The organism is Photobacterium sp. ABD4_091 (assembly GCF_056160145.1).
The window spans coordinates 173,014-230,684 of the sequence record NZ_JBSWWQ010000002.1 but is presented as its reverse complement, the minus strand read 5'-3'; the positions used below and the strand labels follow the sequence as shown (position 1 = coordinate 230,684).

Here is a 57,671-nt window from a genome sequence, read left to right as displayed (position 1 = left end):
AATTTCAGTAAAGGGTTAGCTTTTGCCAATGCAACCCCCGACATTGAGTCGCCTTTGATCTTTCAGCGCACAGCCCCCAATGATCTTGTTGAAGCTACACCGGCTTGGTCTGTCACCCTATCCCATGGCGAGCATATGATTAAACAGGTTGAGTGGCTAAATGAGGGGGATTTAGACACCGACCTTTCAATCCAGCCTCTTGCCGGCCACAGCTATAACCAGCTACGGCAACTCCCGATGCAAAAGCACCATTCAATAAGCCTTTTCGATCAAAGTGGAATGCTTCCGAGCAGTGAACGGCTGGAAAGTACCTACCTGTGGCCTTTTGGCATTCCGTCTGCGGGTGCTATGCGCCAACTCGGCCATCATGCTATAGCCTTTATCGGTATTCGCCATTTCGATGATCCTCAGGTATTGGAACAAATCCTTCGTCCGGCCCCTCAGCCCTAGGGGAGCGATCACACGAGCAAGACACGATCAATATGAGAATGAAAATAAATTTGAATTGGTGTTAGGATACACGTTTGCGATATCAGTTTGTTTTCGCTAGTAAAGGAGCTACCTGTGCAAACCTCATTCATCGACGGTGATTTGCTTTACCGTCAGCATACTTTTGAAGTCCCTCTCGATTACAGCCAGCCAGATGCACAAGCCATCTCGGTATTTGCCCGCGAAGTGGTCGATGTTGCAAGGCAAAATGATGACCTACCTTGGCTAGTTTATTTCCAGGGGGGACCCGGGTTCCCATCACCTCGCCCCGATAGCCGCTCAGGCTGGCTGAAGCGAGCACTGCAGCAATACCGAGTGCTATTGTTGGATCAACGCGGGACTGGCAACAGCACAGTGATCAGCCATCAAACATTGGCTCACATGTCAGCCTCTGAACAAGCCGACTACTTAAGCCATTTCCGCGCCGACAATATTGTCCGTGATGCAGAAACCATCCGGGAAAAACTCGGTGTAAAGCAGTGGGCAACACTAGGCCAAAGCTTTGGCGGCTTCTGCTCGCTGACCTACCTGTCTTTCTACCCGCAAAGCCTGAGCCGTGCATACATCACCGGTGGGGTGCCTCCGCTCTCCCGTCATGCCGATGATGTGTACCAGGCGACTTACCAACGGGTACAGGACAAGAACGATGCGTTCTTTGCCCAGTTCCCATCAGCACAGGCGCAATGCCAGAAAATCGCCGATTACCTGCTTGATCACGATGTCCGCCTGCCTAATGGGCAGCGCTTCACCGTAGAGCAGTTCCAGATGATTGGGATTAACCTTGGCCGCAGCAATGCCAATGTGCCAATGTACTACCTGCTTGAAGATGCCTTTGTGGAAGCCAATGGCAAAGAAACCCTGAGCTACGCTTTCCTTAACGCCATGCTGGCCGAGCAAAGCCACCAGACTAACCCTATCTACGCAATTTTGCATGAGCCTTTATATTGCCAGCATTCAGCATCGAATTGGTCAGCTCACCGGGTACGCAACAGCTTCCCGCAGTTCAACTACCAGAAAGGGAATGTTTTCCAGTTTACAGGGGAAATGGTCTACCCTTGGATGTTTGAGCAGTTTAAGTGCCTCAAGCCATTGCAAGAAGCCGCTAACCTACTGGCAGAGCGCACTGATTGGGCGGATTTATATGACTTACAAGCGCTGGCTAACAACACCGTTCCAGTTGCATGTGCGGTTTACGCCGAAGATATGTATGTAGAAATGCAGTACTCGCTGGAAACTTTGAAAGGCGTTCCAAACAGCAAAGCCTGGATCACCAACGAGTATGAGCACAACGGACTTCGTGCCGACGGTGAGCGTATTTTGGATAAGCTGATCCAAATGGCTGATGGCGTGGCGAACTTGCCATAAGCCAGGATAAATTTATCCCCTGCTAGCCGATCGCTATTTGGGGATAAATTCCACAGTTAACCCATTGAAAAACCTTTTCCACCAAAGTTTTGCAAGAGTTCTGTCAGATTTACTGAATCTCTGCTGAATTACAACCAATAAGCCACTTCCGAGCTACCTTTAAACAGTACACTTAAATCAATTGAATTTTCCTTCGCTGATTGATACAGGAAACCTATGACTTCCTTACGACTGTTGACCACCTTGTGCTTGGCAGCCTTTGCCTCCTCACCCGCCATGGCACAAAACACCCAGTATGAAAGCATTATCAAAAGCCGCAGCCAAATTGATGATAAAGTCGTCCTAGGCCGCACTGAACTCGTTTATTTTCCTGCTATTGATTCGCTCGATAACATTGGCATCCCCGCCAAGATTGATACTGGTGCGGATTCAACCTCTATCCATGCTGACAATATCGTTATTTCTACCGATGAACCGAAATTTGAAGGATTGAGTGGCGACAAGCTGCTTGATGCCATCGCCGTGGAATACGACGCCCTTGGCAGTACCCAGCTGCGAGACCGGAAAGACAAAACCAATATCATGGTGAGCTTTGATATCATGCACCCATATACCGGTGAGCTGATCCGCCTTGAGAACCCCCTTTTTCGTCTAGCCATGATCAAAAGCCGGGGAGATGGACACCTTGCTCGCCCAGTGGTTGAACTGGATCTGACCATTGCAGGGCAAACAGTTCGAACCGAAGTTAACCTAACTAATCGCGACAGGTTTTCGTACCCTATTCTGATCGGTAAAACGTTCCTGAAGAATACAGCCTGGGTTGATGCCGGGTTCGATTATCTTCAATCGCAACCCGATGCGCATATTATTGGCCGCAAAGAAAAAGCCACTATCGACAATGTACCGCTTGAAGTCAGTACCTCCTTTGATAGCCGTTACAGTATTCTCCATGCCCTTGATATCAAGGTCGATGAAGAAAGCCGCAGTGTTACCTTTACACTGGTCGGCCAAGACAAGACGCGCAAAACGATGACCAAGCCTCTGAGCCGTATGCTGCGATTTAGCAATGCTCAACGGCCAATGGTTTACCTGCCAGTGAAGCTAGGAGACGCAGAACAGTATATCCAGGTATACCTCAAAGACCGTTCAAAGAATCACAGCCAGCTTCGCCTCGGAACAGAAGCCCTTAACCAATACTTTGTAGTCAACCTCGGGGCGAGCTACTTGGGTAAGTCAGATTTGGCCCCTATATCGACCATGGCCAATGACGATTCTATTTTGATGATAAGCGGTGAAGAAACCGTCAAAATAGATGGTGTAAACATCAATGCCGGACCTTCGGGGATCATTAAAACGCCTCTGCTAAAGGTATCGCAGATTGATGAGCAGAGAACAGAATACGGGCGGATGATCCAATACACCATTAAAGATGCCGATGGCAAGACTCATCGTCTGGACAAGCCGCTCAAAAGAAAGATCCGCGTGGACGATCAAGTTCGTCCGATTGTCGGAACAGAGATTTCACTGCCTTCATCCATGCTGCTTCGTGACATAGCCCTTGAAACACGAGAGCAAGATGACAGCACATACAGCCAATTAGAAATCAGCCCTGACCTTGTCCCTGGAGCCCTGCTCATCAATACCCGGACAACGCAATTGCTCGAGAAAGATACCCCAAAACAAGCAGGGTATATCGAACAACTGGATATGGATAAAATGCGGTTCCCGGTCAAACTGGATACCGGTGCGGATGTTAGCTCCATGCATGCCACCGACATTGAAACCTTCACCGAAAACGGAAAGGAGATGGTCACTTTCACCTACGGTAACCATCAAGGGGATGAAAAAACCTACACCCGTGAAGTCGTGAAAACCATGCGCATTAAAGCCCGTGCGGGTGAGAAGCCAAGCACGCGTTATGTGGTGAAGATGAAGGTTAAATTGGATGGGATGGAAAAGGAAATCAATGTAAACCTGCGCGACCGTAGCCGGTTCGAATACAGTATGATTTTGGGCAAGAACTTCCTTAAGCACAATGTCGTCGTCAGCAGTGATGACCAGTTCCTACTGACTAAACAGAAATAGTCTCTTGCTAACCTCGCCCACTGAAACAAAAGGAGCTAAAAAGCTCCTTTTGTTTTATTTACTACTGATTCCGTTATCTATTGGCGTTAAGACTCACCAGCGAAAGTAAATCAATGTCAAAGTGCAGGACTTTTTGCGTCGATTAATTACAATTAAATAATTATTAAATTGATGATTACTTTCTTAGGGAATGAGTATGAACACTCAAAAGCTAGTTTTGTCTGTTGCAGGGATGCTAATTACCTTCCCCACGCTTGCCGTTGGTGTCTCTGAATGGCTCCACTGCCCCATTATTGAAATGATGTACTAAGCCTGTGCTTAGCGTTATCAACCGGACAGCAGAACCCATTCACCGTTATTCAGACTAAATCGATACTGATTGCTTGTCTTCAATCGTCAAGGTACGGATAGGTTTTGCTGGCGAACCAACGCACACCGTATTGGCTGGCAAATCTTTCGTTACCACACTTCCCGCACCAACAACCACGTTATCACCAATAGTCACCCCCGGGCAGACGGTCACATTGGCTCCAAACCATACGTCATTGCCTATGGTGATCTCTTTTGCAAATTCTTCACCGGAAGCGCGCTCGACGGGATCGAGCGGGTGGCCAGCAGTGGCAATCACCACCCCCGGCGCCAGTAAGCAGTTATCACCAATATTGATCGGCGCGCAATCTAGGATGGTACAACCATGGTTCGCATAAAAGCCCTTACCCACCTTTAGGTTGTAGCCATAATCACAGTTAAACGGCGACTCGATCCATGCATCGGTCTCTTTGCCTAACAGCTCATTAATTAAGGCCTGGCGGGGATCTTTTTCGGTAGGGCATGTTTGGTTCAGCGCGAAGCAAAGCTTCTTTGCTTTTTGGCGGTCTGCGACAAGCTCTTCATCCCAAGCCTGATACATCTCACCCGTTATCATCTTCTGTTTTTCGGTTAACGCCATGTTGGATCTGCACCTTATCAATCCGGCAACGCCGGTAAAAAAGAAGCCAACATTATTCCCCAGCAACATTCCTATTGCTGCTTTTACGCTGTTTTACGTTGCTAAAAACTAGAGCGGATCACATTCAGCGCAGGCAATTGGGAAAGTTCCCAAAGCGTGTAATACCCCAATAATTAACCGACAACAATCTATTCACTAGACAACTAGCTCGTTCACCATCGTTTAGTGGCTCTGTATTGACAACTTACTTAGAAATGTACAAGAACGTGAAGTTAGGCATGTTTTATCGTGGAAGGCATCCCGATGAAAATGCCTAGTTATTTATTAGATTTTTGATATCTGCCTAGTTTTATTGACATTTTGCATGACAAATATCAAAGCCTGAAAATTCATTTCTGCATTCTTCAAAAGAAGATAAAAAGATGCTCCTTTTGCTTTATTTTGACTAAAACTGAGAATGTTTTTCTCCAGCAGCTAGCACTATTATGCCTGCACAACGTTTCCAACTCACATTGCGTTGATTAAGTGCTTGGTGCTGTGTTTCAACCTTGATTTCATATACATCAAACACTTAAGCCAAAAAGTGATAATAATAAACCTTACATGGAGTAGCTATGAGCACGCAAACAGAAACCCTTCGCGGTACCCCCGAGCACCTCCCTCCGCATATCAAAGCAGGCATGACTGAATCGGAATGGAAGCAAGCCATCAAGTTCGACAATGTGGATATCGGTTGGGTCGTCATGAGTATCGGGATGGCCATCGGTGCAGGTATTGTATTCTTGCCTGTCCAGGTCGGTATCATGGGTATTTGGGTATTCCTCCTCTCTTCGATCATTGGCTATCCAGCCATGTACCTGTTCCAAAAACTCTTTATCAATACCCTTGCCGAATCAAAAGAATGTACAGATTACCCAGCTATCATTTCTGGTTACCTCGGAAAGAACTGGGGCATTGCTCTAGGGGTACTCTACTTCATCATGTTGGTGATCTGGGTATTGGTCTATTCGCTGGCAGTCACTAACGACAGCGCTTCCTACCTCCACTCTTTCGGAGTCACCGAAGGCTACTTAAATGAAAATGCGTTCTATGGCCTTGGGTTAATCTGCGTACTCTCATTCATTGGTAGTAAAGGTGAGAATTTACTATTCAAACTATCCGGTTTCATGGCTGTCACCGTGCTATCACTCGTTGCCGTAATGGGTTTACTACTGGTTGCACGCTGGGATTTTAACAATATCCCTGCTGTCGGTGAGTTTCTACCAATGTTCAAAGATGCCATCATCACACTGCCATTTACCCTAACCTCAATCCTGTTTATCCAGTCCTTAAGCCCGATGGTAATCTCATACCGCTCTCATGAGAAATCCATCGAAGTGGCGCGCTACAAAGCCACCCGAGCCATGAAAGTTGCCTTCAGCATTCTATTTGTGATTGTGTTCTTCTTTGCCATCTCTTTCACCTTTGCCATTAGCCAAGAGCAAGCCCTGGATGCGATGAACAAGAACGTCTCTGCGCTGGCTATTATTGCCCATTACTACTCAGGCAGCTGGGCGACAGTGGCAGGAATCGTAATAAATATCTTTGCTGTGGTTACCTCATTCTTCGGGGTTTTCCTCGCTTTCCGAGAAGCATGTAAAGGCTTGGCAATGAACATCTTGCTTCGCAAGTACAAAGAGGAAGAGATCAACAAGGAGTGGGTCAATAGAGGCGTTATCACCTTCATAATCCTGCTTGCTTGGTCCGCCATTGCCTTGAACGCACCAATACTGTCATTCACTTCAATCTGTAGCCCTGTTTTCGGCTTGGTTGGATGCTTGATCCCGGCTTACTTGGTTTACCAAGTACCATCACTGCACAAATACAAAGGCCCGGCAACCTATATGATTATCGCAACAGGCATCTTGTTGTGTATCTCACCAATCTTGGCTTTCATCTGATTTAACTTACTATCATAAGCCCGCAAGCCCACAACCACTTAATCGTATTGTGGGCTTTTATTTGCCATCAGCTCAATCTCAACACAGCTTCCAAAACGACAAGCACATTTACCCCGCCCAACAAAAACAAACTGAAGTGACTCGCACAACACAAAATTGCTTATTTTCCATACAGGCAGATATAGCCTCTACCACAATGGATTAGAAAACCCTTCAATAGATAATTAATTCAAATATTCACTACTGGTTAGATAGTTCACCCAAAAACTACCAGCACATTGGTTTATCAGACCACTGCGGTAGTTCTAACTCTTCCTCTAACATCACTTTATAGTTAGTGAGTTACATACTTATTGTGCTCGCAAATAGGGCAATTCAAACCTATGACGCTCGTGCACTCTCCTGAGTCATGTTGAGCGATACCGTCAACATCAGTAGTCACACAGGATCGGCATGGATTAGCACAACTTACAGACAACAATCTGGATTAAAGGATTAATGACATGTTGAAACAGCAATCCCTCCTCGCCTTGCTAGGCTGTGCGCTATCAGCAAGCAGCCTCGCGATGACCATCCAACCTGATCCCGAGACGCCAGGAGGCTATCTCGTATTGCGCGCCGATGTCTTAGCGGCAGAGCAAGCTAAGACAGCCAATCCAATGTACGCCCTTTGGGCCGATGCTCTCAGAACCTTGCCAAATAACAAAGTTGAGGCGATACAACCCGGTTTAGCGAGCAACCCAGCTAACGCTATCCGTGCAGAAAAAGTGTTTCCCGAGACCGAGTGGAACTACCTCACCCAGATGGCTGCGCCAGAATATACCTATACCCGCTTCCTAAGAGCGATTGGTAAATTCCCCGCTTTTTGCGGTGACTACACTGACGGCAGAGATGCCGATGCCATCTGTAAGAAATCGATCGTTACCGCCTTCGCCCACTTTGCGCAAGAAACCGGTGGACACATTGCCGTTGATAATACCTGGGATAACCCAAAAGGCTTGGAGGAATGGCAGCAAAGCTTAGTCCATGTCCGTGAAATGGGCTGGTCAGAAGGTCAACCAGGGTATACCACTGGCTGCGGACAGAATGACTGGCAAAATAAGAAATGGCCATGCTCGGCTGGGCAAGGGTATTTTGGCCGCGGTGCCAAGCAACTCTCTTACCACTTCAACTACGGCGCCTTCTCAGAAGTCATGTTTGATGGTGATGCCACGATTCTCTTGAATAACCCGGGATTGGTTGCTGACTCTTGGCTGAATCTGGCTTCTGCCATTTGGTTCTTCCTAACGCCGCAAGCGCCGAAACCCGCGATGCTCCATGTCATTGACCGTACCTGGTCACCATCCCAATTAGAGATCGACGCCGGTATCGGTTATGGCTTCGGTACCACTATCAATATCATTAATGGTGGCATTGAATGCGGGGAGCACAACAAAGACAAGGGGCAGCCGGTCAACCGTATCCGCTACTGGGAAGGGCTATCAAACTACTACCAGATCCCTGTTCCAAGTGATGAGGCAAATACCTGCTGGCAACAAACCCCTTATGGCAGCTTGAATCTTCAGGGTGCTGCCGATGTCCTATACACCAACTGGGACGGCGATTGGTCTTATCATGCCGACCGACCTGAAGGAGTATCGTTTGAGTGTAAGCTAGTTGGCTACCAAACCGCTTATTCAGCCTTGGTTGAAGGGGATTACGAGAAGTGTGTCGCCAACCTCTATGAATCCCATGCCGGCTGGCCGAAAGTCAAAGTGGTTAATGACCTAGGCACTATCGATCCTCCTACTAAGCCTCCCGTGACAGGCGACCATCCTGCATGGAATAGCACTGCCGTTTATGTGGGCGGAGACAAGGTCAGCTACAAAGGCGTTAATTATCAGGCCAAGTGGTGGTCGCAGGGCAACGAGCCTACCAAGGGCGATCCCTGGAAAAGAATATAAGTAAAAATGAAGTAATCAAACGCCCACCTTAAAAGTGGGCGTTCTTATTCAAGCAAACGCTAAATAAGTTAGCCTTTAACTGCAATCACTTCAATTTCGACTTTAGCATCAAGAGGTAGTCGAGCGACTTCTACGCAACTACGGGCCGGGCAGTTTTCACCAAAGAATGCCGCGTACACTTCATTTACCGTGGCAAAATCATTCAGGTCTTTAACAAATACTGTCGCTTTCACGATGTCAGCTTTTGTCATACCCGCTTCGTTGACTATCGCTTCCACATTCGCCAGCGACTGCTTTGCCTGCGCCGCTACGTCTTCAGGCATGGTGTTGGTTTCTGGGTTCAGCGGCAGTTGGCCTGAAGTGATCAGCATATTGCCAAAGTGCTTGCCTTGTACATATGGGCCAACGGCTGCAGGGGCATTCACGGTATTGATTGTTTGAGTCATTGTTTTTTCCTTTTCGCGGTATCGGGCTGATTAGCAAGTCATTACCTGCTGCAATAAGCCCTTAATCTTGATAGAAATATACACTGCAATCAGGAGAAATTATTTTCTAAGTTTTCTGCAAATCTCCACAGAGATAGAATATTTTTCTCTGGCACAGGACGAACTCTGATAAACACTAATCAGCACTGAACTGGGTCCGAAACCAATTTCTTAATGCCAGTACACTCTCTTCTTTAAGCTTTTCCGCCAAGCAGACAAAATAGAACTCTTGATGCGGGTTCAACACCGGCGCCCCCACCTGCACCAGCATATTGTGCTTGATATCGTCTCGGACAAACTGCTTGTGGGTAATGAGCACCCCCAACCTTCTAATGGTTGCCTGAACGGCTTGCACCGATGCGGTAAAAGTTAAGTTTTTCTGTTGGCTCGGCACTGCCAGCTGATGATGGTCACACCATACTTGCCAGTCATTCTGCCTTCTTGGATTCGTCGCAAAAATTGCCGGATAGGTTGCCAGCAGCTGTTGGGGAGTTGGCTGCTGGATACCTTCCAGCAAATGAGGGCTGCACACCATAATAAGCTCATCATCGCCAAGCTTTTCACAGTAATAATCCTGCCAGTCATCAGTTTTACCGTGCAGCAAAGCCACATCAACGCCCTCCCTTTCCAAATCGAAAGCGTGGATGATATTGGAGATACGGATATCAATATGGGGAGCGTATTCGTTGAAGTCAGGAACGCGGGGGATCCACCAGTGCAGGGCCAGGGAGTTAACCATGTTCAACGTAATTCGGTTGCTTGGCTTCTTACTGGCTATCGCTTCACTGGCTTCAACAATTTGAGCCAAAGCCGGAGCAACCTTGCGGTAATACTTGCGTCCCACCGGGTTCAGCTCGACCCGGCGCCCTACCCTACGGAACAAGCTGACATCAAGCTGAGATTCCAGCGCCTTGATCGCCTGGCTGACAGCCGAGTGACTGACGCTGAGTACCTCGGCAGCATCGGTCATACTGCCGGTTTCCGCGACAGCAACAAAAGCATAAATTGACTTCAGAGGAACCAGCTTTCTCATATGTAAGTTTTTCTAACAGTTTTAGTCAGTATTACTCGCTTTTTTCCTCGAGGCAAGCAACCTAAAATCAAACCATATAAAACTCTACAGCAAGCTCAACCATCAAAGACATTCAGAGCAATTAACACCAGCAGTAGTAAATACCACTGAAAACCCACGCCTTAACCAAATTAGGAGTTTACATTCATGCCGACAGACCTCAGGCCCGTTCTTTTTATGCTTATCTCAACTTTCAGCCTGTCGTTTAATGGCCTTATGGGAAAATTGCTGACAGAGAGTTTCAGTACCGAAGTGCTCGGTTTCCTGCGGTTCATTCTTCCTGCTAGCATTATGTTACTCATGCTAAAAAGTACTGGCTGGGTGATACCGAATAAACAAAACAGCCGGCCAATTATTATCCGGGCATTGTGTGTAGTTGGCAGCCAACTCTGCTTTCTTGCCGCATTAAACGAACTAACCCTGGTTGAAAGCGTGGTACTTTTCAGCACCGGGCCACTGTTTATCCCAGTGTTAGAAAAGTTGATGTATCGAACACCTATTCAAGGCTTCACTTTAGCCTGTCTCGCCATGACATTTTGCGGGGTGTTGCTTCAAGCTGGAAACCCGACAGGTTTTGAATTACGTCCTGAATTACTCATTGGCCTAGCTGCAGGCGGGTTCAATGCCCTTTCGCAAGTCACCTTGTTCAAGGGCACCAAGTCAGACTTACCACCAGCGGCCTTGAATGGGTGGTGCTTTTTGCTGGCAGCAATCATCATATTGCCAGTCGCAACGATGAAAGTTGTCACCACTGACAGCCTGTTGATCGCCACCAACCCTTTTGATAGCAAAATGCTGGTCGGGCTCCTAGCTACACTGGCGGTGAGCATCGTTAGCACCCAAATGTTTCGCGCAAAAGCGTATAAGCTGGTGTCAACTGGGTCTCAGCTAGCCCCGTTGATTTTCACCAACTTGTTGTTTGCACTTATTTGGCAGATCTGCTTTTTTAATGAAACCCTTGAGGCCAACAAAGTACTAGGGATCAGTCTCATCGTACTTGCAACCATCATCAATACCTTTGGGCCAAAGTGGCTCCAGCACCAAAGGGCGGCAGCACATTAAGCTAAGCCTTAAGTTCTCTTCTTACGATTTCTGCACCAGCACTGAGGGCATGAAGTTTGGCTGCCGAGACGTCGCGGGACAACGGTGCCATGCCACAGTTGGTGCAGGGGTAGAGTTTATCGGCATCGACATATTTGAGCGCTTCCCGCAATGTATTGGCGACGTCTTCTGGCGTTTCAATGGTATTGGTTGCGACATCTATAGCCCCGACCATCACTTTCTTACCACGAATAAGTGCAAGGAGCTCGATGGGCACTCGAGAGTTGTGGCACTCTAGCGAGATAATATCAATCTTCGACTGCTGTAATTTGGGAAACACTTCTTCGTACTGCCGCCACTCAGAACCCAGCGTTTTTTTCCAATCGGTATTGGCTTTGATGCCATAGCCATAACAAATGTGGACTGCCGTTTCGCACTTTAAGCCTTCAATGGCCCTTTCTAAGCAAGCTATCCCCCAGTCGTTCACCTCATCAAAGAACACATTGAATGCTGGCTCATCAAATTGAATAATATCAACGCCAGCGGCCTCCAGCTCTTTGGCTTCCTGATTAAGGATTTTGGCAAACTCCCAAGCAAGCTTTTCACGGCTTCCATAATGATCATCATAAAGTGTGTCGATCATCGTCATGGGACCTGGCAATGCCCATTTAATGGGTTGCTTCGTTTGCTGGCGCAGAAACTTAGCGTCTTCCACAAAAACGGATTTGGGACGGCTCACGGGACCTACAACCGTCGGAACGCTGGCCTCATAGCGGTCACGGATTTTAACTGTCCTGCGATTGTCAAAGTCCACGCCGCTAAGGTGCTCTATGAAGGTGGTGACAAAGTGCTGGCGTGTTTGTTCACCGTCACTAACAATATCAATGCCTGCGTGTTGCTGCTCTTGCAAAGACACCCGCAAAGCATCTAGTTTGCCATCAATCAGTTCCTCATCTTGCAATTTCCAAGGTGACCAAAGTGTTTCGGGTTGAGCCAGCCAAGAAGGTTTCGGTAAGCTTCCAGCCGTAGACGTCGGTAATAATGTTTTCATTGCCAATGCTGCCTTTTATTCTAATAATTTGTTTAGGTTCATGTCGTTATGAATCAAGCGTAAGTTGCAGACCATTGCTCCAAGATCGCCTGGTAAGGCTTGATGAAATGCCGCTCGGCAAACTTCCCCTGCTCAACCGCTAACTGGCTGCGCTCTTCTCGGTCATAAACGATATGGGTTAACGAATGATCCTGATTCTTCAAATTAGGCTGGTAGCACTTACCGGCAACCGCATTGGCATTATAGATTTCAGGGCGATAGATCTTCTGGAACGTCTCCATGGTGCTAATTGTGCTGATTAGCTCAAGGTTAGAATAGTCATTAAGCAAATCGCCAAAGTAGTAGAACGCCAACGGTGCAACACTATTCGGCGGCATAAAATAGCGAACCTGCAGACCCATTTTTTTGAAATATTGCTCAGTCAACGAAGATTCATTCGGGAGGTATTCAAAGCCCAGAACCGGATGTTGATTCTCTGTGCGGCTATACACTTTATTGTCCGACACGCTCAGGCATATCACTGGCTGCTTTTTGAAGTGCTTCTTGTACGATTCTGAGTTAACGAAATACTTAAATAGCTTTCCATGCAGATCGCCAAAGTTATTCGGAATACTAAATTGAGCTTGGTTCTTGTTATGATCCAGCAGCAGTACACTGAAATCATAATCTCTCACGTAGGAGGAGAAATTATTCCCGACAAGCCCTTCAATCCGCTCGTCTGTTTTGCGGTCGATAATATTGGTTTTCAATACTTCAATCGATGGGAAGGCTTCCTCTGTGCCTTGGATATTCATATCCACAGAGATGATTTCAAGCTCGACGGAGTATCGATCGCCTTTGGGGTTATCCCAGTGCGCCAGCGCATTGAAACGGTTGTCGATCATTCGGAGTGCATTTCGCAGGTTCTCTTGGCGGCAGCTTCCGCGAGCCAAATTAGCAAAATTAGTGGTTATACGCGTGCTGTCTGATGGTTGGTAATTCTCATCAAAGCGAATGCTCTTAATAGCAAATGTGAAATCATTATTCATCGTGATCTAGTATCCTATTTCCTTTGAAAACCGCTGTACTTATTCCTGACTCTTTTTATGGGAATTGTTATGTTTATATTTTCCCAAGCATTATTCTTCACAGTCTTTTTTATACGTTGAACACTAATTGAATAAAATTGTTTTTGTTTCACAAAGAACATGAGGAAAATTCATGACTCATAATCGGCAGGTATCTGTTCAGAATAATAGCGCCAGCCATAATTTTTAATGTATTGCTGGCGCTCTCGCTGAGTTATAGAAGAAAAGTGGCTAGGAAGGAAGAATAGTCGCTAGGAAGAACAACTGTAATGAGAAACGCCACCTGCGTTGAAAAACGCCAGTGGTCTTAGCTGGTAATATTTATCCTCTACCTGTTTAGATTGTTCTTCGTATGGCTTGGCTAACACTTCTTGCAGCTCATGGATTAGGCTGAAATCGCCCTTCGCCGCTTGTTCATAAGCGGGGACAACGAGCCACTCACGCCAAGTATATTTGGGGTTCACTCGTTTCATCTGGCTCGAAATCTGCTCGAGACTCTGTGCTGGATTCAGCTTTTCACGCCATGCAGTCAGCCATTGGGACCACGCCTCTTCAAGCTCTCCACTCGGTTTGGCATAGAAGCTAGCTGTTATGCCTGATATATCATTGGGTACATGTGATAGCTCGCGGAAAAAGAGGGTGTAGTCAACATGGGTTTTCATCATCAATGAGAGAAGCTGGGTAAACAGCTCGCTATCAAGGGTTTCTAGGCCGAGTTTCGCCGCCCACATTTTACTGACTTTATCTTGCACCACAGGGGAAAATCCTTCGATGAGCTGTTCCAACTGCTCTAACGCCGCTGGATTTGATTGCAGTAGCGGTTTCAACGCAGAGCAAAATGACTCGAAGTTCTTCTCGGCAGCCAATGGCTGGTTAAAGAAAGAAAAGTGACGGCCGCCACCAGTCCAAGGTTGGAAGTAAGGGTCAAAGTATTCACAAAAGCCAAATGGGCCATAGTCCAGGGTGAATCCCCCCACTGCGCAGTTATCGCTATTGAAGTTACCTTGGCAGTAGCCAACCCGAAGCCAATGGGTGACCAAGGTTGTCAGCCTATCTCGAAATTCAGTCGCTAGAACGAGTAATTTGTCAGCCATTGGCAGGCCAGCATCAATCTGGTCTTTGTATTCCCGGTCGATGATGTGGAGCACCATCATTTCCAGCTCAGCCAACGCATTGGGATGAGCATTAACGCGAGCTCTTCGACCAAACAGCTCCAATTGACCAACACGTAAGAAGGAAGTCGCGACACGGGTAGTAATGGCAACAGGGTTGGAAACCATAACATCAGGGTTCTCCGAATGGTTACCTTCACTGTACCAAGGCCGGTCTACAGTTTCAGATTGCGATACAAATAGACTTAACGACCGTGTAGAGGGAACGCCTAATGCCTGCATATACTCCTGAGCAAGAAACTCTCTCACACTCGAGCGCAGCACTGCCCTGCCATCTGCCCCTCGGCAATAGGGTGTTGGCCCGCCGCCTTTTAACTGCATCTCCCACCGCTTGTTATTGAATACACCTTCAAACACCGAAATCGCACGGCCATCCCCATAACCGTTGCCCGTTTTAAAAGGGCACTGCTCGGTGTACTCGTTGCCAAAGATAGACAATGCATAGCCTGTCGCCCACCCCACTTTTCTCATTGGTGCAGGTACATCGGCCATGTCTCCTGAGAATAGTTTTGCAAACACATCCGTAAGCGCCAAGCTATCGTCTAAGCCCAGTTCGTGAAAAAACTGATGGCTATGGCTGACATAAACAGGGTCTGCAATAGGAGTGGACTTTACTGGCACATAGTGCCCTGAAAAAACTTGCCTTGGGTAAGAGTCGGCACCATATTCCGTGGCAGCTGGGTCTGGGCTTAGTGTATCGAGCAAAGAGTAATCCGACAGCTGAGCAAACTCATTAAGATTGGACACCCTCACAGCATTATCAGCCATCTCTTGTTTACTCATCGCTTAAATCCTTTATTAAATTAACGTTGACCTATCAGCAATCATACGTCTGAGTAGGCTAAAAGGCATTAATTGCAGGCGTTAAATCATAATGATTGATATCGGCTTAATCATATATGGCGATAAACAGCAGATAACAAAAGGATCTACCTAAAGTAGATCCTAAATACTTGATAAGTAGCCAATCATATTGGCTGCTTCGAGGGTAATAGCACATCGCCCAAACTAGGCAGTTTGCTTAGCTGGCACCGAGGCTTCTTGCTCACTTTCTTTGGCATAACGGTTTGCTAAAATGGCGCAGTAGAAAATCTGGATTTGGTGGTAGAACATGATCGGTAGCAGCATCATGCCCAGCATCGGATTAGCACCGAAAATCACCTTTGCCATCGGCACACCAGCAGCCAAGGTCTTCTTGGTACCACAAAATACAGCGGCAATTTCATCTTCGCGATTAAAACCTGCCTTACGGGCGATCCACTGCATACTGTGAACGACTACGAGAAGAATTAATGTCGTCACCAGCAAGGTCATCGCCAAGGTACTGAGGGCAAAATCCGTCCAGATTCCATCTTTAACTGAATCACTAAAGGCATTGAACACAATAAGCAGGATCACCCATTTATCGATTTTGTTAATGATTGATTTGCGCTTTTCCAGCATGTTGAGCAATACAGGTCGCAGCAACTGACCGACAACCATAGGCAACAGCAACATGGAAGAAATTGAAACCACCGTATCGAGAATATCCATCTCGACCCCATCCATGCCCATGAACCATTGGATCAACAGCGGAGTGATCAGTACACCCAGCACACTGGACAACGACGCATTGAAAATCGCTCCCGGTACATTGCCTTTGGCTGCACTGGTCATTGCCACCGATGATGAGATAGTACTTGGCAACACAAACAGATAGCAAAAACCAAAAGCCAATGCCGCTGGCATCATGGCATGGAACACATTACCAAAAATCAGCCAGAGCAAAGGGTAAGCAATAAACGTCGCGCTCTGGACAAAAATATGCAGCTTCCAATTGGTGATACCCGCCTTGATCGCTTGTGGCGATAGGCCAATACCATGGAGAAAGAAAATAACCGCGATGCCGACGGCGGTCACTTGATCCAAGTGCAGCAAACCGCCCGACTGACCGACTGAAGGCATCAATGCAGCCAACGCGACCGCTGACATCATGCCGGTTAGGAACCATTCTTTTTTAAAATAGTTAAGGATTTTTTTAATCACTCTCTTCACCTATTATTCCAAACTGCCATCCATTGGCAACGTATCAGTAATAGGATACGCTGGTGATGATTTCCTGCTATCGCAAAGAAGATAACTTTTGTCGATAATAGGACAAACTAGCCCGCATTTTTCCCCTCTCGGGTTAAGCTCATTTTATAAAACACCAACAATCAGGCGAAGGAAAGCTCTAAATGGCTAATCAGGTAACCAAGATCCCACAAAGGCAACATCGGCATGTGCCTTCCTTATCTGTGCTGCCCCGCCCCGTTTATGCTCGTGTCGAAAACTGGCAGCAATCTGGCAGTCAAACCCACTGGCATACCCATAATTGGGGACAATGGTCCTATGCGGTAGAAGGGATGCTTATCGTCCATACCCGCCAAGGCCAGTATGTCGCCCCGCCACAGTTTGCGATTTGGATCCCCGAAGGTGTTGAGCATAAGGTGATTTCCAACGGCGCAGCGCAAATGCGCAGCCTGTATATTGAAACAAGTGCACTTACCGACAAATCATGGGCAGAGCCGAAGGTTTGCAGCATTACCCCTTTGGTACGTGAGCTGACTCTACAATTTTGTGCCCTTCCAGCCGACTATGATGATGAAAGTGCAGATGGTCGTTTAGCCCAGGTGCTCATAGACCAGATTGCCGACCTATCTTCGGCCTCAACCCAATTAACTATGCCAAGCGATAAACGCCTTGCAACCATTGCCGAGCTTCTCCAGCACCACCCTGATGAGCAAAGGGATATCGAGCAGCTGGGTGAGCTGGTTGGGCTTTCTGGCCGGAGCGTAAGCAGGCTCTTCAAACAGCAAACCGGGCTGACCTTCCAGCAATGGCGGCAGCGGGCAAGATTACTGGAGGCATTAAATCGGCTTGAATCTGGTGCGCCGGTCACCCAAGTCTCGATTGAGTGTGGTTACGATTCTGTCTCTGCTTTTGTCTCCATTTTCAAAAAGCAGTTTGGCGACACGCCAGGGAAATACTTGCGCAAGGAGTAGCCCCCTCTGCACCATCAACTAGTGAAATCCAGCTACCCGTATTAGTCTTTAAAGACCTTATTGCAAAAGGCGTACGTGATGACAACCAGCAAGGAAATCCATTGGCCTGAGTATTACCACCCCAAGAATGCCCAGCTTCATGTCAGAAACGAAACGCTGATCCCTGCGCAAGCCGATGCCATCTGGTCCAGTCTCACCCACGCTCCTTGTTGGCCACAGTGGGGACGTGCCCAGACCTCAGTACAAATTCTCAATGGTGACGGTGTTGAACTGCATAAAGGCAGCATCTTCCGCTGGAGAGCAAGAACCCTCCATTTCGATTGCACCGTGGTTGAATTTATCCCCCATGAGCGGTTAGCCTGGAAAGGCAAATGCGGAGATGTCGACATGTACCACGCATGGCTCATTGAACCCACCGATGAAGGCTGCCTGATCCTCACCGAATCAACCCAGCGCGGCGGCATGACATGGCTCACCAAATACTTCACCAGCAGGAACATCCAATCCTACCACCGGCGGTGGCTTGCCGAGCTGAAGAAACAGCCAGAATGTAAAAAGCAGCAAAAGTCTTAGCCTTAACCTTAGCCTTAACCTTCTTGAACGATCACTCAAAATAAAATTGAACAATCATTCAAACCCACTTATATTAAAAACCAACTAAACGGCAACCTGCCGCGATTTCGTTTGAGAGACCACCATGACTGCATCTACTATCCATATAGCTAAAACACCTCTCGATGGTGATTTCGAGCCATTCGCTTGGCAGAAAAAGTGAGACTAAACATGGCAGAGAAAATTAAACTCGACATTATTTCCGACGTGGTTTGCCCCTGGTGCCTTGTCGGCTACAAACATCTTGAGGCAGCCATCAATGAGTTGGGTCTTCAAGATCGCGTCGATATTGAATGGCAGCCGTTCGAACTGAACCCGGATATGCCGCCTGAAGGGGAAAACCTACGTGAGCACGTTGCGCGGAAATACGGCTCAACAGCGGAGGACAGCCAAAGAGCACGGGAAAGAATTGCCAAGCTGGGTGCTGAGCACGGATTCATTTTCAACTACTTTGATGAAATGAAAATGGTCAACACCTTGGATGCCCACATCATGCTGGAATTCGCCAAGGAATATGGCAAGCAGACAGAGTTGAAAATGCGCTTGTTCAGTGCATTTTTCAGCGAACAAAAGGATGTTTCCGACAGGAAAGTGTTGCTCGATGAAGTGGCAACCGTTGGATTAGACAAGCATGACGCCCAATCTAGGTTAGAAGATACAGCACACCGTGATGAAATCCGTTCGGTGATAGCTGACTGGCAGCAACTTGGGGTATCAGCAGTACCAACTGTAGTGTTCAATCGCACCAGTGCCTTGACTGGCGCGCAAGAAGTTGACACCTATAAGCAGGTACTGACTGAGCTACTTGATGAAGTGAATAACTAATTCGCTTTGAAACCCATTGAGGAATGGTTGTTATAATTTACTCAGCCATTCCTCGCTGTTTGCTCCAATGACACATTCATCATTTTCCCGCATCGCAAGGCGCAGCTTGCAGCGGGCTGAGACGTCAATAAAGCCCTGCTCTGGCAAGGTTCTCACTGACTCAACTAATGCCTTCCAATGCGGCCGCTCTTGCTGGGCTAAAGTGTAATACACCCACTTGCCTTGCTTTTGCTGAGAAAGTAATCCCGCCTTAAACAGCATTTTCAGATTACGTGAAGCGTTATACTGGCTGTCACCTGTTACATCCATGGCTTCGGCGACCGTGATCCTTTGATCAACATGCACCAGTAGCCAGAACAGACGCAGCCGGTGTGGTTCAGCCAATGCCTTCAGTGCATCGAGATATTGTTCATCCATCTATTTTTGTTGCTGTTTTTTAAGACTAGCCACCATTATAACGACTCCAATCAAGAAAACGATCCCCGAGTGTGTTGCATGGAATGCTAACGATGACGCCTCAGCCCCGGTAAACAGTGCAATCCAAAAGAACGGGCAGAATATGCCAAGCAGGGCGATATTTCTCCCAGCTCGCGTCTGCTCCGAGATCTGTCCGCCATTTACTAATACAACTAAGGCTTTGAAAATATGACTATAGGCACACCATTTGGTGAGTCCAGATATTACCGCTCTCATCACTAAATCCCACTCTTATAGTTTATAAGATGATGGAAACAACATATGATCACTTGCGCATTTATGCAAGTATTAAGCAAAGTAAATAGATAAACTTATGAAACTAATCAACAAAACGCTCACGATAAGCCGTGAGCGTTAAAACACAACCACTAAGTAATGTAATGACTAAGGCTTAAGCTTTTGCACATCGTCTATATCACTGGCAGTATGTCGCTCGGGGACTTGTTCCCACTCCTCCCCCCAGGTGCGATTGACAATCTTGCCGCGCTGTACCGCTGCACGGGCATCAATTTCTTTGGCCCAGCGCACTAAGTGGGTGTATTGCTCAACCTGCAAGAACTCTGCAGCATCATAAAGCTTGCCCAGCACCAGGTTGCCGTACCATGGCCAGATAGCCATATCGGCAATGGTGTATTCGTCGCCGGCAATGAAGGCGTTTTTGGCCAACTGTTTATCGAGTACATCAAGCTGACGCTTGGCTTCCATAGTGAAACGATCAATCGGGTATTCAAACTTTGCCGGGGCGTAAGCATAGAAATGACCAAAGCCACCGCCCAAATAAGGTGCTGATCCCTGTAGCCAGAACAGCCAGTTCATAACCTGGGTCTTGGCGACAACATCTTGGGGTAAAAAGTGACCAAACTTCTCAGCAAGGTAAAGCAAGATACCGCCAGATTCGAAGACGTTAATTGGCTTTTCCAACGAATAGTCAACCAATGCAGGAATTTTTGAGTTTGGGTTCACCTCAACAAAGCCTGAAGAAAACTGATCACCCTCACCAATTCTGATCAAATGGGCATCATACTCAGCTTCTGATACCCCAGCTGCCAGCAACTCTTCTAGCATAATTGTCACTTTCTGGCCGTTGGGTGTACCCATTGAATATAACTGCAAAGGGTGATCACCAACAGGTAAAGCTTGTTCATGCCTTGCACCGGAATCAGGCCGGTTGATGCTCGCCCACTCGCCACCATTTTCACTGTCGTAAGTCCAAACTTTTGGTGGGGTATATTCTGTACCCATTTGCCGTTCCTCGCTTGATTTACTAACCCGTCTTGTTCATGGCTTGCTATTTAGCATCACCCCATGAACAATCGTTCAAAATTAAACATTAGCTAATAAACCAGCTTAGCGCAAGATTTTTGAACACTTGTTCAGAATTTTATCCATTTTCCCTTTTCAGACTAGATCGAGTGCCACTCAATCGCCGCTTTCATTTTGTCTGACATTACCCGCGCCTCTTGTTCATCCTCTCCTAGTACGACCAAACTCGCATGATTAACAGGTACCTGCACCCCACTCATATTGCCACGGTCTAGCATGTCTTCATCAGAAGAAGACTGCGGCACAATATACACGCTGACCTTCTGCCCTTGCGCGTTAGCCAAAACCATCTGGAACACAGTCTTTTTACCAAACTGGCAGTGATTAACGTAATAAACATGGCCTGGCAAATGGGCCAACTTCGAACCAAATGGCAGCAGCTTCATATTCACCTGCTGCAAAGAAACGGCTTCATCAATCCCTTGAATAAAGGCTTGTTGGGAGCAGGCATGAGCCATGGCATCTTGGATCAGGTTACCAGACGTAATTAAATTCGACTGCTCAAGCATTGGGTACATGCCATAACCTGTCAGCGCCATCAACAAGGCAGCAGCAACACCTAACCACGGGCGAGAGCGCTTGCTTCCAGAGTTATTCCGCTCAGGGATCTGCAACAAGCGCCGCTCCAATCCTTCGGGCATATCAACCGACATCGCCGTCCGTAACTGGATCTCCTCTTTTTCTTTTTTGTTGCGATAGGCTGAAATAGATGTGATTTTACGCGCCATACCTCGTCCTTAGGTCATTCGTATCTGTATCATTATCAAACAGTTGCTTCTTACCTCTTGAAAGCCTTGTGAGAACTGTATTGAGGTTCAATGCAGTGATCTTCGAAATCTCATCAGCGGTGAAACCCATTACGATTTGTAATAGTAACGGCTCTCGGTAGATATCAGGCAGTGCAATAATCTTTGCTCTTAACGTCGCATCGAGATCAGGCCTCTCGTGTGATAAAGAAAATCACAATCTTCAATATTCACATGTTCTACTGGCTGTCCTCTAAACCGACGAGCATTTTCCCGTCGTAATATGGTGATAAGCCATGGCTTGGCCAATTCATCATCTTTGAGGTTATCAAGAAAGCGCCACGCGCGAAGATAGGTTTCCTGAACCAGATCCTCCGCATCATGAGGGTGATGGCAAAACCAATAAGCATATCGGTATAAGTCTTGGCTATATTCCGCGACCAACTTCTCGTATCGTTTTTTCTTACTACGTTGACCGAACTTATCAACGGTCGACTTAATTATATTGGTGATCATCCTGAACTCATTCTAGCCATCAATAGAAATGAGTTAGTGCAGAAAAAAACAGGAATAATTCATCGAATCTATCATTTTAGATGTATCCGAATATGAAATATAAATAGATACAATGAATTGCTATCAAATAAAGCTCACTGGATATTCCTATCTTATTTTCCACAAAATTAATAAGGATTAGATGCGTTAATTTGTTGATATTTTATCTATTAGAAATTTTTTTACCGGGAAGGAAATAATCTAATTGATATGGGGGTTTTTATGCTCAGGACGTCCAAACCAATATTTATAACTATATGAATTCAAGTGAAAAAGCCCATTTTTTCAGCTTTATCCTTGGTGCTTCGATCAGCTTTAGCCCACTAAGCATAGCGTCTTTGCTTCAGCACCACCTCTCAACCACTAACGATAAAAATACCCAATCAAGCATAGAACTTAATGTTAACAAAAGTCACAAAGACGATATTCATAAAGACCTGTTCAAATTCCATCTCAAAAACCTATAAACAGCCCATATATATTATGGGCTATCAACAACGGAAGTCTAAACATGCCTATTAAATTACAGAAAAACCTATCAATTAGCCTACTAACGCTGCGACTGGGTATATTCCTCGTCTTCTTTATGTGGGGATTAGATAAAATCATTGCGACCGATCATGCCGTCAAAGTTTTCTCTGGTTTTTACGGACTTAACCTATCACCTACTGTGATGGTTATGTTGGGACTATTGCAAATGGTGTTTTTAATTGCCTTTGTATTAGGGATGTGGCGCGATAAGACTTACTTGGCCATTTTGGTTTTACACTTCGCCTCTACTCTTTCGTCCTTTGCCAAGTACCTAGATCCTATGAACAACCTACTGTTCTTTGCTGCATGGCCTATGCTTGCGGCTTATTTGGCTCTTTATCTACTTAGGGACTACGACACCATTACGTTTGGTTTTAAGGCTAAAGCTCAAACGGTACCGAATTAACCGTAATTCGAAGCATCCTATCTCCATAATCGAAAAAGGAAGCCAGCATGATATAAGTTGGCTTTCTTTTCATTCTATTTCTCCTCCTCAAACTTATTCACTTTTACGTTTATTTATTAGTACTTTATTCCCTTTTGACATATTTAGTTACAATCACCACTAGTGACGCAAACGATTGCGCAATGTATATTCCGTGCCGCACACGTTAAGCGTTTAAGCTAATAACAAGGATCCCCCCATGCTATCGCAAACCAAAAAAGTGATTTTCGTTATCGGAGCACTACTTCTTTCTACCGTTGCAACAGCTTCAACAGTAAAGAGCGTCACGGTTCCAGCCAATACCGCTCCTAAGCAGCCAATCCTAATCCAGGGTCCAATGCCAATCGAAGCGGAGTACTTCGCTGATTTGCTTGAAAATGTTCGCATCGAGCGCACCGGTAACTTTACTTTCTACATTGGTACTTTGAACGATTATCCGATTGTTGTAACCAAAACCAGCAAGGGTGTTGAAAACACAGCTGCAGCAACTGCGATTGCAATCGAGCGCTATAAGCCACGTGCCATCATCAACCAGGGTACATCTGGCGGCCACGACAAATCTTTGAACGTAGGTGATATCGTTCTAGGCAAGCGTTCATTCAATGCCGGTAACTTCAAGACCCCTATACTGGCAGAAGGCGAAGGTTCAAACCCAATGAACTGGATCCCAATGGATGTTATGGCGTCTGAAGGCAGTGCCGGAGAAGGCGACGGCGCCGTTGATGCAGAAAAAGTACGTTACTACGAAGGTAACCCAGAACTACTGGCTTCTGCACATGCAGTAAAAGAAACGCACAAGCGCGGTAAAGTTGTTGAAGGAACTATCGGTTCTGCCAACTTCTGGAACAACGAAATCGACCGCATGAACTGGCTGAACAAGCACTTTGGCTCTAGCGTTGAAGAAATGGAAACCGCTTCTGCTGCAATGATGGCTGAAGCTTACGGTATCCCTTTCCTAGGCATCCGTATTCTGTCGAACAACCTGACCAACGGCGGCAAGTACGACCCATCAACAGCGACTGACAACCAAAAGTTTGTTAAAAATGTAGTGCTGCACTATATCTCGACTCTGAAGTAATTCGTCGTTAACAATCAACAAAGAGCCTCATTTTGAGGCTCTTTTTGTTTTTAATCGCTCTAGCATTAACCCACTCGCGCAACCTTATAATCCTTGATCGCCCAAAGCCCATCATTGAAACAGTCGTCGTTTGTTGGCGAACATCGCTAAATTCTCTAGCTAGACAGACTTTACCAAAGTCAATCGGCCTGACCTATCAAAGTAATTGTTTATATCAATTACATAAATCACTCCGCATGCTGAATAATGCAAGCGCTAATTTGTTAGCACTTTTACATATAGAAGAGAAAATAAATGTTCAAAACAAGCTTGCTAGTGGCATCACTAGCCTTAGCTATGTCTGCTAATGCGACAACATTAACACGTGACAATGGCGCACCTGTTGGCGATAACCAGAACTCAACAACAGCGGGTGAGACAGGAAGCGTACTGCTCCAAGATATGCATCTGATCCAAAAACTACAGCGCTTTGGTCGTGAGCGCATTCCTGAGCGTGTTGTGCATGCGCGTGGTACGGGTGTGCATGGTGTATTCACCTCAACGGCAGACCTGAGTGAAAACACTATGGCAGCCCCGCTACAGCAGGCCGGAATCGATACGCCTGTAGTTGTTCGCTTCTCAACAGTTGTTCACGGTAAAGGCTCCCCTGAAACTTTGCGTGACCCTCGCGGCTTCGCAACCAAGTTCTACTCTGAAGGCGGCAACTGGGACTTGGTTGGCAACAACCTACCGGTTTTCTTCATTCGTGATGCCAAGAAGTTCCCTGACATGGTTCACGCATTCAAGCCTTCGCCAGTAACAAATGTGCAAGACCCAAACCGTGTATTTGACTTCTTGAGCACACAGCCAAGCGCAACACACATGCTTACACAGGTTTACTCTAACCTGGGCGTGCCAGCTTCTTACCGTCAGATGGATGGTTTCGGTGTTCACTCTTACAAGTTCGTGAACGCTAAGGGCGAAGTTCGCTACGTTAAATTCCATTGGAAGAGCCACCAAGGTATCAAGAGCTTGCGCCCAAATGAGATTGCCAAGGTGCAAGGCATGGATTTCAACCACCTAACCAATGACCTTTACGGCGAGATCGAGAAGGGTAACTTCCCGAAGTGGGATCTAATGGTTAAGGTGCTAACACCTTCTGAACTAGCCGGTCTTGATTACAACGGCCTAGATGCAACTAAGGTTTGGCTAGATGTGCCTGAGAAGAAAGTAGGCACGATGACGCTTAACCGTGTGCCAGACAACTTCTTCCAAGAATCTGAGCAGTCCGCTTTCGCGCCGTCAAATGTGATTGCTGGTATTGAGCCATCAGAAGACCGACTTCTTCAGGGGCGCGTATTCTCTTATGCTGATACACAGATGTACCGCCTGGGTGCTAACCACACGATGCTGCCAATCAATGCGCCAAAGAACGGTAAGATCAACTACAACCAAGATGGCGCAGGTAACCACGGCAACACAACAAGTGATGTTAACTACCAGCCAAGCAACCATGTCGAGCTTAGTGATGATGCTCAATACAAGGTTGCATCAATGCCGCTCAATGGCACAACGCAGTCCATGCCAATCAAGGCTGAGCGCAACTTCTATCAAGCAGGTGTGTTCTGGAATAGTCTAAGTAATCAAGGTAAGAAAGACCTTATCACGAACCTGTCAGGTGACCTTGGCAAAGTAGAAGATAAGCTTATTCAAGCCAAGATGCTTAGCTACTTCTACAAGGCTGATAGCCGCTATGGTGAGCGCCTAACAAAAGCTGTTGGCGCTGACATCAAGCAGGTTAAGCAGCTAGCTTCGAAGCTTTAATTAAAAAAGCCGGTACAAGTTCGTACCGGCTTACTTTGGTACACCTTATGAAAACTATATTGCTAGCATTTGCCCTGCTCTGGCCTTTCGAATCAGCAGCAAACGAACAACTCATTAAATATTTCTTCAGTGCTGCAAGGATTGGCGAAACGGAAGTTCTTGAAGAGTACCTATCACACGGATTCCCAGTAGACGTGAGGAACAACCAAAGCTATACAGCTCTTATGGTAGCAGCTTATTCAGGACAGATAGAGTCTGTAGAAGTTCTTCTCAAGCATGGTGCAGATGCTTGCCTTCAAGATAAACGCGGCAATACGGCGCTTATGGGAGCCCTAATTAAGCTTGAGCGAGGCATTGTGCTCAGGCTGCTTGACCATGAGTGCGACGAGGGAATGAAGAACAAGTCAGGATTAACTCTAGAGCAATTTGCAGAGATGTTTGGTCAGGAAGATCTAATCAAACAATAAACCAACAACACTTGATCCATCGATTTGCACATTCTGCCGGAGCGCAAAGCCCATTAATGACTAAAAACGAAAATAATGACTAAAATAATGCGCCAGTGTTATCCCGCTCACACGATCTTAGAAAACGGGATACCTGTGTGATTAATCGTGACGATTTCAGCTGGTACCGCATGCCAAGATACTTGCCAACGTGAACAAAACGACAACAACAAGACATGAGGTCAATATGAAACCTACATCTTTGGCAGTAGTACTCTCAGGTATCCTTTTAAGCGGTGTTGCTAACGCTAGCGAAGGCAATGTAATTCATAACCCAGGCTTTGAAGATAAAGGCCTGGGCTGGAGTTATTGGTTTTCAAATATTCGCAGTGATGGCGCTTACGAAGGCACCTACCGTGGCCGTATTGCGATTGGCGCAGAGCACCACATCAGCCAAGTCATTACCGTTCCAGAAACGGCTTATTATGATCTTTCAGCTTTTATCCAAAGCGATAAAAAAGGCGGAAAGTTCGGCCTGAAGAACCTCGCTGGCGAAGTATTAGTTTCTGATAAAATTGGCAAAAACAAAGAATATTCGCTTAATAAAATCAAGGACATCGCCCTTGAGCAAGGTGAGATCCTATCGGTATTTTTCTCAGGCTCAGACAAGAGTGCGGTCAGTATTGATAATGTCTCCCTGACCAAATCGAAGAAAGACAAACAACCGAAATTCAACCAGATCGTCCAGTTTAACGTGGCAGAACAATCTGGCACCACCACCATCAACCGCAATAAACAGCGGATCGAATTTACCGTGCCTTTTGCCACTGACCTTAGCCAGCTCACTATCAGCAACTTATTGGCGTCCCCAGAGAGCCAAACCAGTTTGCGTCAAGGTGATATTGTTGACTTCACCAACCCCGTATCAGTGTATGTGGTCAATGAAAAAGGCAAAGCAGAAAAATGGAAGATCACCGCCATTGAGAGCGAAAAAGAAGTCACTATCGCTTCATCGAACGCAGCGCTGGAAGATTCCTTTAATTGGGCTATTGATAAGACCAAGCAGTTTGTTATGACCGGGCAAAGCGGCCTCGTTAACCGGGACGAAAACAACAACGATGGCAGCGGCACCGCAGATTATATCCGCTCCTACTGGGCAGGATATTTTGACCGTACCGCCTTCTATTCACGAGATTTTCTTCACCAAGCAAGCGGTGGCTGGCTAGCAGGTTTAGGCTCAGAGAACCTATCAATGTTCCAAACCTTTGCCCGCCACTCTACCGAGCCGCGCAAGTGGTATACCCTATGGGCGATCAACTTCGACGGTACGCCGCACACGATTGATTACCACCACGATGAGTATTTCGTTCGTGAAGTTCCAGCCCAGTTCGAATTTGTCGAAAAAGCCCTCGAGCAATACCGCTGGACTGGTGATGATCGCTATATCTACGATCCTGATCTTTGGCAGTTCTACACCAAAGTACTGACTGACTATATCGCGCTTCATGATGACCAAGAGCCAAATGGGATCGCAGAAGGCTACGGCGGGATCTTTGAAGGTTCAGCTACCTATAACGAGCGCGGTGAGTTCCCCATCGAGGCGGGTGACGGCATTGGCTCACAATACCAAGCGACAGTCGCATATGCTGAAATGCTTCGTGCCCGTGGCGAAGATGCCCTTGCTGACGAGTGGCAGGAAAAAGCAGTCGAGCTCAAACGCTTCTTCAACGAAGAATGGAGTATTAAAGATCCGGCCAAACCGAATGACAACTACGTCAATATCATCCAGAAAGATGGATTGCGTCTGAACGATTTCGGTAAGGAAAACAGCTGGTTTATGCCGATGAAGCTCATTACTGAGCCGGGTGAGCGCAACAACAAATACCTCGACTTCATTTCAGCTAACTTGGGTGAAGGCATTGGCTCAACCCCTGAAGCGCCACACAATATCGAGGCTTATACCTATATTCCAGAAACCTACTTCCCATATAACCAAAATGAAGAAGCCTGGAAATGGATGAACTACATCATCAACAAAAAAGATATGCCTCACGAGCGCCCAACCCAAGGTACCAATGGTGATTACCCGGAGATTTCCTTCACCTTCATATCCAACACCATTGAAGGTCTGATGGGGATTGAGCCAAATGCACCCGAAAACCGCGTGGTTACCGCTTCCCACCTACCGCAAGACGTAGAATGGTTGGAAGTTGACTACCTACCTATGGGGGCTCACGAACTGGCCATTCGCCATGAAGGATTAACAGAAACCAGCTTGGCCAATTCGTCTGAAGAACCTCTTGAGTGGGAAGCACGCTTCTACGGTGAGCATGACAGTATTACGATTAACGGAACGGCAATGACGGCTCAAATGAAAGAAGTCAATGGCGTTAAGCTAAGCTACGTGGTTATCGAGGTACCAGCTAACGGCGAAGCGATAGCGAGCGTGGCGTCGAATTAAATCTCTGTAGCCTCAACAAAAAAAGAAAAGCTCAAGCCAGCGTACGGAAGTCTGCTGGCTTTTCTCTTACTACCCGTTCCACGGCAAATGCCAAAACAAGCACCAAAGCAAGCGCCGAAGCAAGCACCAAAACAAGCGCAGTAAACTAAGATTTTTGCGTTAATGAACGCACACACTCAAACGACAAGGCCAACATTAGCATGCCAATCACCAGCGCAAAGCCTACACCTGCGATATAGTCGAGCTGATCCGGGGAGATCCCCATAAAGGGATCTTTGGTCTCGACCTGAACCTTGGCCTTAAACTCCTGCCGTACCTGAGTAACTTGTTCTGGGCTTAAGATGATGTCTTTCATAGTAATTTTCACATTTATCGAAGACATTTAAAGTATTCACTAAAGCGAAGTGAATAACCAACACATGCATTTATTTGCTAAATAATAGCCGCGATAATATGCCACCACATTATAAAAAACAATGTTTCAATCATGCTGACACTTTACATGGTCAAATAACCGCCACACCAATGACGCAACAAGCTCAACTCTCACCCATTAAGTATAACTAAGCAGCAATCCTGTTCCATTCTCTCTATCAAAGCAATATATCGCATTTACAATACCCCTACAGCTTTTATAGTTACCGCCAATAAATTGACAATCAAAACACAAAATGATGAATAACAAAGGCTTTACGTTAGTTGAGATGGTTGTGGCTGTTGTCCTGCTGAGTATCCTCGCGGTCACTGCTGCCCCTCGTTTTTTAGGCACTTCAACAGAAGCAAGAATTGCCAGCCTGGATGCATTTGCTGGGGCTTTTTGGTCGGCTAATGAGCTGGTTAAGGGTAAAGCAAAAATCCACGGCCTTGAGCACACTAAAGATAAAGTGACAATTCCTGATACCAATATTGATGTTCGAGATGGCTACGTAGCTCTTTACCCTGACAATATTAAACGTATCATGCAAACTGACGGCTATGGAATTTTCCAATTCACCAGTGGCAAACGCTTCTATAGCCAAGTGTGGATTAAACTTGGTGAAGAATATAATGATAAAGCTTTCGCTATTAATGTTAAGAACTGTGCTCTCTTGATTGAACGTAAGAGAAACTTTGAAGATTTAAATGACGGCAATCTTGGAGAGTTAAAAGTCCATAAATTTTACGATGGTTGCTAGCCTACAAAAACGCCACCCAACTGGGTGGCGTTTATGCTTTTCAGGCATTAAAAATAATAAAAGAATAGTTAGTTAAACGTCCTAACTGCTTTCCCCGTTCCTTTGTAACTGTACTGTCGGCTGCTGTATGGGATAAACGCAGATTCGCCAGCAATCAGATTAATCTCTTTGCCTTCACTTTCCAGTGTCAGCTTACCCTGCAAGCACATGATAATTTCAGCACTGCGGACAAACTCGGTCTGTGGTTTATCGGTCAAAGTAATCACTTCAACTTTGAAGTCATCAACCGGGACGTTGTAGCAAATCTTGTTGTCTTTTACTTGCCCTTTCAGCCTCAGGTGCTGGGCAGGGATTGGCTCGAAACGGGTATTTTTCAGCAATTCCTCGACATCCATGAACTTAGGCGTCAAACCAGCACGAAGCACGTTATCCGAGCTTGCCATCACTTCAATCCCCGTGCCTTCTAGGTAGGCATGCGGTGTTTCAGCATCCAAGTACATGGCTTCGCCCGCTTCTAGCTCAATGACATTGAGCATTAAAGGCGCAAATAAGCCGACATCACCAGGGTACTCAGTGGCAAAACCTGTAATCAATTCAAAAATGGCTTTTGCATCGGTCGATAGGCCTTTCGAGCCGATGTTTTCCATCAGCTCAGCAATCGCAGCCTGCTTTTTCTCACCCGTTAGGGAAATGACTTCACGGAAGAAAGCCGCCAACTGAATCGGCGTTGGGTTGGCTTTCAGCGCCTGAACATCTTCTGCCAACGTTGGGCAATTGGCTTGCTCAAACAGCTCTACCATCTCGTTAATCACGCGGAAGCCGTTCATTGCTTTGTAATTGGTCAGGGCGTAAACCATCTCTGGTTTGTGGTTAGGATCTTTATAGTTACGCTCAGCAGCGTTAAGTGGGATCCCGGCAAGGTTCTCACGGTGATAACCTTCTTCGGCTGCTAATTTCTTTGGGTGTACCTGAATTGACAGTGGCTTAGCGGCTGACAGCACTTTTACCAAGTATGGCAGCTCACCAAATTTATCATGGGTGTAACGGCCTAATACTGTTTCAGGTGACTGCTCAATCACATCTGAAAGCAGCTGGCTTTCACCCTCACAAACAATGCGAGAGCAGCCATTTGGGTGAGCCCCCATCCAGAGTTCTGCTTGTGGTTGGTCATCAGGATTACTGATTCCAAACAAGGCTGTCATTGCGGTTTTACTGCCCCACACATAGTTTTGAATTACATTACCTAGCTTATACATATCATCGTTATCCGGATAAAAAGCTGCCGGGCAAGCCCGGCAGAAAGTTGGAAATATTTAACGTAGAAAAAACAACTATTTCTCAGGCACTGACAGGGTTCATCACTCCCTGTCAGTGTTTTGCGCTATGTTAGAAACATACTCGGAACGTCTTAGCCTGACAAGGACGTAGTTCGCCGAATTGACCGGCTTCGTAGCCTTGCTCTTCCAGTACCACTTCGTCCATACGGGTTTCTACCCACTCAGTGATAGGGCGGCTGAAGCGGATACCATCTGTGATAGTTTCTGTTTCCGACGGGTTGTAAACACGTACGATGAGCGCATTTTCGTCTTCCGCTTTCTTCAGTACGCTCAGAACGGCGCCTTTTGTGCCTTTCTCTAGTAGTGAGAAAGTCAAAGGTTTGTCTTGTTCACCCACGTTTAGCTTCATCGCGTTGTATGGGATCTTGTTGTAGCACTGGATTGGCGTCACATTGTCACGCGCCATTGCCATAACGTTAGCTTCAATGTGATTGCCCACAAAGCCACTCAAAGTGAAGTTACACACAATTTTACCGCGCACCTGTGAATCAGGTGTTGGGATCTTGATACCAGACGGACGGCCAGGGCGAAGCAGAAGCTCTTCTTTACCCAGTACACCCACACCGCGAAGCAGCGTTAACGCGAAGGTATCTTTTTCTTCGTTGCCTTTAGAAGAAATGACCTCGAACTCACGTAAGCCGTTGCTCATGATAGCCATACCTGCTTGACCACTCTCCAGCGCTGCAAAGTTCATCAGCTGGTAAACAGGTACTGGCGCTTCTTTCCAACCGTCTTTTTCCCAGTTTGCCATTTCTGGGTCGTTAACCGGACGGGTGATCAAACCAAATTGGTTATCAGCAACTACAGTCTCAGACATGAACGGGGTTGGAACCAATACACGCACACGGTGATCATCGGCTTGGTTGTCCAGCTCCATGCGTACTTCAATGCGGCGAGAGCCAGCTTTTAGTACCACTTGGCAATCCACATCCACAAAGCCATCTTGGTTAGTACGCTCTTCACGGGCTTGCAGGTTGTCAGGCACATCCATACGTAGCTTGATGCTGGCCACTGACTGGAAGCCTTCATGTTTGATGTTGGTTTCAACCTTGAACTCATCAGAGTACAGCAGCCACTCTTTACGTGATGGTGAATAGTCATACTCGTCACCGTCATCAGAGCCGTCTTCTAGGCGAAGCACCTGGTCGAAAGTCTGCTCTGTTTCCTTGTCGAAGATAGTTAGCGTACCGTTGTCATTGACATTGATACGGTAGAACTCATTCTCCATCAGGTATTCTTTCTGCTCGGCAACCTTCACCTTGCCTTTGGCATTGCCTTCGATGTGAAGCGTGGTGAAACCCATTGCCGGTACGATGTGCTTGATTTGGATATCGTATTCTACGAACGGGTCGTAGTTTCCGTAGTGCACGATCTGGCGGTCAATCTTACCTGGGTCAATAACGCGCTGATCTTGGATGTAGTACTCAACCTCATGGCCGTGCTCATCAAAGATCTTGAACTCTTGGGCACGGATCGTGATGGTGGTATTGATCACTTCTTCACGGTCATATGGCGACAGGTTGAACATCGCTAGCTTGTCACAGCCTTCACGGGCTGGCATGTGGTCAACAATCTTACGCTTGTAGAAGTTGATCAGGTTTGTTGCCATATCATCGGCAAGGATGTAGCGGTTTAGGATCTCGGCATGGACTTTATCCGAGCAGCAGCAACCAATTGAGTCGTGGGCATGGTTCTTCATGCTCTCTTTCCACATTTTCTCAATCAGGCCGTGGTGGTAATCAAAGCCAAGCGTCCAGGCAATCGATGCCAACGGCTCTAGGATGTTTACAATCTTGTTCTCTACTTCCGCGTGGATCAATTTGATATCCATACGGGTAGAAGAAATCGTACGGTGAACACGCATGTATTTACCGTCGTTGAACTCGCCTTTGACAGTATCAAGCTGGTCGCGAACTTCTTCGATACGCTCAAACACTTCTTCAAAGCGGCTCATCTTAAATTCGCGGTCAGGATAGATTTCGCGTAGGTTGTCCATCACCTCGAAGATATCTTTTTGGATCGGCATCTGGTCGTGGCCGTTAGGCAGCAGGATATCTTTGGTTACCGATGGTTTTTCCAATACTGGGAAGTATTTGTCCAAACGGGCACGTAGGCCTTCTTCGTCTTGTGGCAGGTATTTACCAATTGCGTAACCCAGCGGAAGTACCTGTGCAGTCACTTCACTGCCGTCGTTACTCTGCCACACAAATTCTGTTTTGTTGGTACCGTGACGCTCAGAACAACCCCGCCAGAACATCGCGCGGTCAATGCCAAAGCCGTTGTAGATCATCGGCAGCTGTGAGCTCATTGAGAAAGAGTCTGGCAGGTAACCGATTTTCATGGCTTCGCCAAAGTTCATGCAGTCACGGATGCCGTACATCATGTTACGGACGATAGATTCACCCGCTACCTGCATGGTATCGGTCTGTGAATACCATGGACCAATAATAAGTTTGCCCGCTTGTACTTGCTTGCGTACACGCTCTTCGTTTTCAGGCATGATGGCGAAGTAGTCTTCCAGAACAGCTGTCTGGCCATCAAGTACATAGAATTTGTATTCAGGATCTGACTCAAGGCGAGTCAGGATTTCTTCCATGTTGTTTACTAGCAGAATTCGCGATTCTTCTGTAGTGAAATACCATTCACGGTCCCAGTGCATGTGAGGAGTAATATGAACGCGGGAAGTAGCCATAATAATGTACCTGATATTTTTTCTTTAATGTCGGGCGCAGATTCCCTGCACCCGATGATTTAGAGTGTTGTCAATAATGTGACGTAAGTTATTCTTTACTTGATGTAATCAGCGGGATTAAGCGTCAGCGGTCACTTTAAATGTGCCCTTTTTTGTCGCATGTGCCCTCCAGCTCACTAGCATCACGGTAGAGATTGCAGCACCAATCAACGCGGCGCCCAACCAGATACCCGCAGCCATGAAGCTACCGATACCCGCATCGTGAAGTAGGAACATTGAGAAGATACCTGCACCCGGAGTTGATAGACCGATACCCGCCGCACCGACGATGGCACCCGTTACCATTGAACCCGCAAGGAATGAGCCGATAACACGGATTGGGTCTTCAATCGCCATTGGAATCGCACCTTCAGTAATACCCGCCAGGCCAAGTAGCCAAGTCGACTTACCGGTTTCGATTTCGAAGTCTTTAAATAGGCGTGGCGCCATCATGGTAGAAGCCGTTACTGTGAAGGCAGATACCATCTTCACCGAACCGAAGATTGCATATGGACCATAAACACCGTTCGCCATTGCACCTAGGCAGAATGCGTAGGCTGCTTTGTTTACCGGGCCACCAAGGTCAAACGATACGAAGATACCGATGATTGCGCCAAGCAGAAGTGCGTTAGAGCCAGACAGGCCGTTTAGCCAATCAGTCAAACCTTGGTTCAGCATGGCTACCGGCTTACCGATAACAAACAGCATCAAGCTACCGACAACAAGCGTACCGATCACAGGGTATAGGTAGAATGTCAGGAAGCCGTTGAACGCAGGGCTAAGACGGATGTTCTCTTTTACCCAGCGCATCACGTAACCGGCGATCAAACCACCGACAACACCACCAAGGAAACCAGAACCAATCATGTTTGCGGCAAGGCCGGCAGCAAAACCAGGGCCCAATGCCGGCTTATCGGCGAGGGAGTATGCGGTGTAGGCTGCAAGTACCGGTACCATCAAGGTGCCAAGCAGGCCACCGCCTAGTTTACGGTACATGTAAAGCCATGAGTTTTCTGTTGCATAAAGCTCTTGCAGGTCAAAAATCTGCGCAATCAAAACAGCAACCGCGAGAACCGTACCACCCGCAACAATAAGAGGAACAGCAAAAGAGATACCGCTTAGCAATGCTTGCTTAAGCTCGGTCTTGAATGGGAGTTTCTTCGGCTTGTCGCTCGTTGCAGCAACACGCTCTTCACTTGTACCATTCTTCGCCGCTTCCATCGCATCGTTCAAGATACGCTCAGCATGACGGATTGGCTCGGCTACAGGTGTTTCTACACGAGGGATACCATTGAAGCGCTCGATTTCTTTTATCGCAACTTCAGCTGCAAAGACAACAGCATCAGCTTTGTTAAGCTGTTCAGCCGTCAAGCGGCCTTCGATACCGTTGGCTCCTTGCTTCTCAACGTGGACATTGATGCCCATTTTCTTGCCGGCTTTCTCAAGGTATTCCGCCGCCATATAAGTGTGAGCAATACCTGCAGGGCAAGCAGTAACACAAACGATAGTTGGGTTGTTTTCATTTGTATTAATGTTGTCTTGTTCTTCCTGCTCACCCGCACCATCGAGTAGAGTCATCAGCTCTTCGGCACTTTGTGCGTTAAGTACCGCTTCACGAACATCATCATCAACTAGTGTCGTGGTTAGCTCAGTCAACAGGTGCATATGGGTTGAACCGGCTTCCGCATTTGGAATGGCAATCAAGAAGACAAGGTTTACATCTTCATCTTCGTCTTCATCAATGCCTTTCCATTTAAGGTCTTGTTTTAGCGTCGCAACTGCAAAACCGGCTTCTTTTACCGCGTCAGTCTTGCCGTGTGGGACAGCTAGGCCTTCACCTAGCGCTGTAGGGCCTTGCTCTTCACGGGCAAATACTGCATCAAGGTAAGCTTGCTTATCATGCAATTTGCCTTGTTGATCCAGTTTGTCTGCCAGAGCATGGATCGCTGCTTCACGACTTTCAAATGTCGTTTGGATTGAAATCAGCGACTTATGGGTAAGGGTAGTCAGTTTCATCGTCGTCCTCTGTACCGTCATCCAGGTGGGCGTGTATCGCCCTTAGTTGTATTAATACAAATATAATACGTATTCTGACAATGTGTTCTGTGATCTCATTCACACAACCTTACAAATAGGTATTATTGTTGTATTAATTTTAGGTTCGGCTTGTATATGACAACTTTGAATGACGCGATAAATACAGGTAAAATACAGGCATTAGCTAACTATAAATGTATAGGGCAAGCTTAAAGCCCTAACTATAAGCGGTAATTAACAGATTTGCCTTCCAGAGGAGAACGATGTGGCACGCCTTCCTATGTATCGTCAGATCGCTGACGCAATAAAGGAAAAGATCCAATCCGGTGAATACAAGCCGGGTGAGGCCTTGCCGACTGAAGCACAACTGCGAGAAGCCTTCTCCGTGAGCCGTGTGACGGTTCGCCAAGCCTTAAAACTACTCGTAGAGCAAAATGTGCTGGAAAGCATCCAAGGAAGTGGGACCTATGTTAGAGAGAACAAGGTCAACTACGACATGTATGAGTACTCGAGCTTCTATGAAAAGCTGAGCCACCTTGATGTCAAAACCCACAGTGAGATCCTTGCCTTCGAGATCACCTCACCCGCCCCTGCGATTGCTGAGGCATTACAGATCACTGAAGAAGACAGGATCTTTTACGTCAAGCGCGTCCGCTTTATTGACGAAAACCCGGTGACCCTTGAAGAGACCTGGATGCCACTTTCGCTATTCCCCGATCTCACGTATGAAGTGATGCAGGGCTCGAAATACGAGTTCATTGAAGGTACCAAGAAAATGGTCATCGACCGAAGTGAGCTGGAAATCATCCCAGTATTGCCGCCACAAGAGGTGGTGAACCAGCTAGGTATACCTGCCGATCAGCCTATCATCGAGAAAATCACCCGAGGTTACTTGGTTGATGGCACGGTTTTCGAGTACAGCCGTAACTACTTCAAATCATCAGATTACAAGTTCACCTTGGTGGCGAAGCGTAACCATCATTATTAAATGACCTTTGCATCAAGTAGAATAACCTCAGCTCTAGTTCATAGTAATATGAACTAGAGCACAAATTCCTATCACAGCTTCCCTGCATATTTCATCCTTGAAAAATTCACTCTCTATGACATAGAAAAGCCCCTTAAAGATCTATGACACTAGTTCCAGAAGGATAGTGTGAGAATGAAGAATAAGTATTTCTAAATACTATTAATTAATCACGAGCGGTTAATATACCCATGCCATCACAGCCCTAATGGCATAAACCAATTCAAAACACTTTCTTTGCTGTCAGTTATAGAGTGGTGAACTGCTTTTTAAAAAAGCAAGTAACCAAGCTGAACTTACATTTTTATGTTGTAGAAGCAAGGAGTTATATCATGGAAAACGACCGCCCCAGAAGTAAATTTAAAATTAAAAGTTTGGCAATATTTATAGTCAGTTCCATGCTAGTCACCGGATATAGTATTGCTAAAGATCCCACCCCAAATTTGTATTTAGACGTACCAGCGCCAATCTTGTCAAAGTGGAATATGGATAACGTTCTAACTATCGACGATACAGTCGATGGTTACAGCGGTGCCACCGCAAAAACCTATATCTACAGCTCTAAAGAAGATGCAGACGCTGCTGAAAATGATGATGAGCATTGGGATACACACAGTGTCGGCTACATCACTTGGGAATTAGACAACGGCAGCGGACGAGCACCAGGAATGCAAGTTCTTAATGATAACCTAGATTACAAGTATCATAATTGCATTATGGCTTCAGGTGAGATGGAACACCCAAGTTTTCCTGACACGATAGTCTCAAAAGCATGCAATGACCCACAAGGCAGTTCCAAACGAGTCTTTCTGCAGTTAACCAAAACGGAAACTCCTGTTGATTTAGTTTTTGACCTTGGTGTAAAAGACATCCGCTATAAAGGATTAGTAGACTCAACCGATAGTGAAGATGATTCCAGTTCTAATGGTGGATCATCTGACAAAGAAAATACGATTGAACAGTTTAGGGAACAATACGGTGTTGGTCGTCTCTACCGAGTAATCCAAAAAGTTCGAAATGATACAGACAAACGGGTAGTCAGTTATAAGTTCGAGCTAGGTACAGGAACCGGAGATCAATTTGAAGCCTTAAGCTTTGAAGAACACGGTGTGGGCTTTGAGATGCAATCGTCTGTGCCTCGTGAGTTTTTTGATGGTCGTACGGGCTCTGCCCCTGATGTAGACGTTTGGAATACGGAACGTTTTGCGACATTCGCTCCTAAGTTATTCGATGATGGTGTGCGACCTCGATTTTCTCCAGGCTTTTTGGATCATAATGCCGCAGGATTTATGAAGCCGGTATACTCCGTAGACGCTCAGTGGAAAGTACAAAACATTGACAGTGGTTTATCGTTGGAAAACGGTATTATTGGTTCGCTTAGCCAGAATTTCTTTAGTGTAAATGACACCCATGGTGCAAATCTTCCATACGATATGCTTGGCTATATGCTTCCAAATAGCCAAGTACCAAGTGTTATCGGCTACTGGCTGGTTAACGACGTTGATGCGGAATCAGAAGGCGTTGTCGCTATCTGGGATGGACACAACTGGCGTTCAGGACGTGCTGGTCTTGATGGTGATCCAGAGACTCTTGGCGATAATTTTGCAATCATCCCTCCGGAGCAACTCACAGAGTGGGCAGATAAGCCCTTAGGACTGGATATCCCCGGTGAAGATCCAAGTGAGTTAATTCGCTATGCGGTGATTCCAAGCGATGACCTTGCGGGGCTTAATACCGATATCTTTATTCACATAGGTGAAAAGCTACTTGATGAGCAAAACCAGCCTATTTTTGAAACGCTAACACTGCGTGTAACGGCCAGATCCGTCGATGATGTTCTCCCTGGTGTACCTGGCAGTGGTTTACCTGAATGGATGCTAGTAGGCAATACTGCTCCAGATCTGTCTATATACGCAACGGTAGAAGATAAACTGGTCGCGTTTAATGATTACGTTACGACTGACGCGCAAACCTCGGTAGAAATCGATGCTCTAGTGAATGACATGATAAATGGGGTACCTGTCGTTCCTGCTGGTACTGAAATATCTATCGTAGAAGAGCCTATCAACGGTAAGGTTGAAATCAGCACTGAAAAGATTATGACTTACACCCCAGCAGATTACTTTACTGGCAATGAAGTTTTCAAATATCAAATCAGTATGGGTGATTCCGCTTCAAACCTAGCCTCTGTTCGAATTGTTGTGAACCCAGAAGTAGTTCTCGGCGCACCAGTTGTAACTAATGATAATGTTATGACGATGCAAGAGACCTCAGTACAAATTGATGTACTTGCCAACGATCAATACGACCCTAATATGCAACATATGCTGCGTTTAAGAATTAACAACATGCCAGTAAATGGTGATGCATATATTAATGAAGACATGGAAATAGTGTTCACTCCAGATGCTGGTTTTAGCGGAATTGAGCAGTTCACATATGTTCTGGAGGAAGATGGGGTTATATCAAACAATGGTGTTGTTACCGTCCGCGTAGATGAGCCTTTTAATGAAGATCCAATATCGGAAGAACCAGTCCCAAATGACGAAAACTCAGGTTCTTCAGGAGGTGGTTGTACTATTGGGGATCCTAATGCGCCATTAGATCCTACGTTACCGCTTCTAATGTCTGTTTCGATAATCGGATTAATCCTTCGCCGTAAACAAAAAATACACTGAAGAAAGTAACGTCTCAACCAAGAGCCTTATAGGCTCTTGGTTTTTAATTAACGTAAGCCAATATGAAGTCCCCATTATGAGTTCATATAACATTCGACTTAGTCTAAAACAGGGGCTTAATGACAAAACACTGCTGGTAACCATTTTTCTTAGTGTTGTTATAGGATTCGGATTTTGGTCTCTGCTTCCGTGTGAAATAATCTCCATTCAGCACAGAACAGCAATGGCCTGGTTCAATACATTACTGATTTATCCAGTGTTTGAGGAGTTGGCATTTAGAGGAACTATTCAAGAGGTACTGTTAAAACTAAATCGCCTAAATGAAGTTAATTATGGCGTGAGCAAAGCAAATCTCATTACTTCTGTTCTTTTTGCAGGCTTTCATATCATATACCAACCAACATTTCTTGTAGTATTAATACTATTCCCATCCCTTGTCTTAGGATTTTTTAAAGAGCGTTACACTTCTATACTTGTACCGATTGGGTTACATATTGTATTCAATCTTGTATTTTTATTTTCTAAGTTAACAAATACCTGCTTATAAGAAAAAACCTCAAGATGAGGTTTTATTTGCTAAATATAATTTAGTAAGAGCTATCGGCCTAGTATTCTATCAACTTCTTCTTGAGGAATAACCTGCGCTTGGTAAGCTCCTTCTCCTATGTATTTTTCAATTTTACTTGCAAAAGCTCTTAAGTGATTTTCAGAGCCATCGATTAGATTTCCGTATAATGAAATAATAACTCGATTATCTGTGTAAACTAAACCGCAGTCATTTGAGTTTTTAATTGAATCTACTTTTTCAATCATTACTTCAGGGCAAGTTTTAATATCTATTATATCGAACTCTTCAATCAAGGCGCCTATATACAAGGCATCTAACTCACTAGTAGCCCCAATGTTAGTAAGATCCTGATATTTAATAGTAAAATATTCACCAAACTCTTCACTTGAGAATACACCGAGATTATCATTTACAACTGGATCCTCGATACTGAATCGCTTTAGAGTATCGCAAACTTTACAAGTATGGCGGCTTTCTGAAGCTGCAATTTTTCCGAAAACATTTGAATTTGGGTAGACCATGCTTAGTTTGATGTAAACATCACGAGCAAGTTTCTCTTCTTCGCGCATAAAAATGAGGTGAAGCTTTTCGTGCTCATCAAGACTTTGACGGAAACGTTCAGAGCTTGGTTTATTTTTGTGAAAGCCACTTGTATCATCATTATAATCAGCATTAGAAAAAAGAGAAATAAACAACAAAGTTGCGAGAGCACTTCTAGGTACATTCATAATAACCATCCAATTTATTTACAAGTGATATTACCTTATATATATTAATACCAATCGATTAAAAAAACTGGCATCAAATCACATTTATAATATTTTAATTACTTATAATTCCCATTATTTTCATATATATAGTGACAAAATCAAGCTGCAACAAGTAGAGAAATAGCCTTGAATAAACATATCAGTTGATATTTAACTTGATGCAAGTCACATAAAATATCATATTCGTGAAATTTAAAAAATAAAGATAATTATATATCACTACCAAATATTATCTCCTTAATGGTATAGCTATTTATACAATCACCATTTAATATTAGTTAGAAAGTGATAAAAACGGAGAGTAATAAATTATGTCAACATTAATAAAACATCAGTTCTGCTTAATTAGCAATAACTTAAAAAAATCTAAAGTAATTAAAAACATAATCAATGATCTTTACCAAAATAATAGTCAATTTTTTGTGCTAAGCGATTTATCTTCGATAAATAACATACGAAATCATATATTACTTATCGATTACCAGACAATCCAGACTAAAGAAGTCATTGAGATCGACACTTCAGTTAACAATAACTATTGGTTTATGATCAACATAGACAAAAGCTGCTTACTCTCATCTGAATTTTGGATTGAAAATGGGTTTTGTGGAGCACTATACGAGAAACAAACAATTATATATTTAGCAAGTGCGTTAAAATGTCTTTTGGAAAGAAGTGAATACTGGTATACAAGAAGAGAACTTACAGATGCTGTGAAAAACCATCAACAGAAACACATTTCAACAAATAGACTCATTGAGGGAAATGTAAGTCAACATCAATTAATAAAACATGAGAAGACTTTATAATCTCTATATGCTCGGTGGCGACACTATCAACAATTTTCACAAAAATATCTTATCAGTATACATACCGCCAAACCCACGTAATGCATATGACAAAGTTTAGCAAGGCTCAGACGAGTTTTTCTTACAGAATATCTAAGGCCTAAATATTTAATTTGAATTATGATGCTGAAATCGTTCTACAGTGATCATATTATATAAGTATACCTTTCAATCACTAAAATAACTGTCTCTAATCAGCCAAAACTACGTTCCTTATTCATTAAATCCTTATTAATACCATTCTCTAATTCAACACTATTGTCAATCATGTTTTGATAGCTCATCAAAATAAAATCTTGTTTTTTTAAGAATAGTGCTTTTATGTAGGGATTTGTAAAAAAGTCTCCTGTATTAAATCTATATGTTACCGCAGCCTCAGTTTTGGAGACAGCAACACCATAAATTGATAATAGAAGATGCTTGATAACAGGAATTGTTGCATGCATTTCAATTATCTGAACATTACATAGATTTTCCAGTTCAGACAGAATACTACTATGTATGTCTGAGTTCATTCCCGCAGCACAAATATAATAGAAAACGCCATCAATCAAACTGTACATAACATGACCTACAAGCATGTTGTCATAGTAGTAGCATTTAACTTTTGCACGCTGTAGGCCCTTCCTTACTAAGAAAGCATCTAATTTATCTTTATGCCTTACAAAGAAAGCATGTCGAATTTGTACTTTAGTGAACTCATCTAACGCCTCCCAATCAAGATCTTGCGTTTTATTAATTATAATCGGATAAATCGTTAAGTGAGGGTCATAAAACATTTCATTTTTTAGTGAGCGTTTAAGAACATTCAATTCTGAATTTGAATAATTATAATCAACATTAAAATACGTTGCGACTCCTACTCGCCTAATTAAAGATGGTAAATTATTACCTTTTTCCCAATTACTAATCATTGGCTGAGTTATATTTTCGAAAAGTTTATGACTTTTTGATAACGAAATAGATAAATCATGCTGAGATAACTTACTGCTAGTTCTCAAATTTCTAAGTAAATTAGGGAAATTTTCACATGATAAACGTAAGTTTCTTTCTTTAATAGTCATAAATTACAGCACTCTTTGTTAATCAAGTTATCAATCAGCGTCTTTAGCCAAATTATCTTTTCATTAGTTCTATTACTCTGCTGATAAAATAATGATGTATATACCCTATCTCCTTCAAAATATTTTACAAACTCATTAACATCTATATTTACTTCCCTAATTTTATTAGAGTCTTGCTCAATAAAATTACCTGCACCTATTAATATAGAATTTGTATTAAAAACTATTTTCTTCAGTAATTCTATGTTATCTGATCTATGTTTAACTTTTAGTTCATAACCTAAAGTTTTTACAATATCACTTGCAATGGGTTTACTATCATTGAAACCTTTCAAAATAGAAACACAAAAATCATATTCGAAAACATCTTTTAGAGTATAATTAAGTTTATTGAATACTGGGTGTTCATTTCTAGCAAAAAGGTAAAACCTGTCCTTTTGAATTCTTTCTAAGTAGATATCTTTGGGAGTAGTTACATAAGAATAGTTCATACCTATATCTATAAAATTAGAGGAAATTGCAGGCAGAGTTTTTTCATCCCAAGTTAAGAAATTGAGCTTTGCATTGGGGGCTTGTGTAGACAGTACTTCTGATAGATTATAGGCAAAATCATTTTGAAAGACTGGTGATAAGGCAATTGATATTTCGTCACTATATGAAGTGGGATCAAAGGTTGAGTTGTTTGTTTTGACTGAACTGATTGAATCTAAAATGTTTGGTACGATTTTAGATAAGTTATGTGCTAAGGGAGTTGGGGATAAACCATTCTTTGATCGAATAAAAATTGCATCATTGTAATAGATTCTTAACTTTTGTAGCGATCTGCTTACCTGTGATTGACTGATGTCCAATTTTTTAGCCGCTACAGATGTGTTTTGAGTTATATAAACAACTTGAAAAATCCTTAAAACATTAAGGTCAATCGAATTATCTCTTCTATCTGTTTCCATGTGTAAATCACTTTGTTTTTTTTGTAAGACTAATTACATGTAATCACCTTGTCTACCACTATTCGATTTTTGAATATTTCATATCCAGATAATGTCTGCTTAAGCCCTTAACGCTAGCAAAAATATACTTGCTAAGTGCATATTAAGTACAGCTTACTTATTTATTAATTAAATACCATTATAAAACCATGCGCATATAATGTTTCTATTGCATAATATACATGAAATCATTCCAACTCAGACAACCAGGTGAAGCCTTCTCCGTGAGCCGTGTGACGGTTCGCCAAGCCTTAAAACTACTCGTAGAGCAAAATGTGCTGGAAAGCATCCAAGGCAGTGGGACCTATGTGAAAGAGAACAAGGTCAACTACGACATGCACGAGTACTCAAGCTTTTATGAAAAGCTGAGCCACCTTGATGTCAAAACACACAGTGAGATCCTTGCCTTTGAAATCACCACACCCGCTCCTGCGATTGCTGAGGCATTACAGATCACTGAAGAAGACAGGATCTTTTACGTCAAGCGCGTCCGCTTTATTGACGAAAACCCGGTGACCCTTGAAGAGACCTGGATGCCACTTTCGCTATTCCCCATCTCACGTATGAAGTGATGCAGGGCTCGAAATACGAGTTCATTGAAGGTACCAAGAAAATGGTCATCGACCGAAGTGAGCTGGAAATCATCCCAGTATTGCCGCCACAAGAGGTGGTGAACCAGCTAGGTATACCTGCCGATCAGCCTATCATCGAGAAAATCACCCGAGGTTACTTGGTTGATGGCACCGTTTTCGAATACAGCCGCAACTACTTCAAATCATCAGACTATAAGTTTACGTTGTTCGCAAAGCGTAATCATCATTACTAATTATTATGCAGTCACCACTATGACCGAATTCGAAAAAATGCTGAAAGGTTTGGATTTCAACGATGAAGATCCAGAGATCCTGGCTATCAGAGCCAATGCCTACCAATTGAAAATGGCCATCAACCAACATCCTGGTGATGCCCCCCGCGACCTGCTTATCCGACTTTTCGCGTCATTCGGCGAAGACAGCCATGTCATGCCGCCCTTTCTCTGCGAGTTCGGCAAAACTATCCATGTCGGCTCCCACACGTTTATTAACATGGGAGCGACCATGCTCGACAATGCCGAAATCCGTATCGGCAACAATGTTCTGATCGGTCCCAACGCCCAGTTCTATACCCCGAGCCACTCGCTCGATTACCAGAGCCGCCGTCGCTGGGAGACCTTTGCCAAACCCATTGTGGTTGAAGATGACGTCTGGATCGGCGGCCATGTCGTGATCTGCCAAGGGGTGACCATCGGTGCCCGTTCGGTGGTGGCCGCCAATGCCACGGTAACCAAGGATGTACCGCCCGACACCCTGGTTGGGGGCTCACCGGCAGCAGTAATCAAGATGCTCAATAGCAACCGATAGAAATAACTATCCTGTGTGCGGTTTATGGCTTGGCAATAACAGATATCGTTAGAACATCTCGATAGCTACCAGCAACCGCATTCTTGGTATTACCCACTTCTACACCAAACGCGATAATACTGGGCGTTCGCGCCGACATTCTGCCTAGTTCAAATCGTAAAGGCTGTTTTGATGCCTTAACCCTTTGCCGATCTACCCATAAATAGTAGGGGATACTTCCTTGTGAATGAGTATGAAGCAAAGCGCCATTCTCAGGCTCTACTTTCAAAACAACATGAGCATTACTCAATACTTCAAAATCAAATTGCCGCTTGCTGCCCGTTTTCAAGTGCCCGAGCATCAGTTGATAATGCGAACCGGCATTATTCATCCAAGGGTAACGTGTACTATCCAACCTAATACTTGCGAAGGGCGTGACAAAATAGTCAATATTCTTGGTCTGAGTAGATATCGCCTTGGTGCTCTTGCCGGAAAATAGCTGCACGTCTATAGACGCACTATACATACCAGCAGAAAGGAATTCCCCCTGTGGAATTTTCAGCCAAAAGTATGTAATTTTCGTAGGGTCTAATTTCAACCTAACACTTTGACTATCCACTAATGGCAAAGGGATCAGGTGTTTGTTGAAAAATTGCAGTGCAACCTTGCCTTGCGGCCCCTTTAGCCAGAATTGCGGTTCAGCTCTGGTCGATATCACGGCAGAATTAGCACACTGATATAAGGAAGGTCCCAACTCAATGTAGGCTTGGATCCATGTCGACTCACCTAATCTAGGCTTAGTCACCGGGTCATCCTCAATAAACCTTATAGTCCAAGATCCTGCACACTCATCGCTTGCATGAGAAATTAGCGGCCAACACAAAAAAAATATCCATAACCACCTTTTCATGTTCATTCTCCACTGTGAAATTACAAATCAATAATTAGAGTGAAATTCGCATCGCTTTCTCATAATCAATTACAAAGCTACTCAAATCAGGAATCCATATTTCTTGCTCTGGATGAATGATATTGCCATCCATCAAATCATTGACACTTACAATATGATCACTCAACGAAAGAGTAAGTCGGTATTTTTCAGCTTTTGAAAAATCAAACCCGTACAATTGTCGAGTTCTTCTGATTTCATCAAAGGTATATCGCCAGATGGAATCACCTGGTTGTACACGTATGACTTTTCCTACGGGTTGTATTTCATCGTGAATTCTGGCATTCCCGCTCTGTTCGCGCGCTTCAATTTCGATGACCTCGGGATCGGGCAAGACGATAGGCTCCAGGTAAACTAGTGGGTTGTCAGTCTCTTCGACACTGAAAGATGCCCGTACTGAAGGGTCCTCTTTATGGTGTATCAAATAGTTACCCGGTTTAATACCCTCCACGACAAACCGACCGTTGCGGTTGGTAAAGGTTGAATATCGACCGTTTTCACCGATGATAACGAAACTTTTTAGGGATACGGGAGATTGGGAACTGTCAAGCAACCGTCCGATGACAGTATAGACAGCATCAGAACCAATATGAATGGCATACCCCGTTAAGCTACCAGGGACAACAGAGTACCAAGGGTTACCGTAGTCTAAACCAGGAGGGGCATCAGGTATATCAACGCTGACAGTATTATTGGTAAATGCACGATTAAACGTCACGATAGCAGGAAGCTCATTGGTTGCAATCGCACTTGGATTATTGCCTTCGTACCCGTTAACTTCAATATCTAACCCATCTAGGGTCTGATGGGCCGAAACAACCGCAAATGGACCGACGGGGTCACTACCTACGCCAAACCGTCCACCGCTATAGCCAACGGTTGTCGATAGATAAACAGAAGCAGCTAATTCATCGCCGTAATAGCTTGACCCATATCTAGAAATATTGGCATTGCCTCGCCACCTGTTTGCAACATAATTAATATTTCCACTATGCCTATCATAATTATCATGATACTCAGTCGAGACTCTGTAGCCCAACCCACCGACACCATAATCACTGGTACGTGAAAAGTCTCCCGCTGCAAGATTACCATCTGTATCATATCTTAAAGATGACGAATACTTTCTGCTTTCGGATAACCAATTCCAACTTACATTCAAATTGACAGAGTATTCATCATCATCGGTGATAGATGCAGAGCTATACTCACCTCGTACACCAACTCTAAAACGGTTTGTACGATCGCCGAAATTATAATTAGCGTATAGATAGTAAGACTGGTAGCGACCGGTATCATCATAATCACTAGAACGAGCACCTAATGAAAAGTCAAAAGACTCTAAAGGATATGCTGAATAATCAATATAAGTACTATAACCATCTTGCTGATTACCAATCAACCACGGAACTGATGAAAACCTATTTTGATATTCATAGCCTACTCTTAAATTTGCAGAACTGCTAATACCACTTCCGATTACTGATTGTTCGTAATCAACAGAACCGATATAACCGTGACTATAAGTATCGTCACTGTAATAGCCATATGTTAATCTGAGTGAAAAATTCCCCAAAAAATTACCCGTTACAGCAGATATACCGAGAAGACCGCCACCATCAGAGACTAACCCGCTGGAACCAAGTGTTAATTCCTCTGTCAATCCATAATTATAATAACCTGAAGCCACATATTCATCTGAATAGCTTATATCTCTTTTATCAAATTCTGATAGAGCACCCAATGACAAACCAAAGTCACTTAACCCAGACTTAAGTAAAGTTGCGTTATAATAACGGGAAAAATAGAGTGTGTCAGTTCGGCCTGACAAATAGTTTATCTCTAAACGAATATCATTATTACCTGAAGATAACGGAAGGTTATTAATATTATACCTTCCTGGTTCTAGCCTATAACGCGTAACATAAATATCATTCACGAAAAAACTTACTTCGGCACTTTCGTTGAGTTGAAAAAATTGACTCCCTGTATTTTGAATATTTCGATCAGGTTGTAAATCGGAAAAGTTTCTATAAACCGAAAATCCACCTAATTCATAATTTGGTAAATGACCAAATGAGGGGCTGGAAACATCGCCTAGAGAATATCGTGCGGGTTGACGGTAACGATCATGGAAAAGAACAATTGGTCCTCTTACAGCATCCCAATCATCCTTGTTCTTATCGTCATCATATGAGTACGCCAAAGAAGTATTAGTCGTCAAATTAACACCGTCAAAGCCTCCCCAATTAAAACCACCCAACCATTGAAAATAGTAAGAATCTGATGAGAGAGATGAATCGCTGTAATCATACTCCAGACTAAAACTTGATATAGCAGAAAAAAATTCACCTTGTGAAGGAGTAGCTCCCACATAGTTATCTTCATTATTCAAATTTCGTATTCTTTCATTACCTCTTTCAATTATAAATGATATTGAAAAGGTACTTGGAACAAAATTTAAAATTAAGCCATGTTCTTTTAAATCATCTAAAGTTATGTCATTTTTATTATATGACCGTGCCCAGGTTATCGCTGTTTCATCAATAAAAGGCGCAATCACATAAAACAAGCTATTTTTGTCAACTGAACAAATTCCATCACCATTCGTTTTTGTTAACACCTCACCTAATTCACGATCATGATAATATAAAGGTAACGGCATCTCAAATGAAGCATTTGAGCAAGAAGGTGCAGATGCAATTGAATAAGAATGACTAAAATAAATTAATAACACTGACACTATTAAACAAAAACAGCTTCTTACCGTCATCATAACACACCTACTTGGCCACTAATGAGTTCAGGTAAACCTTATTTTCTACTTCACTTTCAATCCCTTCCATTTTGAATTCATTAACAATCAATGCCGAACTGGGCATTAAATAACGTTGATTAAATGTATTTTCCATTTCTAACCAGTTGTATATTCTTTTATTTCCATTTACATTAAAATTAAACTTCCAGTCAGCAAGATCAAGCACTCCATCACCCGCATTTTTTATTTTAACCACTTGCTTACCAGAGGCATTATCATTTGAAATTACCGGTAAAGCCTTCGTATTAGGCGTGTTGACTATTACTATAGTAGAAAACCTCATCATGAATTCGACATGACTTTGATTACTATCATCAATATCTAAAGGAAGCTGATCAAAAACAACACGATAGGCTGTGCTTTCTGTCATTTTCGTATTTGGCAAGTACCTTAACCTAAAGGTTTGACTAGATTTTGGTTTTATTATTGATTGAGGAGGCAAAATCAAAAAGTCATCATCCGCAGGTATCAGACTTTCGTTAACTTCATCAATAAATTCAATTCTATATACTGATATTTCTATTGTAGTTTCAACATCATTATCATTGGTCAAAAGGTATGTGCCATAGCTACCACGTCCAGTCATATCCACTTCTTGTAACATTGGCTGTACTTGGTAAGCATAAATAGATGAACAGAATAACATCAATAATAAATAATTAAATAAACGCATTCTGTACCCTCCGATAAGTTGAGGTGGGCTAACCCACCTCATAGTTACAATTACAAGAAACTTGACTCAACATCTATACGGAACTTGGCATTATAAATACCATGAGTCTTTGGCTGTCTATCCACTTTGATATAAAGATCTTTCTTGAAGTCATAATCCCAAATCTTATATGCCTTCAAATCTTTATATCCATCTGTCCAGCCATAGCGTTGATCAAAACTCAAGTCATACCTTGTATCTGAGACATACTTCGAGTTTGGATTTTTGAATTTGCCGTCAGTCAATGGAGATACAGTAACGACAGTTTTTGGTAGATTACATTCAACTTTTAACTGCCCCAACTTTTGTGGCTCTTTTGAGGTTAATTCGACGTAAGTTGCACCACCATGATATTTAGTAAGGCGGCGCTCAGCATAAAATTTCGCTTCACACTTACGAGGAATAAAACCAAGTAACTCGACTTCTTTTTCATATTCAAAGTTAGGGTCTACAACATAGCTTTTCTTCGACCAGTAATCTCCCCCACCTTGACCACCACCTTGACCACCACCACCTTGACCTTTCGCAAATGTGCCCATACTACATGTTAAGGCTATTACTGATAATGCAATTATTGACTTTTTCATAATCAAGCTCCCTGTGCGTTTATCATTAGTACTGCGTTAATTGTGTTTGTATTTCGTACTGCCTTGTTCATTGTTAGAATATGACATTGAGTCAACTAAAACATCGCCATTTGGATTGAAAATATTTATATTTAATGTGTTTTGAGGTTGAAAAAAGAATGAAAGCAAAAGACCGCAATCAACGTGATTATATATCTAGCAAAAAAATATACAGTCGTATAAAGGATAGTGATTAAAAAGAGGAGAAAATGACAAGGTTTAAAGATGAGAAAAGCAGCCTAATTGCATAGGCTGCTATAATAGACTAGTTGGCATATTCATTTTCTTTATAGTCGTTGATAATCAACCCCAACAATTCGGATCTCGAGCTGACTGACAGCTTGGTCAAGATATTGTGGACATGGCTTTTTACCGTGTGGATACTGATGTTTTTCTCTGAGGCTATCTGCTTGTTGTTTAAGCCACTCAACACCAAGCGGCATATATCCTGTTCTTTTGTTGTAAGCTGTGATGTTGAAAATAAGTCATTAATTTTCATATTTTTTTTTATGTATTTTTCTTGATAAAACTGTATAACCAATCGTGTATGACTCTTAGGAATACACATTTGCCCATGCTTTATAGCATTGATTACATTGGCAAAATTGTTTATAAGCTCAAGTATTGAAAGGACGCCAACGAAGCCTTTATCTATCCATAGGATCGTGTCTGTAGCCTTTGCATCATCGATGTTGACTAAGAGCCAGGATCTTTTATCACCCTGAATGTGAAAAATATATTTTTCAACTTCCGTTAAACTTTTATAATCAACAATATATATATTTTCACTTTCTTCTATGGATTCTGATTGATGCATTTCATAAAGTGAGTCATAAACTTGACCATTATAGTCTTGTGGAAGATAGAATATTAGCTGGTTAATTGCCTCTCTTATTTCTTTATTTTTTGTGTATATTTTTATTGCTGGTATCATAGCTTCATCCTTTTATGCCAGTCAGACCATATATATATTATGCACTTGATAAATATGTTTTTTGTGACTCTGCTCCCAAATCAGTACCATTGCAAGAGGTAATAATATGCTTCTAACTAGAACCTCTATCATAATGTATTATTAACTAAGCAGTAAAATGCTAACATTCTCTATTTTGTATATTAATCTAGGCAACACATAGTATTAGTTAGCATAAAAATAGATATTTATAATCAAATTTGTTCTATAGAAATCACCTAAATATATTTTTTGTAAACGTTTTAGTATTGATTATGTTGCTTAATATATCAGCTATACCGATAATTAATCCATCTTCACTCCTATATTTAATAACACTTCTGTCAATTAAAACCTGCACTTTATTTCTTATATTTATTGCTTTTTTGTAATTTCCTTCATTTCCTAGAAAAATTTAACCTGATTATTTCATGTTAAAAAATCAATAGATGTGATTTTACGCCTATAGTTAAGCTAGCACCTTAGTTTAGAGGGATCTTCAATGGCAACAGGTTTGTTTCTGTTTCAAAATGATTTAAGGCTACATGATAACCCCGCGCTAGCATTGGCAACACAAGAGGCGGATCACCTCATCTGCGTGTATTGCTTACCCGTCGACAATATCAATCGCTACCCCTACCATATCGACAAACATGGCATTTACCGAAAGCAGTTTTTATTACAGTCGCTTAATAACCTTGCTGGACGGCTGAGCGAAAGGGGACAGAGCCTACATGTCCTACTTGAACATCCCCTCAATGTACTGCCCGAGCTCATTAGCCAGTACAATGTCTCTATGATTTACACCAGCGAAAATGCTGGGGTTTACGAAAAACGCAATTGGCACACGCTCAAAGGTAGGTATCCGTATATCACGTTCCGCCAAATTTCGACCCATACGCTATTTGACAGAACTGAATTGCCTTTTGATATAAATGAATTACTCCCCGAGACATTCAGTCAATTTCGTAAACAAGTTGAAGATTTAGACATTCGTTCACCGTTAACAACCATTGCCAAACTTCCCCCACCGCCAGGCAGGTTGAAAGCCTTTGATGTGATCAGCTCTATGATCAACCCAAAACTATTAGCCGATTTTGAAGGTGGTGAGAAAGCTGCGCTAAATCACCTTGAAAAATATTTCTCTTCTAGTGCTCCAAGCAACTACAAACAAACACGCAACGAACTCGATGGGTGGGAGAATTCCACCAAGTTTTCACCTTGGTTAGCCTTGGGCTGCTTATCTACCACTATGCTTATCAAGCATCTGACCAAGTATGAACAAGATGTCGAATGCAACGATTCTACTCAATGGATCAAATTTGAGCTGTTATGGCGTGAATACTTCCAGTGGTATGCCCATTATCACGGCTCCAAGATTTTTAGCTTTTCAGGGATCAATAAAAAGAGCCCGCATACGGCTTACTACCCTGAGCGTTTCCGCCGCTGGAGTGAAGGAAACACGCCCTACCCCATTGTGAACGCACTGATGAATCAATTACGCCAGACAGGCTACATGTCTAACCGTGGTAGGCAGATCGTCGCCAGTTGCCTTGTCAATGAACTTAGTGTCGATTGGCGTTATGGTGCCGCGTATTTCGAGGAACATTTAATAGACTACGATACAGCATCCAACTGGGGTAACTGGCAGTACCTTGCTGGTGTAGGTGCTGACCCTAAAGATAGCCGTCATTTCAATTTAGTTAAGCAAACCGAAATCTATGATCCTAAAGGTGTATTTATCCGTAAATGGGGAGGTAACAAACACGACGGCAGCATAGACTCTATTGACGCTGCGGATTGGCCGATTTATTAGTAATAGTTCCTCAGGAGAACAAATCATTCATACAGGTTGAGCCACCGCGGTCAGCCTGATGATTTTCGGTGTAAAAAAATGAAAAAGTTAATTTTAACATCAACCAACATTTCAAAATATTATTTTAAATAGCATTTAACCACTAACAGAGTTTACACTTTATTACACACTGAAAATCAAGCTTACTAAGCTTGTAATAATTTAATCATCTTTTTGTGAATCAAAAATATGATATGGATTATTAAATATTAATGGGACGATGATCACATTTTATGCCTGATAATATGTATAGGATGTCGCCAAAATCGTTCATGGAAAGGATATTTGTATGAAGTGCTGCAACAACCCCTCTGCTTATCAAGTAAAAAGAAATGCTATCCAAAAGATTTTTTATAGTGCGATTTACAAATGTAGAAACTGTGGAAGCACAATTAAGCTATAATAAATAGTAATTATTTACTGTCAACCTCAAACAGCTTTTATAACAAAAAATCCAATACAACTATGTATTATTGACATAAAAGCTGAACTGGATTTTGTCAAACATGTTTTTTGAATACTTAACAAAAACTCCTCATATGAAAGAAGCTCACTTTTACAATGAGTTAGGCCAAGCAGCAACAGGTGCATTTCAATCACCTAAAACTGTACGCCGCCAAAGTTACCGTACTTCACTTTCCTGCACTCGTAGCCAAATTAAGTTAAAACAACCAATCGAACTGCTTGTATAACTTGTGCGTTAATTTTATCAATGACTCTCAGAGTGTATTGCTAACAAAAAGGATGAAAGGCCAGCACCCTTCATCCTTTTACAAATAACAGATTTACAACATTTTAGAACTGCTGTTGTACCTAGTAAATTATAAAACCACAGGTTCCGAATTCACTTGTCGATTCTGCTGTCGGCGCTTCACAACCAATAGTACACCGGCACACAGCATACCTGCCGAAGAGACCAACAGGCCAATACCAAAGATCATTTGGTAAGCCTCAATCTTATCAAAAGTATCAATGATCCAACCGTTAAGTGCGTATGCCCAGAACACAGACGCGTAAGTTGCAAACGAACCAACACTCATTGCTGCGCCACTGCACTGGTCGGGAACACCCGCTTCCGCAACTGGGGCAAGGATAATGCCTTTTGCTAAGAAGATAGAGAATGAGAAACACATCAGCACCTTGGTCGATGACTTGAATAGGAAATCAGACAATGAACCCGCGACAAGCCCCATAGCACCAGTATTGATGATCCCGAACATCGCTTCTTGGAGCGTAGCGTGTTTTCAGGGATAAAGAGGCATTCACGCCATAATGCTCAATTAATCGCCGGGATTATTCTTCAATTGCGAAGGCCGGTATCCAAAATGCTTTTTGAACACTTTACAAAAATAACTCACGTCAGAGAAACTCACTTCATTGGCAATATCAGACAGGCTATTGAAGGAGTTTTGCAAGCGCCAATGGGCATGCGACATCCTCATGGCTGCCCAGTACTCGCGAGGGCTAACCGACAGCTCCGTTTTAAACACCCTATCGAGTTGCCGACGACTTAACCCTAATTGAAGCGCCAGTTCCTCAACACTCAAAGGCACTGATAAATTCTGGCGCATCAGAGAAATCGCCCGTGACACATGACGATTATGTTGACGCACACCATTTTTATCATCACCTAATGACTTTAAATAGTGCTGCCGGTTTCGTGTTTCATCCACCAGCATATCGGCGAGGCCCTTCAACGCCCTTTCACGTCCAGACATACGCGCCAATAACTCAATGGCCAATTCAATAACTGCCGTTCCTCCGGCACAACTTATTCGCTTATCGTCAATACAGTAGAGTTGATCTGAGCTTGCTTTCAGCGTTGGGTAGTCAGTCTCAAACTCTTGTAAGTGTCGCCAGTGAACCGCTACTTCACAGCCATCAAACAGTCCAAGTTCGGCGAATGTAAAACATGCATTGTCTACCGTAACTAAGCTAAGGCCTTTTGCCGCCGCCTTTTTGAGAAAAGGCCTATACAATGGTGCTATCACCTTCATATCGTTGGCACTACGGCCGCCAAATACAACGATGTAGTCATACTTCGATAGTTCTACTTGCTCAAAGGTATGTTGCACCGAAAGATGCACCCCACTACTTGATATAACTTCCCCCTGAGCCAGTCCTGCAACATCCCACGAGCAGTACCTCTGCTGACTATAGTCCTCATCGTCAGCAGAAAATCTTAATTTATCGAGGAAACTACCAAAAGGTAACATGTTGAATGTCGGCAATGGTACGAGAAGAAACCGCACATCAGGTTGCGAGTCTAAGGGCGTTGAAATGCGTTGAGCAAATTGCATGTTATTCATTACGTATAAGGTTCTGATTGAGTTTAAGCGGATTTCACTCTCAATGTCCAAATATTACCTTAAGTGGTCCTAAAAATACCAAATCAATTGATTGATATGCTCATATACTGCCAACCACTAACTTCACTTTTTAAGGTAACTTCATGGCATTGGAAACTTGGCTGCTATATTTGGTTGCAGTGACCGGTTTGGCTTTCGCGCCTGGCCCAAACGGCCTACTGGCATTAAGTCATGGCGCACTCTATGGCCGTAAAAAAACACTCTCAACCATCCTGGGTGGAGTAACAGGTTTTGTTGGTGTTATCGCGCTCTCAATGTTTGGGATTGGATCACTGATGATGGCATCAGCAAATATTCTTTACTGGCTAAAGTGGCTAGGAGGTGCATACCTCGTTTATCTCGGCATTCAGTTATGGCGTTCACCAGCCATTACTCTTGAGAGAACCTCAGCTGCCAACCTTAGCCACACGGCTAGATTCAGACAAGGACTATTAGCTGCCATTGCGAACCCGAAAGTGATACTGTTTTTTGGCGCTTTCCTGCCACAGTTTATGACGCCGGATGCTTCGCTATTTATGCAGTTTGCGATTTTGGCGACGACATTTGCAGTGGTTGAATTCAGTGTGGAGTTCTTTGTTGCCTGTATCGCTCACCAACTGCGACCATGGCTACAACAGAGTGGCCAGCGCTTCAACCGTGGGTGCGGAACGGTGTTTGCACTCTTAGGAGCAAGCCTGCCACTGAGCCAATAGCCCTCTTTATACTTGGCACCTTATTTATCAATAAGGTGCTTTCTCACAGACATTCTCAGCAGTTCGTATCAAATCCGATATACTTAAAACCATGCTATTTTTGTGACGCATGTAACACTTTGTATTCATGGTTAGTGTTTCTGCTTTTTCATGTGGTTGGCGTAGGAGGTAGATGCGTGATGTGTTCATTGACTCGAAAACTCTTCCCTTTTTCCCTCATCATTTCCTTGCTAATCAGTGGCTGTAGTTCCGACCCTAACACCGTAAGGCGCACAGGGGAATATAGCTTCTACGACTCAACCCAAAGTTTTATTGCCTTAACTGATGCTCGCCGTAACGGTGCTGTAGTAGACAAAGGCGTGTTCTATCCCAAAAATACCTTTGCCTATACCTACCGCTACTGCTCCGATAGCCCTAAACAAGCAGCAAATGACATTGCCGAATACCATGCGCTAGCTAAACGTGTCTGTGACACCAATAGCGGCCAGTTGATCAATCAAGCCAGCGGCACATGGTGCGTTGTTGGCGCGAATACACCTAATGAACAGCCGCTTTTCTCAGCCAAAATTACCAGTACTGCCCTATGGGCTGACCTATGTCTAGACGGTCCTTTTGTCACCTTACGGCTAAATGAGAATACTCAAGCCAATCAAGGTCAATGGTTCGAAAGTGCACAAATACTGGGTTATGAGCCCTATTCACCCTTGCGTAAAATGGCACCTGCGGGTGTAACTATGCATGCGATAAACCAACCTGCATCACCGACTACAGCCCCTTGGAGCGATGAAAGCCGCTACATTTATTCCAGTGTCGGAGCAACAGTCTGCCTGTACGATCACCCGCATCAAACCAATATGGGGCATACATACCGCGGGCAAGTGTTTAGTGTTAATGATGGCTTGGTAAAAGTGTCAGTCAAAGACAAGTTCAAAGGGGATATCCGTACCGCCCCAGCGTTAGAAAGAGTGAATTGGCACAGAAGCTCTTATATAACCGCCCCGGCTAACTCTTGGTTTGTTTGTTCATAGATTAGAGAGCCGCTTCCAACAAACACGACAGCGCAATGTTTTTCGGGAGAGCAGGATGCTCTCTCTTTATATACTAGTAAGAT

At 44.0% G+C, this 57,671-nt stretch carries 47 protein-coding genes and 3 pseudogenes (1 of these 50 running past the window's edge); 25 read left to right on the top strand and 25 right to left on the bottom strand.

Features of this window, described 5'->3' with window-relative positions; genetic code table 11:
- The 3 genes from ACXAGQ_RS15335 to ACXAGQ_RS15325 all read left to right on the top strand — a co-directional run.
- Nucleotides 1-450, top strand: the 3' end of a protein-coding gene (locus ACXAGQ_RS15335) for a hypothetical protein (RefSeq protein ID WP_475254999.1). It extends 915 nt beyond the left edge of the window; the window shows 450 of its 1,365 coding nt (coding positions 916-1,365); the start codon falls outside the window, past its left edge; its stop codon occupies nt 448-450.
- Between the two features lie 114 nt (nt 451-564).
- On the top strand, nt 565-1,854 hold the full coding sequence (locus tag ACXAGQ_RS15330) for an alpha/beta fold hydrolase (RefSeq protein WP_475254997.1): 1,290 nt from the start codon (nt 565-567) through the stop codon (nt 1,852-1,854).
- A gap of 216 nt (nt 1,855-2,070) precedes the next feature.
- Nucleotides 2,071-3,939, top strand: coding sequence for a putative ATP-dependent zinc protease (locus ACXAGQ_RS15325; RefSeq protein WP_475254995.1), 1,869 nt, complete (start codon nt 2,071-2,073; stop codon nt 3,937-3,939).
- Nucleotides 3,940-4,303: 364 nt separating this feature from the next.
- On the opposite strand, the gene ACXAGQ_RS15320 is transcribed toward ACXAGQ_RS15325, so the two are convergent.
- Entirely contained in the window at nt 4,304-4,888 is a 585-nt protein-coding gene (locus ACXAGQ_RS15320; protein ID WP_475254993.1) for a sugar O-acetyltransferase, read from the bottom strand.
- A gap of 614 nt (nt 4,889-5,502) precedes the next feature.
- On the opposite strand from ACXAGQ_RS15320, the gene ACXAGQ_RS15315 reads away from it, so the two are divergent.
- Nucleotides 5,503-6,828 carry an SLC5/6 family protein gene (locus tag ACXAGQ_RS15315; RefSeq protein WP_475254991.1) on the top strand — a complete coding sequence of 442 codons (1,326 nt, stop codon included), beginning with the start codon at nt 5,503-5,505 and terminating at the stop codon, nt 6,826-6,828.
- 503 nt (nt 6,829-7,331) lie between these two features.
- Nucleotides 7,332-8,759, top strand: a pseudogene (locus ACXAGQ_RS15310) (chitinase); the annotation flags it as partial.
- A gap of 80 nt (nt 8,760-8,839) precedes the next feature.
- On the opposite strand, the gene ACXAGQ_RS15305 reads toward ACXAGQ_RS15310, so the two are convergent.
- Nucleotides 8,840-9,217 carry a RidA family protein gene (locus ACXAGQ_RS15305; RefSeq protein WP_044620717.1) on the bottom strand — a complete coding sequence of 126 codons (378 nt, stop codon included), beginning with the start codon at nt 9,215-9,217 and terminating at the stop codon, nt 8,840-8,842.
- Between the two features lie 175 nt (nt 9,218-9,392).
- Nucleotides 9,393-10,289, bottom strand: coding sequence for a LysR substrate-binding domain-containing protein (locus ACXAGQ_RS15300; protein WP_475254989.1), 897 nt, complete (start codon nt 10,287-10,289; stop codon nt 9,393-9,395).
- Between the two features lie 186 nt (nt 10,290-10,475).
- Between ACXAGQ_RS15300 and ACXAGQ_RS15295 the strand changes: the two genes are divergently transcribed.
- Nucleotides 10,476-11,390, top strand: a complete 915-nt coding sequence (locus ACXAGQ_RS15295; protein WP_475254987.1) for a DMT family transporter — start codon at nt 10,476-10,478, stop codon at nt 11,388-11,390.
- Between the two features lies 1 nt (nt 11,391).
- Here ACXAGQ_RS15295 and ACXAGQ_RS15290 read toward each other — a convergent pair whose 3' ends face one another.
- From ACXAGQ_RS15290 to ACXAGQ_RS15275, 4 genes are all read right to left on the bottom strand, one after another.
- Nucleotides 11,392-12,420, bottom strand: coding sequence for a methionine synthase (locus tag ACXAGQ_RS15290; RefSeq protein WP_475254985.1), 1,029 nt, complete (start codon nt 12,418-12,420; stop codon nt 11,392-11,394).
- Between the two features lie 53 nt (nt 12,421-12,473).
- The gene (locus ACXAGQ_RS15285) at nt 12,474-13,448 is read right to left on the bottom strand and encodes a DUF1852 domain-containing protein (RefSeq protein ID WP_475254983.1); all 975 of its coding nucleotides are present in this window, start codon (nt 13,446-13,448) and stop codon (nt 12,474-12,476) included.
- Between the two features lie 290 nt (nt 13,449-13,738).
- Complete coding sequence (locus ACXAGQ_RS15280) at nt 13,739-15,442, bottom strand: protein adenylyltransferase SelO (protein ID WP_475254982.1); 1,704 nt, start codon at nt 15,440-15,442, stop codon at nt 13,739-13,741.
- Nucleotides 15,443-15,667: 225 nt separating this feature from the next.
- Nucleotides 15,668-16,684, bottom strand: a complete 1,017-nt coding sequence (locus tag ACXAGQ_RS15275) for a bile acid:sodium symporter family protein (protein ID WP_475254980.1) — start codon at nt 16,682-16,684, stop codon at nt 15,668-15,670.
- Between the two features lie 191 nt (nt 16,685-16,875).
- On the opposite strand from ACXAGQ_RS15275, the gene ACXAGQ_RS15270 reads away from it, so the two are divergent.
- From ACXAGQ_RS15270 to ACXAGQ_RS15260, 3 genes are all read left to right on the top strand, one after another.
- Nucleotides 16,876-17,682 (top strand): AraC family transcriptional regulator, encoded by an 807-nt coding sequence (locus tag ACXAGQ_RS15270; protein ID WP_475254979.1) that lies wholly within the window; start codon nt 16,876-16,878, stop codon nt 17,680-17,682.
- A gap of 78 nt (nt 17,683-17,760) precedes the next feature.
- Nucleotides 17,761-18,255: an SRPBCC domain-containing protein gene (locus tag ACXAGQ_RS15265; RefSeq protein WP_475254977.1), complete on the top strand. Its 495-nt coding sequence runs from the start codon at nt 17,761-17,763 to the stop codon at nt 18,253-18,255.
- 210 nt (nt 18,256-18,465) lie between these two features.
- On the top strand, nt 18,466-19,119 hold the full coding sequence (locus ACXAGQ_RS15260; RefSeq protein WP_475254976.1) for a DsbA family oxidoreductase: 654 nt from the start codon (nt 18,466-18,468) through the stop codon (nt 19,117-19,119).
- 30 nt (nt 19,120-19,149) lie between these two features.
- On the opposite strand, the gene ACXAGQ_RS15255 is transcribed toward ACXAGQ_RS15260, so the two are convergent.
- The 4 genes and pseudogenes from ACXAGQ_RS15255 to ACXAGQ_RS15240 all read right to left on the bottom strand — a co-directional run bounded on the left by ACXAGQ_RS15255 (nt 19,150) and on the right by ACXAGQ_RS15240 (nt 22,181).
- Complete coding sequence (locus ACXAGQ_RS15255; protein WP_475254974.1) at nt 19,150-19,536, bottom strand: ArsR/SmtB family transcription factor; 387 nt, start codon at nt 19,534-19,536, stop codon at nt 19,150-19,152.
- A gap of 444 nt (nt 19,537-19,980) precedes the next feature.
- Entirely contained in the window at nt 19,981-20,838 is an 858-nt protein-coding gene (yghU, locus tag ACXAGQ_RS15250) for a glutathione-dependent disulfide-bond oxidoreductase (RefSeq protein WP_475254973.1), read from the bottom strand.
- Nucleotides 20,839-20,999: 161 nt separating this feature from the next.
- Complete coding sequence (locus tag ACXAGQ_RS15245; protein WP_475254971.1) at nt 21,000-21,647, bottom strand: DUF3379 family protein; 648 nt, start codon at nt 21,645-21,647, stop codon at nt 21,000-21,002.
- Nucleotides 21,637-22,181, bottom strand: a pseudogene (locus ACXAGQ_RS15240) (sigma-70 family RNA polymerase sigma factor). Before ACXAGQ_RS15240 ends, ACXAGQ_RS15245 begins: the two are co-directional and overlap by 11 nt.
- A gap of 550 nt (nt 22,182-22,731) precedes the next feature.
- Here ACXAGQ_RS15240 and ACXAGQ_RS15235 point away from each other — a divergent pair.
- From ACXAGQ_RS15235 to ACXAGQ_RS15215, 5 genes are all read left to right on the top strand, one after another.
- Nucleotides 22,732-23,157 (top strand): hypothetical protein, encoded by a 426-nt coding sequence (locus ACXAGQ_RS15235; RefSeq protein ID WP_475254970.1) that lies wholly within the window; start codon nt 22,732-22,734, stop codon nt 23,155-23,157.
- A gap of 238 nt (nt 23,158-23,395) precedes the next feature.
- Nucleotides 23,396-24,274, top strand: coding sequence for a 5'-methylthioadenosine/S-adenosylhomocysteine nucleosidase (locus ACXAGQ_RS15230; protein ID WP_475254969.1), 879 nt, complete (start codon nt 23,396-23,398; stop codon nt 24,272-24,274).
- 294 nt (nt 24,275-24,568) lie between these two features.
- A complete protein-coding gene (locus ACXAGQ_RS15225; RefSeq protein ID WP_475254967.1) occupies nt 24,569-26,077 on the top strand; it encodes a catalase in 1,509 nt (502 codons plus the stop codon).
- Nucleotides 26,078-26,124: 47 nt separating this feature from the next.
- A complete protein-coding gene (locus ACXAGQ_RS15220) occupies nt 26,125-26,544 on the top strand; it encodes an ankyrin repeat domain-containing protein (RefSeq protein WP_475254965.1) in 420 nt (139 codons plus the stop codon).
- Nucleotides 26,545-26,770: 226 nt separating this feature from the next.
- Nucleotides 26,771-28,984 (top strand): hypothetical protein, encoded by a 2,214-nt coding sequence (locus tag ACXAGQ_RS15215; protein WP_475254963.1) that lies wholly within the window; start codon nt 26,771-26,773, stop codon nt 28,982-28,984.
- Between the two features lie 145 nt (nt 28,985-29,129).
- Here the strand turns inward: ACXAGQ_RS15215 and ACXAGQ_RS15210 are convergent, their stop codons facing one another.
- A complete protein-coding gene (locus ACXAGQ_RS15210) occupies nt 29,130-29,339 on the bottom strand; it encodes a hypothetical protein (RefSeq protein WP_475254962.1) in 210 nt (69 codons plus the stop codon).
- Nucleotides 29,340-29,655: 316 nt separating this feature from the next.
- Here ACXAGQ_RS15210 and ACXAGQ_RS15205 point away from each other — a divergent pair, with 316 nt between their 5' ends.
- Nucleotides 29,656-30,159, top strand: a complete 504-nt coding sequence (locus ACXAGQ_RS15205; RefSeq protein ID WP_475254961.1) for a type II secretion system protein — start codon at nt 29,656-29,658, stop codon at nt 30,157-30,159.
- Nucleotides 30,160-30,227: 68 nt separating this feature from the next.
- Here the strand turns inward: ACXAGQ_RS15205 and manA are convergent, their stop codons facing one another.
- The 3 genes from manA to mngA form a co-directional block, all read right to left on the bottom strand.
- Nucleotides 30,228-31,415: a mannose-6-phosphate isomerase, class I gene (gene manA, locus ACXAGQ_RS15200; RefSeq protein ID WP_475254960.1), complete on the bottom strand. Its 1,188-nt coding sequence runs from the start codon at nt 31,413-31,415 to the stop codon at nt 30,228-30,230.
- Between the two features lie 130 nt (nt 31,416-31,545).
- The gene (gene mngB / locus ACXAGQ_RS15195; protein WP_475254959.1) at nt 31,546-34,188 is read right to left on the bottom strand and encodes a mannosylglycerate hydrolase; all 2,643 of its coding nucleotides are present in this window, start codon (nt 34,186-34,188) and stop codon (nt 31,546-31,548) included.
- 117 nt (nt 34,189-34,305) lie between these two features.
- Entirely contained in the window at nt 34,306-36,243 is a 1,938-nt protein-coding gene (gene mngA, locus ACXAGQ_RS15190) for a PTS 2-O-a-mannosyl-D-glycerate transporter subunit IIABC (RefSeq protein ID WP_475254957.1), read from the bottom strand.
- A 286-nt stretch (nt 36,244-36,529) separates the two neighbouring features.
- Between mngA and ACXAGQ_RS15185 the strand changes: the two genes are divergently transcribed.
- From ACXAGQ_RS15185 to mrtJ, 3 genes are all read left to right on the top strand, one after another.
- Nucleotides 36,530-37,252 (top strand): GntR family transcriptional regulator, encoded by a 723-nt coding sequence (locus tag ACXAGQ_RS15185; protein ID WP_475254956.1) that lies wholly within the window; start codon nt 36,530-36,532, stop codon nt 37,250-37,252.
- 371 nt (nt 37,253-37,623) lie between these two features.
- On the top strand, nt 37,624-39,969 hold the full coding sequence (locus ACXAGQ_RS15180) for a choice-of-anchor F family protein (protein WP_475254955.1): 2,346 nt from the start codon (nt 37,624-37,626) through the stop codon (nt 39,967-39,969).
- A gap of 76 nt (nt 39,970-40,045) precedes the next feature.
- On the top strand, nt 40,046-40,516 hold the full coding sequence (gene mrtJ / locus ACXAGQ_RS15175; RefSeq protein ID WP_475254954.1) for a JDVT-CTERM system glutamic-type intramembrane protease MrtJ: 471 nt from the start codon (nt 40,046-40,048) through the stop codon (nt 40,514-40,516).
- A 50-nt stretch (nt 40,517-40,566) separates the two neighbouring features.
- Here the strand turns inward: mrtJ and ACXAGQ_RS15170 are convergent, their stop codons facing one another.
- Nucleotides 40,567-41,265, bottom strand: coding sequence for a DUF2202 domain-containing protein (locus ACXAGQ_RS15170; protein ID WP_475254952.1), 699 nt, complete (start codon nt 41,263-41,265; stop codon nt 40,567-40,569).
- A gap of 353 nt (nt 41,266-41,618) precedes the next feature.
- On the opposite strand from ACXAGQ_RS15170, the gene ACXAGQ_RS15165 reads away from it, so the two are divergent.
- Complete coding sequence (locus ACXAGQ_RS15165; protein WP_475254951.1) at nt 41,619-42,116, top strand: hypothetical protein; 498 nt, start codon at nt 41,619-41,621, stop codon at nt 42,114-42,116.
- A gap of 233 nt (nt 42,117-42,349) precedes the next feature.
- On the opposite strand, the gene ACXAGQ_RS15160 is transcribed toward ACXAGQ_RS15165, so the two are convergent.
- Nucleotides 42,350-43,219, bottom strand: coding sequence for a helix-turn-helix domain-containing protein (locus ACXAGQ_RS15160; RefSeq protein WP_475254950.1), 870 nt, complete (start codon nt 43,217-43,219; stop codon nt 42,350-42,352).
- Nucleotides 43,216-44,169 (bottom strand): LysR family transcriptional regulator, encoded by a 954-nt coding sequence (locus ACXAGQ_RS15155; RefSeq protein WP_475254949.1) that lies wholly within the window; start codon nt 44,167-44,169, stop codon nt 43,216-43,218. The genes ACXAGQ_RS15160 and ACXAGQ_RS15155 overlap by 4 nt, the downstream gene beginning before the upstream one ends.
- Nucleotides 44,170-44,420: 251 nt before the next feature.
- Here ACXAGQ_RS15155 and ACXAGQ_RS15150 point away from each other — a divergent pair.
- Together ACXAGQ_RS15150 and ACXAGQ_RS15145 are read left to right on the top strand one after the other, a co-directional pair.
- Nucleotides 44,421-45,034, top strand: a pseudogene (locus ACXAGQ_RS15150) (GntR family transcriptional regulator); the annotation flags it as partial.
- A gap of 19 nt (nt 45,035-45,053) precedes the next feature.
- The gene (locus tag ACXAGQ_RS15145) at nt 45,054-45,608 is read left to right on the top strand and encodes a sugar O-acetyltransferase (RefSeq protein WP_475254948.1); all 555 of its coding nucleotides are present in this window, start codon (nt 45,054-45,056) and stop codon (nt 45,606-45,608) included.
- Nucleotides 45,609-45,630: 22 nt separating this feature from the next.
- Here ACXAGQ_RS15145 and ACXAGQ_RS15140 read toward each other — a convergent pair whose 3' ends face one another.
- The 5 genes from ACXAGQ_RS15140 to ACXAGQ_RS15120 all read right to left on the bottom strand — a co-directional run bounded on the left by ACXAGQ_RS15140 (nt 45,631) and on the right by ACXAGQ_RS15120 (nt 51,626).
- Nucleotides 45,631-46,497 (bottom strand): hypothetical protein, encoded by an 867-nt coding sequence (locus ACXAGQ_RS15140; protein ID WP_475254946.1) that lies wholly within the window; start codon nt 46,495-46,497, stop codon nt 45,631-45,633.
- Nucleotides 46,498-46,531: 34 nt separating this feature from the next.
- Entirely contained in the window at nt 46,532-49,312 is a 2,781-nt protein-coding gene (locus ACXAGQ_RS15135) for a fimbria/pilus outer membrane usher protein (RefSeq protein WP_475254944.1), read from the bottom strand.
- A gap of 7 nt (nt 49,313-49,319) precedes the next feature.
- The gene (locus ACXAGQ_RS15130) at nt 49,320-50,027 is read right to left on the bottom strand and encodes a fimbrial biogenesis chaperone (RefSeq protein ID WP_475254943.1); all 708 of its coding nucleotides are present in this window, start codon (nt 50,025-50,027) and stop codon (nt 49,320-49,322) included.
- A gap of 50 nt (nt 50,028-50,077) precedes the next feature.
- Nucleotides 50,078-50,653 carry a hypothetical protein gene (locus ACXAGQ_RS15125; protein ID WP_475254941.1) on the bottom strand — a complete coding sequence of 192 codons (576 nt, stop codon included), beginning with the start codon at nt 50,651-50,653 and terminating at the stop codon, nt 50,078-50,080.
- A gap of 304 nt (nt 50,654-50,957) precedes the next feature.
- Nucleotides 50,958-51,626 carry a response regulator transcription factor gene (locus ACXAGQ_RS15120; RefSeq protein ID WP_475254940.1) on the bottom strand — a complete coding sequence of 223 codons (669 nt, stop codon included), beginning with the start codon at nt 51,624-51,626 and terminating at the stop codon, nt 50,958-50,960.
- Between the two features lie 520 nt (nt 51,627-52,146).
- On the opposite strand from ACXAGQ_RS15120, the gene ACXAGQ_RS15115 reads away from it, so the two are divergent.
- Both ACXAGQ_RS15115 and ACXAGQ_RS15110 read left to right on the top strand, forming a co-directional pair.
- Nucleotides 52,147-53,460 carry a DASH family cryptochrome gene (locus ACXAGQ_RS15115; RefSeq protein WP_475254939.1) on the top strand — a complete coding sequence of 438 codons (1,314 nt, stop codon included), beginning with the start codon at nt 52,147-52,149 and terminating at the stop codon, nt 53,458-53,460.
- Between the two features lie 545 nt (nt 53,461-54,005).
- Nucleotides 54,006-54,191: a hypothetical protein gene (locus tag ACXAGQ_RS15110; protein ID WP_475243710.1), complete on the top strand. Its 186-nt coding sequence runs from the start codon at nt 54,006-54,008 to the stop codon at nt 54,189-54,191.
- 129 nt (nt 54,192-54,320) lie between these two features.
- Here the strand turns inward: ACXAGQ_RS15110 and ACXAGQ_RS15105 are convergent, their stop codons facing one another.
- Nucleotides 54,321-54,719: a hypothetical protein gene (locus ACXAGQ_RS15105; protein ID WP_475243712.1), complete on the bottom strand. Its 399-nt coding sequence runs from the start codon at nt 54,717-54,719 to the stop codon at nt 54,321-54,323.
- Between the two features lie 60 nt (nt 54,720-54,779).
- Entirely contained in the window at nt 54,780-55,808 is a 1,029-nt protein-coding gene (locus ACXAGQ_RS15100; protein ID WP_475254938.1) for a GlxA family transcriptional regulator, read from the bottom strand.
- 143 nt (nt 55,809-55,951) lie between these two features.
- Between ACXAGQ_RS15100 and ACXAGQ_RS15095 the strand changes: the two genes are divergently transcribed.
- Nucleotides 55,952-56,560 (top strand): LysE family translocator, encoded by a 609-nt coding sequence (locus ACXAGQ_RS15095; protein WP_475254937.1) that lies wholly within the window; start codon nt 55,952-55,954, stop codon nt 56,558-56,560.
- A 179-nt stretch (nt 56,561-56,739) separates the two neighbouring features.
- Nucleotides 56,740-57,588 carry a hypothetical protein gene (locus ACXAGQ_RS15090; protein WP_475256594.1) on the top strand — a complete coding sequence of 283 codons (849 nt, stop codon included), beginning with the start codon at nt 56,740-56,742 and terminating at the stop codon, nt 57,586-57,588.
- Nucleotides 57,589-57,671: the final 83 nt, after the last annotated feature.

Bases quoted from the DNA above. Each gene is read 5' to 3' on its own strand.
- ACXAGQ_RS15180 (WP_475254955.1), top strand. From the start codon at position 37,624: ATGGAAAACGACCGCCCCAGAAGTAAATTTAAAATTAAAAGTTTGGCA.
- ACXAGQ_RS15220 (WP_475254965.1), top strand. From the start codon at position 26,125: ATGAAAACTATATTGCTAGCATTTGCCCTGCTCTGGCCTTTCGAATCA.
- ACXAGQ_RS15105 (WP_475243712.1), bottom strand. From the start codon at position 54,719: ATGTTCGGGATCATCAATACTGGTGCTATGGGGCTTGTCGCGGGTTCA.
- ACXAGQ_RS15320 (WP_475254993.1), bottom strand. From the start codon at position 4,888: ATGGCGTTAACCGAAAAACAGAAGATGATAACGGGTGAGATGTATCAG.
- ACXAGQ_RS15215 (WP_475254963.1), top strand. From the start codon at position 26,771: ATGAAACCTACATCTTTGGCAGTAGTACTCTCAGGTATCCTTTTAAGC.
- ACXAGQ_RS15140 (WP_475254946.1), bottom strand. From the start codon at position 46,497: ATGAAAAGGTGGTTATGGATATTTTTTTTGTGTTGGCCGCTAATTTCT.
- mngA (WP_475254957.1), bottom strand. From the start codon at position 36,243: ATGAAACTGACTACCCTTACCCATAAGTCGCTGATTTCAATCCAAACG.
- yghU (WP_475254973.1), bottom strand. From the start codon at position 20,838: ATGGGTACAGAATATACCCCACCAAAAGTTTGGACTTACGACAGTGAA.
- ACXAGQ_RS15090 (WP_475256594.1), top strand. From the start codon at position 56,740: ATGTGTTCATTGACTCGAAAACTCTTCCCTTTTTCCCTCATCATTTCC.
- ACXAGQ_RS15225 (WP_475254967.1), top strand. From the start codon at position 24,569: ATGTTCAAAACAAGCTTGCTAGTGGCATCACTAGCCTTAGCTATGTCT.
- ACXAGQ_RS15315 (WP_475254991.1), top strand. From the start codon at position 5,503: ATGAGCACGCAAACAGAAACCCTTCGCGGTACCCCCGAGCACCTCCCT.
- ACXAGQ_RS15280 (WP_475254982.1), bottom strand. From the start codon at position 15,442: ATGAGTAAACAAGAGATGGCTGATAATGCTGTGAGGGTGTCCAATCTT.
- ACXAGQ_RS15210 (WP_475254962.1), bottom strand. From the start codon at position 29,339: ATGAAAGACATCATCTTAAGCCCAGAACAAGTTACTCAGGTACGGCAG.
- ACXAGQ_RS15295 (WP_475254987.1), top strand. From the start codon at position 10,476: ATGCCGACAGACCTCAGGCCCGTTCTTTTTATGCTTATCTCAACTTTC.
- ACXAGQ_RS15290 (WP_475254985.1), bottom strand. From the start codon at position 12,420: ATGAAAACATTATTACCGACGTCTACGGCTGGAAGCTTACCGAAACCT.
- ACXAGQ_RS15245 (WP_475254971.1), bottom strand. From the start codon at position 21,647: ATGGCGCGTAAAATCACATCTATTTCAGCCTATCGCAACAAAAAAGAA.
- ACXAGQ_RS15165 (WP_475254951.1), top strand. From the start codon at position 41,619: ATGTCAACATTAATAAAACATCAGTTCTGCTTAATTAGCAATAACTTA.
- ACXAGQ_RS15265 (WP_475254977.1), top strand. From the start codon at position 17,761: ATGACAACCAGCAAGGAAATCCATTGGCCTGAGTATTACCACCCCAAG.
- ACXAGQ_RS15235 (WP_475254970.1), top strand. From the start codon at position 22,732: ATGCCTATTAAATTACAGAAAAACCTATCAATTAGCCTACTAACGCTG.
- ACXAGQ_RS15305 (WP_044620717.1), bottom strand. From the start codon at position 9,217: ATGACTCAAACAATCAATACCGTGAATGCCCCTGCAGCCGTTGGCCCA.
- ACXAGQ_RS15155 (WP_475254949.1), bottom strand. From the start codon at position 44,169: ATGGAAACAGATAGAAGAGATAATTCGATTGACCTTAATGTTTTAAGG.
- ACXAGQ_RS15160 (WP_475254950.1), bottom strand. From the start codon at position 43,219: ATGACTATTAAAGAAAGAAACTTACGTTTATCATGTGAAAATTTCCCT.
- ACXAGQ_RS15170 (WP_475254952.1), bottom strand. From the start codon at position 41,265: ATGAATGTACCTAGAAGTGCTCTCGCAACTTTGTTGTTTATTTCTCTT.
- ACXAGQ_RS15205 (WP_475254961.1), top strand. From the start codon at position 29,656: ATGATGAATAACAAAGGCTTTACGTTAGTTGAGATGGTTGTGGCTGTT.
- ACXAGQ_RS15110 (WP_475243710.1), top strand. From the start codon at position 54,006: ATGTTTTTTGAATACTTAACAAAAACTCCTCATATGAAAGAAGCTCAC.
- ACXAGQ_RS15130 (WP_475254943.1), bottom strand. From the start codon at position 50,027: ATGCGTTTATTTAATTATTTATTATTGATGTTATTCTGTTCATCTATT.
- ACXAGQ_RS15285 (WP_475254983.1), bottom strand. From the start codon at position 13,448: ATGAATAATGATTTCACATTTGCTATTAAGAGCATTCGCTTTGATGAG.
- ACXAGQ_RS15095 (WP_475254937.1), top strand. From the start codon at position 55,952: ATGGCATTGGAAACTTGGCTGCTATATTTGGTTGCAGTGACCGGTTTG.
- ACXAGQ_RS15270 (WP_475254979.1), top strand. From the start codon at position 16,876: ATGGCTAATCAGGTAACCAAGATCCCACAAAGGCAACATCGGCATGTG.
- mngB (WP_475254959.1), bottom strand. From the start codon at position 34,188: ATGGCTACTTCCCGCGTTCATATTACTCCTCACATGCACTGGGACCGT.
- mrtJ (WP_475254954.1), top strand. From the start codon at position 40,046: ATGAGTTCATATAACATTCGACTTAGTCTAAAACAGGGGCTTAATGAC.
- ACXAGQ_RS15120 (WP_475254940.1), bottom strand. From the start codon at position 51,626: ATGATACCAGCAATAAAAATATACACAAAAAATAAAGAAATAAGAGAG.
- ACXAGQ_RS15230 (WP_475254969.1), top strand. From the start codon at position 23,396: ATGCTATCGCAAACCAAAAAAGTGATTTTCGTTATCGGAGCACTACTT.
- ACXAGQ_RS15115 (WP_475254939.1), top strand. From the start codon at position 52,147: ATGGCAACAGGTTTGTTTCTGTTTCAAAATGATTTAAGGCTACATGAT.
- ACXAGQ_RS15260 (WP_475254976.1), top strand. From the start codon at position 18,466: ATGGCAGAGAAAATTAAACTCGACATTATTTCCGACGTGGTTTGCCCC.
- ACXAGQ_RS15145 (WP_475254948.1), top strand. From the start codon at position 45,054: ATGACCGAATTCGAAAAAATGCTGAAAGGTTTGGATTTCAACGATGAA.
- ACXAGQ_RS15255 (WP_475254974.1), bottom strand. From the start codon at position 19,536: ATGGATGAACAATATCTCGATGCACTGAAGGCATTGGCTGAACCACAC.
- ACXAGQ_RS15325 (WP_475254995.1), top strand. From the start codon at position 2,071: ATGACTTCCTTACGACTGTTGACCACCTTGTGCTTGGCAGCCTTTGCC.
- ACXAGQ_RS15125 (WP_475254941.1), bottom strand. From the start codon at position 50,653: ATGAAAAAGTCAATAATTGCATTATCAGTAATAGCCTTAACATGTAGT.
- ACXAGQ_RS15100 (WP_475254938.1), bottom strand. From the start codon at position 55,808: ATGAATAACATGCAATTTGCTCAACGCATTTCAACGCCCTTAGACTCG.
- ACXAGQ_RS15135 (WP_475254944.1), bottom strand. From the start codon at position 49,312: ATGATGACGGTAAGAAGCTGTTTTTGTTTAATAGTGTCAGTGTTATTA.
- ACXAGQ_RS15300 (WP_475254989.1), bottom strand. From the start codon at position 10,289: ATGAGAAAGCTGGTTCCTCTGAAGTCAATTTATGCTTTTGTTGCTGTC.
- manA (WP_475254960.1), bottom strand. From the start codon at position 31,415: ATGTATAAGCTAGGTAATGTAATTCAAAACTATGTGTGGGGCAGTAAA.